Raw genomic sequence first — 56,442 nt, 5'->3', positions numbered from 1 at the left:
TCGAGGCTGGTACCGTGAATACCGTATTGTGAGAAGAAGGTTAGCGCCGCTTCCAGTATCGCGGCCCGTTTCGCGGCAACGGCTCGTGAACGTCGGCCCGGCTTTTTTTCATCGTTTTTCACACTGTTACCTCTTCAATCCTGCCTATCAGCATCATAACAAAGCCCCTCTTTCCTGCCTAATCGCTCTCCCTGCACCTTTTTTGACCACGACGCGCATGAAAAACGTGCAAAACGTTTTGACCAAACGGTCTGATTTAGACCAACCACTCCACTTTCACTATCGGACGTTTTTTAACACGTTGTTGTACAAGGCATTTAAAAATGTGGCACAGGCTTTGCAATTTTGTGACGGAGCGCCGCTCGCAGGATGCGTGAAGGAAGCAACGCAGCGCGTAGAGCAATGCCCGTTCAATGCAGAGAGGTTTCACATGAAAATTGGCGTCTTTATCCCGATTGGCAACAATGGCTGGCTCATCTCCACCCATGCGCCGCAGTACAAACCGACTTTTGAACTGAATAAAGAGATTGTGCTGAAGGCCGAGCACTATCACTTCGACTTTGCGCTCTCGATGATTAAGTTGCGCGGCTTCGGGGGCAAAACTGAATTTTGGGATCACAATCTCGAATCCTTCACGCTAATGGCGGGGCTCGCGGCGGTGACCTCACGGATTGAAATTTATGCCACGGCAGCGACCCTGACGCTGCCTCCAGCGATTGTGGCGCGCATGGCCGCCACTATTGATTCGATTTCCAATGGCCGTTTCGGCGTCAATCTGGTCACCGGCTGGCAGAAACCGGAATACGAACAGATGGGATTGTGGCCGGGTGATGAGTACTTCTCCAGCCGTTACCAATACCTCACTGAGTACGTCACCGTGCTGCGCGATTTGTGGGGCACCGGTCAGAGTGATTTTAAAGGTGAATTCTTCACCATGAACGACTGCCGCGTCAGCCCGCAACCGCAAAAACCAATGAAAGTGATCTGTGCCGGACAGAGCGATGCCGGTATAGCGTTCTCCGCGCAGCATGCCGATTACAACTTCTGCTTTGGTAAAGGGGTCAACACGCCTACTGCCTTCGCTCCGACCGCCAGCCGCATGAAAGTCGCAGCGGATAACGCCGGACGCGATGTCGGGTCCTATGTGCTGTTTATGATCATTGCCGCCGAAAGCGACGAAGCCGCGCGCGCCAAATGGGAGCATTACAAAGCGGGCGCCGATGAAGAAGCCCTTGCCTGGCTCACCACGCAAAGCCAGCAGGACACCAAGTCCGGCAGCGATACCAACGTGCGTCAGATGGCCGATCCGACCTCAGCCGTGAACATTAATATGGGCACCTTAGTGGGGTCTTACGCCAATGTGGCACGAATGTTGGATGAAGTGGCAGAGGTTGATGGCGCTCAAGGCGTATTACTGACCTTTGATGACTTCCTGCAAGGCATTGAAGATTTCGGGGAACGTATCCAGCCATTAATGCAGTGTCGTCAAAACGTTATCACTTCGCAGAAGGAGGTTGCCTGATGAATGCCGTGACTTGTGCCCACACGTCAAGTTTGCCGAATATCACCCTGCCCGCCCGGCCTGAAGCGATTGCACTACCGCCGGCGCAGAGTGCCTTGATCGTGGTGGATATGCAAAACGCCTATGCCACCGAGGGGGGGTATCTCGACCTTGCCGGTTTTGACGTCTCCGCCACCAAACCGGTGATCGCCAAAATTCATCAGGCGGTGACCGCAGCACGCGCGGCTGGCATGCAGATTATCTGGTTCCAGAACGGCTGGGACGATCAGTACGTTGAAGCGGGTGATGCCGGCTCGCCGAACTTCCATAAATCGAATGCGCTGAAAACCATGCGCAAGCGACCGGAGTTACAGGGCACGCTGCTGTCGAAAGGCGGCTGGGATTATGCGCTGGTGGATGAGCTGGTGCCGCAGGCAGGTGACATCGTGTTGCCCAAACCGCGCTACAGCGGCTTCTTTAATACCCCACTTGACAGCATGCTGCGCAGTCGCGGTATCCGCCATCTGGTGTTCACCGGCATTGCCACCAACGTGTGTGTCGAGTCCACACTGCGCGATGGCTTCTTCCTCGAATATTTTGGCGTAGTGCTGGAAGACGCTACTCATCAGGCCGGACCGGCGTTTGCCCAACAGGCGGCGATTTTCAACATCGAAACTTTCTTTGGCTGGGTAAGCGACACGGACACTTTTTGTGAAGCCCTGAAAGCTTAAGGCCCATCTCACCTGCAAAACCATAACGATAAGGAACTGCGACGATGCCTAAAAGTGTGATTATTCCTGCCGGAAGCGGCACCCCAATTGCGCCGTTTGTGCCGGGAACGCTGGCTGACGGCGTGGTTTACGTGTCAGGCACGCTACCGTTCGATGCCAGTAACAATGTGGTCCACGTTGGCGATGCGGCGGCTCAAACCCGTCACGTGCTGGAAACTATCAAAAAGGTGATCGAGACCGCCGGTGGCAGCATGAGCGACGTCACTTTCAACTCAATTTTCCTCACCGACTGGAGCAACTACGCCGCGATTAACCAGGTTTACGCCGAGTATTTTCCTGGCGACAAACCCGCACGCTTCTGCATCCAGTGCGGATTGGTTAAACCAGACGCGCTGATTGAAATTGCCAGCGTCGCCCACATCGGGCCGCAGGAGGCGTAATGCACCTTGAGATTCATGGTTTAACCGCTAACGACGCGCCAACGCTGGTGCTGTCGTCCGGTCTTGGTGGCGTAGCGGGCTTCTGGCAACCCCAGTTAGCGGCACTTACACCTCATTATCGCGTAGTGACTTACGACCAACGCGGCACCGGTCGCAGTGCCGATACGCTGCCAGAAGGCTACAGCATGGCGATGATGGCCGCTGAACTGGCTGAGTTACTGGCACAACATGGCATTCATCATTACGACATTGTTGGCCACGCGCTGGGTGGCCTAATCGGCCTGCAGCTGGCGCTGGACTATCCCGACCGTGTCGGCCGCGTCGTGGTGATTAATGGCTGGCTGTCTCTGGACCCGCATACGCAGCGCTGCTTCCAGGTGCGGCAGGATTTACTGCTCAACGTGGGCGTAGAGGCCTTTGTGCGCGCGCAGCCGCTGTTCCTCTATCCGGCCGAGTGGCTGGCTCGGCATCAGGCGCGCATCACCGCTGAAGATGCCCATCACGTGACCCATTTTCAGGGCATGGAAAATCTGCTGCGCCGCTTACATGCATTGATGAACAGTGATTTCCGCCCGCATGCGGCGCGGATTCAGCAACCAGTGTTAGCCATCTGCAGCCAGGACGACCTGCTGGTGCCGTGGAGCTGCTCTCCGCAGCTGGCCCAGGCGCTGCCGAATGGCAGTCTGATTGAGATGCCGTGGGGCGGCCATGCGATGAGTGTGACCGATGCCGATAACTTTAACGCACTGCTGCTGGAATGGCTGGCCGAAACGGCTGCACCTGCGCAGCGCGTGGCGAGTTGAACAGAGGAGGTAAACCATGAGTGTGCAAGAACTGCCAGTGCTGCCAAATGTTGACCGCGATGCTTTTCGCCATGCCATGGCGCGATTGGGCGCGGCGGTCAATATCATCACCACCGACGGCCCTGCCGGTCGCGCCGGATTCACCGCATCAGCCGTCTGCAGTGTGACGGATACGCCGCCCACTTTGCTGGTGTGTCTGAATCGTTCGGCCTCGGTCTGGCCGACCTTTAGGGACAATGGCTATCTGTGCGTCAACACCCTGGCAGCCGGTCATGAAGATCTTTCTACGTTGTTTGGCGGGAAGACGCCGATGGAACAGCGCTTTGCCGCTGCTGAGTGGCATACGCTGGCCAGCGGCTCACCGCTGCTTGACGGCGCCACCGTGTCGTTTGATTGCAAAATCAGCCAGGTGGTCAGTGTTGGCACCCATGACATTTTGATTTGTGAAGCGCTGGCGCTGGTGCGTAACGATGATTCGCATGGTCTGGCGTGGTTTGACCGTGGATATCATCACCTTTTACGGCAGGACGCCCGCTAACGCCGCCCTGCGCGGCCCGGTTCCACCGCTACCCTGGAGAAGACGATGGCGAGTTCCTGGTTCCCCCGCTGGCAGAAAAAGTCAGCCATGACCGAAGATGGGCTGATTGCACCGGATGAAACCCTGCCGTTCGGGCAGACGTTTGTCATGGGCCTGCAGCATGCTGTAGCAATGTTTGGCGCGACGGTGTTGATGCCGTTGCTGATGGGACTGGATCCCAACCTGGCGATTCTGGTTTCCGGCATCGGCACGCTGCTGTTCTTTGTTGTCACTGGCGGCCGTGTGCCGAGTTATCTCGGATCCAGTGCCGCTTTTGTCGGGGTCATTATCGCGGTGACCGGATTCAACGGCCAGGGATTGAACCCCAATCTGGCTCTCGCACTGGGCGGGGTCATTGCTTGCGGCGCACTCTATACGCTGATTGGCTTGATCGTAATGAAAGTCGGCACAGGCTGGATTGAACGCCTGATGCCACCCGTCGTCACCGGCGCGGTGGTGATGGCGATTGGCCTTAATCTGGCGCCGATCGCCGTTCACGGTGTTTCCGCATCGATGTTCGACAGTTGGATGGCAGTGATGACGGTGTTATGCATTGGGGTGGTCGCGGTATTCACAAGTGGCCTGATTCAGCGCTTACTGATTCTGGTTGGCCTGATTGTCGCCTGGGCGATTTACGCCCTACTTACCAACGTGTTTGGCCTGGGAAAATCGGTGGATTTCAGTGGTGTTGCCAATGCACCCTGGTTTGGTTTACCGCACACCACCGCACCGATTTTTGATATGCAGGCGATAGTGATGATTGCGCCGGTCGCCATCATTTTGGTGGCCGAAAACCTCGGGCATATTAAAGCCGTTGCGGGTATGACGGGCCGCAATCTTGATCCCTGGATGGGGCGTGCGTTTGTCGGGGATGGTCTCGCCACCATGTTGTCAGGTTCGATGGGCGGCAGCGGCGTAACAACGTACGCTGAGAACATCGGCGTCATGGCGGTGACCAAAGTCTATTCTACGCTGGCGTTTGTCGCGGCCGCAGTGATTGCCTTAATACTCGGCTTCTCACCGAAATTTGGTGCGCTGATCCATACCATCCCCGGCCCGGTGATTGGCGGCGCGTCGATTGTGGTTTTCGGCTTGATTGCCGTAGCAGGTGCGCGGATCTGGGTGCAGAACAACGTTGATTTTAGTCAGAACGGCAATTTGATTATGGTAGCCACCACGTTAGTGCTGGGGGCTGGCGATTTCGCTTTAAAGATCGGCAGCTTTACTATCGGAGGCATTGGCACCGCGACCTTCGGTGCCATCATTCTTAACGCGATCCTCAAACGTCGCGGTGCCGCACTGGCGAACCAGGCGGCACGGCAGCATCCTTAAGGCTCCAGCGGTGCCTGCTCAGGCACCGTTTTTTTACGGCGAAATCGTAATTCGCTGACGATCACCCCACAGACGATCAGCACGCCGCCCAACAGCGCGGCGGCCGGCAAACGTTCACCCGCAATCCGCCCCACCACCCCTGCCCAGACAGGCTCACCGGCGTAAATCACCGTAGCCCGCGTCGGTGATACGCTGCGCTGTGCCCAGTTCATTGTCACCTGAATCAATGCACTGGCCGCGCCCAGTCCCAACGCACTCAATAGCAATGGCGTCGACATCATTGGGACCGACTCGCCGTTAGGGATCATTAAGACGAAGGCGCAGGCCGATGCCACCATCAGCTGAATCAGCGTCACGCGGCGCACATCAACCTGACCGGCAAAGCGACTGATCAGAATGATTTCAGCTGCGATCGCCAGCGTACTGAGTAACGTCGCAATCTCGCCCGCGTTTAACGTCAGGCTGCCGTCCTGTGGCCCCGCCACCAGCACCAGACCGGTAAACGCCAGCATGATGCCTATCCATGCCATCAGTCCAGGCGGGCGTCGCAGAAATAACCATTGCAGCAATGGCACCACCGGCACATACAGCGCGGTCAGAAACGCCGACTGGCTGCTGGAGATGGTTTGCATCCCCCAGGTTTGTAAGCCGTAGCCAACCGCAATCGACAGGCCAATCAGCGCACCAGCTTTCACTTCAAGCCATGTCATGTTTCTCAGATAACGGCGGAAGAAAAAGGCCAGCAGCAGCGATGCGGTGGCAAAACGCAGTCCCACAAAGAAGAACGGCCCGGAATGCGCCATCGCGCGGTGCACCACTAAAAAGGTGCCACCCCAAACCATGGTGATAAAAATGAGAACGAGTTCCTGGCGCGTAATACGCAGGCTGAGACGGGAGTTTGTAGCGGACATAACGCACCAAAATAGTCGATTGGTGGTCATTTTTGCCTGGTCATGAGGGGAATTGCAATCTTTGTTACCGCCGGGAGAACCCGGCGGAGGGGGAAATAAACACAATCACACTACTTCTTGCTGCGACTGCGTCCCCCTTTTTCACCTGCTTCGGAAGCGCGCTGCGGGTCGTTCCTGAAATTACCGCCGCTATTTTTGCCGCCTTTGCGACCGGCTTCCGCGGCTCTCTCGCGGTCTTCCGCGAAATTACCTGATCCTCCACGATGTTGTGCCATCATTTCCTCCAGGGATTGAGCATCTGTGGTTAGGCCTTTTCATCCAATGTGGTGAAAAGTAAGGGGCGAAGTATTCGCGCGCCCTGAGGAAATATTAGTCAACACAGTCCGATATTCAGCTGATATACATACTTTGAAACATATAATTCACTTATTTTTTATTCAAAAACCAGATTAATATCCAGCTTACAAGCGGTTAGCCCGGTAAAAAGCGCAGCGCGACACGGACCCATCTACCTCCTCCTCCAGCACCTTACACAGTCTCTTCTATACTTCTGAATACTCATCACCCTCAGCAGGATAGAAAACCATGGCAAAAGTTTTGGTGCTTTATTACTCAATGTATGGACATATCGAAACCATGGCGCAAGCCGTGGCTGAAGGCGCAAAGAGTGTGAACGGTGCGGAAGTCACCATTCTTCGTGTACCGGAGAGCATGGATGCGGAGAGATTTGCACAGGTGGGCGGTAAGGTGAACCAGGCGGCGGCTGAAGCAAAACCTGAAGATTTAACCCAGTACGATGCCATCGTCGTGGGTACGCCAACCCGCTTTGGCAATATGGCCGGTCAGATGCGCAATTTCTGGGATCGCACCGGCGGATTATGGGCCTCAGGTGCGCTGTACGGCAAACTCGCCAGTGTATTCGCCTCTACCGGCACCGGTGGCGGTCAGGAACAAACCATTACTTCTGTTTGGACCACTCTCGCCCATCACGGCATGGTTATCGTGCCCATCGGTTATGGCACCAAAGAACTTTTCGATATTTCTCAGGTACGCGGTGGCACGCCTTATGGGGCCACTACTATTGCTGGGGGTGATGGCTCACGCCAGCCATCTGAAGAAGAACTGAGAATTGCCCGTTATCAGGGCCAATACGTCGCCGGACTGGCGGTAAAACTGCAAGGATAAATCCACAACAGGAGACCTTTATGGCCACAGAACAGTCGAAAGCTCACCACGTGGGCGAATGGGCCACGCTGCGCCACACCTCACCTGAAATTGCTGAAGCCATTTTTGAGGTGGCAAATTACGATGAACGACTCGCGGAAGAAATCTGGCGTCAGCAAGGTAGCGACGATGTGCTGCTCCGCGCCTTTGATAAGACCGATCAGGACGTTCTGACGTGGGACGATAAAACGGTCGAACGTAAAAACGTTTAACACGCAGGCGGGCATGTCCCGCCTTTGTCTTTTTTACTGCCAAGGAGCCCCTTATGTCAGCCTATCAAAGCATCAACCCGGCCAATAATCAGTTGCTAAAATCCTGGCCTAATCACGATGACACCGTTATGCAGCAGGCGCTCAGCGCGGCTGATGATCTCTACCACTCTGCGTGGTCCAAAGGGGATATGCAGCCACGTCTGCAGGTGCTGCATCGACTGGCCGATCTGATTGATCAGCGCGTTGACGAATTAGCTGAAATTGCCAGTCGTGAGATGGGCAAGTTAATTGGTCAAAGCCGTGGTGAAGTGAAAATTTGCGCGCAGATCGCACGGTATTATGCCGAGCATGCCGCTCACCTGTTGCAGGCACAACCCTATCCGAGCACGGTAGGCGATGCCTGGCTGGAATATCATCCGATTGGGGTGGTGGTCGCCGTCGAGCCCTGGAACTTCCCTTACTACCAACTGATGCGCGTATTAGCGCCTAATCTGGCGCTGGGAAATCCGGTGCTGGCGAAACATGCCAACATCGTGCCGCATTGTGCGGATGTGTTCGAAAAGCTGGTTGAAGAAGCGGGTGCGCCAAAAGGCGCGTGGACTAATCTGTTTATCTCCAATCAACAAGTCGCTGATCTGATTGCCGATCCGCGCGTGCAGGGTGTCGCGCTGACGGGGTCTGAACGTGCCGGTAGCGCTGTGGCGGAGCAGGCAGGAAAGCATCTGAAAAAATCCACGCTGGAGTTAGGCGGGAATGATGTATTCGTGGTGCTGGACGATGCCGATATTGACGAAGCCGTGCGCCAGGGCGCGCAGGCGCGATTAAGCAACTGTGGTCAGGTGTGTACCGCAGCGAAACGCTTTATCCTGCACGAAAAAATCGCCACTGATTTTATGGCGAAGTTTAGTGCAGCCCTGCAATCTGCTAAAGCTGGCGACCCACTGGATGAGAGCACCACGCTCGGTCCGCTTTCCTCTAAAGAAGCCCGTGATCGATTGGTGAAGCAGGTTGATGATGCGGTGAAGCATGGCGCGCGTGTTGAATTGGGCGGAAAAGTCATTGAAGGCGTAGGTTGTTATTATCAGCCGACGATACTCACCGGCCTTACGCCGCAAAACCCTGCCTATTACCAGGAGTTCTTTGGTCCGGTGGCACAGGTTTATGTGGTGGCTGACGATCGCACTGCCGTCGCGCTCGCCAATGATTCCCACTATGGCCTGGGCGGTTCAGTGTGGACGCGCGATATCCTGCGTGGACGCAACATGGCATCGCAGATCGAGACCGGGATGGTGTTTATCAATTCTCAGAGCGATACCGCCGCAGAGTTACCCTTTGGTGGCGTGAAACGCTCAGGCTATGGACGCGAGTTGTCCGACCTTGGCCTGAAGGAGTTCGCTAATCAAAAACTGGTGGTCGTCGCCGGTTAACGGAAATAAAAAACCCCGTCGCGACGGGGTTTTTTCATTGCTGCAACGTTAGTTGCTGGCAGGAGCCGCTTTTGCCGCCTCGCCTTCCGGCTTGGCTGGCGTAGCATCTGACTGCGCTTTCTGCGCTGCGGCGGCATCGGCTTTCGCTTTGTCGTCCGCCGCTTTCTGGGCGGTGGCTTTCTCAGCTTTCGCTTTATCCTCTGCTGCTTTTTGTGCAGCCGCTTTATCCGCCTTCACTTTCTCTTCAGCTGCTTTAGCATCAGCCGCTTTCTGTGTCGCTGCTTTGTCCGCTGCAGCTTTATCTGCGGCCGCTTTATCTGCAGCGGCCTGATCCGCTTTCGCTTTAGCGTCATCATTGGCGGCAGCAGGCGCAGGTTGTGCCGCTGGCTGTGCTGCAGGGGTTGGAGCAGCCGGCTGCAGCGGGGTGCCCTGCAGTGCAGTATTCAACGCGGTAGCAAACTGATCCCAACTGCAATAACCGTTGGCATCGGCATCACAGCCTGCCAGTTGCAGCGTGACACGCTTCGGCGGGTTTTTCAGGCTCAGCATATCAGCATTGCGCAGTTGTTCCGCGGTCTGATAAACGTATTCCACTTTCAGCAGATCTTTGCTGTTTTTAGCATCGTGCCAGCGCTCAAACACCACCTGGCCACCGATTGGCGTTTTCTCATCGTTGCCCGGCAGCTCGTATGGCTTAACCTGCAAGGCGCTCAGCAGTGAGGCGATATTCGAATCGTGCCCCACCATCACCGTGACTTTCGGTGCGTTCGCTTTGTCCTGGTCCACTAACTGACTGCGGATGTAATCCACCAGCGGTGCGGCCACTTCACGCGCGACATCAGGAGAAGTGAACAACGCATCCTGATAACCATTTTTAATCGCCGCGAGGGATTTCCACTGCTCAGGGGTTTTGATCTGGCCCCAGGCCACCTGATCGGCCGGGAAACCTTCGTAATATTGCAGCGTGAAGGCATCGACCAGTGAATTACCGATTTTCAGCGGTCCATTCACATTAGGCTCTTTGCCATTTTCCGCGCTGAAGGTGTTATCACCGCCGCTCAGATCACACTGTTTTTTGCCGTTACAGGCTGGCGCAGATTTGTAATCAACAATCTTCTCTAACTGCTGGAAAGCCGGTTTCAACGCCAGCTTCTCATTCGCAGCCGTCATCGCTGCCAGTGCTTTCTTATTGAATTCGTCGCTGCCGTCAGTGATCACCGGATTAAAGATAGGATCCATGGTGCCCATCGCATCCTGATGCGTCACGGAAATATCACAGCCAGGGAAGGCGCCAGTAATGAAGTACTGCGCGGTCGCCACCGTACGTTGCAGGCTGTTGGCATAAACAAAGATGTTGCTGCTGTCCGGACAGGTGCCGCTTTCCACCAGCCCCTGCTGTGCCAGCCACTGACGGGTATAGTTACCCATGTAGACTTCCAGCACGCCGCCTTTGGTGGTTAACTCGCCGCCGGGCACATCCCACTGCGGCCAATTCTTCTTGGTGGATTGTTCCAGCACGCTGCCGTTGTTGGCTAACGGTGCGCGCAAATTGTGACGGCTCAGCATCAGCACTTGCTGTAACTGCATATCTCCATCTGCTGCGTAAGCAGACATACCGATCGGGAGCGCAGCGATAACTGACAACGCGCAAAGACTCAGTTTCTTGATCATTGTGCCTATTCCATAATTCATCAGTGAAACACTCTGGCATTCAAACGATTAGCTCGCCATTGAGCGAATTACCGCACAGTGTAACCCAGCTTGCCTCGGAAAATCGCCAGATGTTTACAAAAACCGTGAATGGAATATAGCAGTAAACGCGCGTGCCGTCGGGTTACAGCAGCAGATTGAAAAGCAACGGGATGTTTTTCGGAATTCCGGAACGCAGAAAAGCAAAAAGCCCGCATTTCTGCGGGCTTCTTTAATATGGCGGAGGAACAGAGATTCGAACTCTGGGATGGTTTCCCATCGACGGTTTTCAAGACCGTTGCCTTAAGCCACTCGGCCATCCCTCCGGAAATCTTTTTGTAACTTCACTCTGCAAGAGTGATGGCGGAGGAGGAGAGATTCGAACTCTCGGATGGTTTCCCATCGACGGTTTTCAAGACCGTTGCCTTAAGCCACTCGGCCACCCCTCCGCAATGAGGCGCACTATAAACATCCCCCCGAACGATGTAAAGCGTGGATTGAATCGTTCGCCTGAAAAACAGCCAAAATCCATTTTTTCGCTGTCAAAATCACCATTCTGCTCAGTGAAACAGCAATTTATCGCGTAAAGATGGGTAAAACGACTTTGCTGTCTGGGAGCCGTTGCGTATCCTCAGGCCATATTTGGTGTTCTCTCTCTATAATGGAGCGCATGATGGATAGAATAATTAGCTCGTCACAGCAGCAATCTCTGCTCAGCACCCACAAAGTGCTGCGCAATACTTACTTCTTATTAGGCATTACGCTGGCGTTCTCCGCCCTCACCGCCACACTTAGCACCGTCTACGCGTTACCGTCTCCGGGATTAATCCTGATGCTGGTAGGTTTTTATGGCTTGATGTTCCTGACTCATCGTCTGGCCAACAGCCCGGCGGGTATTCTGGCTGCCTTTGCCTTTACCGGTTTCCTCGGTTATTGCCTTGGCCCAATCCTGAGTTCCTTCCTTGCTGCAGGCATGGGTGATGTGATTGCCATGGCGCTGGGCGGTACGGCGCTGGTGTTCTTCTGCTGTTCGGCATACGTCCTCACCACGCGTCGTGACATGTCGTTCCTCGGCGGCATGATGATGGCTGGCTTCGTGGTGTTGCTGGTTGCAGTGGTAGCGAATATCTTCCTGCAACTGCCAGCGCTGCATCTGGCGATCAGTGCGCTGTTTATCCTGTTCTCTGCGGGTGCGATTCTGTGGGAAACCAGCAACATCATTCATGGCGGCGAAACCAATTACATCCGCGCTACCGTGAGCCTGTATGTTTCGCTGTATAACATCTTTGTCAGCCTGCTGAGCCTGTTAGGCTTCGCCAGCAAAGATTAAGCTGCAGACGTAAACGTTCAAAACCCCGCTTCGGCGGGGTTTTTGCTTTTTAACAGCCGGCGAACTTACAATATGCCGATTAATGCTGTGAGGAATGACTGTGATTTTTGCCGGTAAAGAGATCGCCACCGATGCGGAAGGCTACTTAAAAAATAGTGCGGACTGGAGCGAAGCACTCGCTGCGGTGATCGCGGAGAATGAAGCCATTGCCATGACTGAGGCTCACTGGGAAGTGGTGCACTTTGTGCGCACCTTTTATCAGGAGTTCAATACTTCCCCTGCAGTGCGCATGCTGGTGAAAGCCATGGCGCAGAAATATGGCGAGGAAAAGGGGAATAGCCGTTACCTGTTCCGGCTGTTCCCGGAAGGTCCGGCAAAACAAGCCACTAAAATCGCTGGTTTGCCAAAACCCGCCAAGTGTCTGTAATCAGCCAGTCGTAAATCGCGTGGGAATTGGCGTGGGTTGATAAGGCTCCACCAGCACCTTATCAACCCGTGCACTGGTAGGCCCGCCGGCTTTCAGCCAGGCGATTAACTCGTCCACCTTTTGTTCATCGCCAGCGGCCAGCACTTCAACACTCCCGTCGCGCAGGTTATGTGCATAGCCGGTAACGCCTAATTGATTGGCCTGTGATTGGGTGTAATAACGAAAGCCTACTCCTTGCACCATACCGTGCACCCAAATTTTGTAGCAAGTGTTCGCCATGGCAATCTCCCCATTGTGCGTTGCAATTTGCCGCCATCCACCGGAAAATGGCGCCTCATTTTTTCAGGTAAGCATAGCAAACATGACCGTTCGATTGATTCTCGCAAAGGGACGTGAAAAATCCCTGCTCCGCCGCCATCCGTGGGTGTTCTCAGGTGCCGTTGCACGTATGGAAGGTAAAGCCCAGTCTGGTGAAACCATTGATGTCTGCGACAGCAATGGTAAATGGCTGGCCCGTGCCGCTTATTCTCCGCAGTCACAAATTCGCGCGCGCGTCTGGAGTTGGCAGCAGGATGAGTCAATCGACATCGCCTTCTTTGTACGCGCTTTTGAAAAAGCGCAGCAGTGGCGCGAATGGCTGGCGCAACGCGATGGCCTTGATAGTTATCGCCTGATTGCCGGTGAGTCGGATGGCATGCCTGGCGTGACCATTGACCGTTTCGGCAACTTTATGGTGCTGCAACTGCTGTCTGCTGGTGCTGAATATCAGCGTCCAGCGATTCTTTCTGCCTTACAGCAGTGCTTCCCGACTTGCGCTATTTACGATCGTTCTGATGTTGCCGTGCGTAAAAAAGAAGGGCTGGAACTGACTCAAGGCCCAGTCACTGGTGAGCTTCCGCCGCCGTTACTGCCAATTACCGAACACGGTATGAAATTGCTGGTCGATATTCAGGGCGGCCACAAAACCGGTTACTACCTTGATCAACGTGACAGCCGTTTTGCCACGCGCCGCTATGCTGAAAACGCTCGCGTGCTGAACTGCTTCTCTTACACCGGTGGATTTGCCGTGTCGGCTTTGATGGGCGGCTGTAGCGAAGTGATCAGCGTGGATACTTCACAGGACGCGCTGGATGTGGCGAAACAGAACGTTGAGCTCAATGGCCTCGACCTGTCGCGTGCACAGTTTGTGCGTGATGACGTATTCAAATTGCTGCGTCGCTATCGTGACAGCGGTGAAAAGTTTGACGTGATTGTGATGGACCCGCCGAAATTTGTTGAGAACAAGAATCAGCTGATGGGCGCCTGCCGCGGATATAAAGATATTAATATGTTGGCGATGCAGTTGCTCAACCCTAACGGCATTCTGCTGACATTCTCATGCTCAGGGTTAATGGCCACCGATCTGTTCCAGAAAATTATCGCCGATGCCGCATTGGATGCAGGTCGTGATGTACAATTTGTAGAGCAGTTCCGTCAGGCAGCCGATCATCCCGTGATCGCCAGCTATCCTGAAGGGCTTTATCTGAAAGGATTTGCCTGCCGCGTGCTGTGACTTGAAAATCTGTACCCTGCCTCCATATTAGAGACAGGGCACAGTTTTGGGAGGCACAATGATTACCAGCAAATTTGGAATTGGACAGCAGGTCCGTCACCGTCTCTCCGGGGTGCTCGGCGTTATCGTGGATGTCGACCCGGAGTTTTCTCTCGATGAACCCGAGCAGGATGATGTGGCCGCCAGCGAAACGCTGCGCGCTGCTCCGTGGTATCACGTGGTGATGGAAGATGAAGAAGGCGAACAGGTGCACACCTATGTTGCTGAAATTCAGCTAGCCGGTGAGACCTCGTATGAGCATCCTGAGCAACCGTCGATGGATGAACTTGCCGCTTCCATCCGGCAGCAGCTGCAGGCACCCAGCCTGCGCCATTAATGCTAACAGCGACCTCGGTCGCCGTTTCTGTTTTACTGTGCCAGGGGCGCAATACTCAGGCGTGGAATTTCAATTTTCGGGCAACGATCCATCACCACAGTCATGCCGGCATCGCGCGCTAACACTGCCGCCTGCTCATTGATCACGCCCAATTGCAGCCAAAGCGTATCGGCACCAATGGCTATCGCTTCCTGCGCCACACCCCACGCTGCCTCAGCATTACGAAACACATCCACCATATCCACTTTGCCAGGAATTTCAGCCAGCGTGGCGTAAGCGGTCTGCCCCAGCAACTGCTGTCCCGCCAGTTTCGGGCTCACCGGAATCACCTCGTAACCCTGATCGAGCAAAAACTTCATCACACCGTAGCTTGGGCGATCGGCGCGATCGCTGGCACCGACCAGCGCAATGCGTTTGGTTCGGCTCAACACATCTCGAATCGTTTGATCATTCATGCATTTTCTCCTTATTCACTCGCCTGAGTGTAGATGGCTTTCACATGAGTAACGCAAGTTCTTCTGGCGAAAACCTTGCGCCTCAGCACGAATAAATATGTAAAAATGTAAATTTACTGCCATAATGTAATAATTTGCTACACATCACCCATAATCCCCATCCTCCGGGAGTTGAAATGAAGCTGTCTTTGGCTGTTACGAGTTTACTCGTGTTACTCGTATCGGCATCCTGCCATGCCATCACCCTCAAGCTCGATCCTGAAATCGATCTGCTGGTACTTGATGGGCGCAAAATCTCAGGCTCGCTGCTGAAAGGCGCGGACAGCCTTGAGCTGGAGCGTGGACAGCATCAATTCCTGTTTCGCGTCGAGAAGCCCGGTGCGGATGCCACGCATTTTCAGTCGGTGCCGATGATCGTTACGTTCAATGCCAGCGCGACATCAGTCGCGATTCGTTTGCCCGCGCTGGCTAATCGCCGTGAACGTAGCACGTTCGATAAAGCGCTTAATTTCCAGCTGATTGACGAGCACGGTAACGAAATTGCCAGCCTGCGTGACCGCTTACCGCAGGGTAGCGATAGCGATCTGGAAAAAGCCATGCTGAATTATAACCGTACTGCCCAGGCGGCATCGGTTCCTCGCTTTGCGCTGCAATCAGTTAGTGCATCGGATGCACAGATGAGTCTCGATTTTGCCTGGCAGGATGCGGGCGATCTGCCTTACCTGCAACACTGGTTCCAGCGTTTTGATGCCGCCACGCGCCTGCGTTTTATCAGTTGGATGAAAACCTTACGCGCAAGTTGATAGAGTTGAAATGTCAGGGGTAAACTCATGCCTTAAAATTAATCCATGAGAAGAAACAGGAAGCCCTATGGAGCAGACCGTTCGTACCCTTGAAGTTCAGAAACATATTGCCCTCGTCGCCCACGATCACTGCAAAGCGACACTGCTTGAGTGGGTCAAAGCCAACCAGAGCGCGCTGCAACCTCATGTTCTTTATGCCACCGGCACCACCGGTAATCTGATCAATCGCCACACCGGTTTAGACGTAAATGCCATGCTGAGCGGCCCGATGGGTGGCGATCAGCAAGTGGGCGCTTTGATTTCCGAAGGGAAAATAGATGTACTGTTCTTCTTTTGGGATCCGTTAAATGCGGTGCCACACGATCCCGATGTCAAAGCTCTGCTGCGTCTGGCTACCGTGTGGAATATCCCGGTGGCGACCAATCGCGCCACCGCAGATTTCATTATTCAGGCACCGATGTTTGCCCAGCAGTTTGAGATACAAATCCCCGATTATCAACGCTATCTTGCCGATCGCCTGAAAGCCTAATGTTCAGGCCTTCCGGCTCTGCGGCACGCCCAATTCGCGGAAGTGTTCGACAAATACGGAAGGCCGATCTTTATCAAACAGCATCCACACCTGCTGACGCGCGCGGGTAATGGCGACATAGGCCAACCGCCGCTCTTCAGCATCAGGAAAATCTTCCGGCTGAGGTAATAACCCCTCTTCCATAATCGATTCTCGCGCCTCGGCGGGGAAGCCGTCACGTCCCTGGTGCAGCCCAAGCATAATGACAAAATCAGCCTGCTGCCCTTTACTGGCATGGATGGTCATAAAATCGAGCTTTAATTTCGGCCAGCGCGTTTTGGCTTTATCAAGGATGGCAGGACGCAGATGGTGATAGCGTGCCAGCAACAGCACGCGCTCCTCCGGTTTCGCATAACCGCTTAGTTTGTCCAGTAATGGCTCCAGCTGCTCCTGCGGCAGTAGCGTGACCGACTTCTTATTGCCTTTGCTCAGACTGTTGAGTGGCTTGTGCAATTGATGGGGATTTTGCTGCACAAAGCGGTTGGCAATTTCACCGATACGATCGTTGAAGCGATAGGTGGTATCCAGCACGCAGCGATCGCCATCACCAAAATAGTGATGGAAAGCGGTGGTCAGACTCATCTCGGCACCGCTGAAGCGATAGATGGCCTGCCAGTCATCGCCCACGGCAAACAAGCTGGTGCGCTTGTTCTGCTGGCGCAATGCGGTCAGCAAGGCGGCACGCTGAGGCGAGATATCCTGGAATTCATCCACCAGGATATGCTTCCACGGGCTGATAAAGCGTCCTTTTTCGAGAATGGCAATCGCCTGATGGATCAGTCCGGAGAAATCGACCGCGCCCTCCTCTTTCAACGCGCTCTTCCAGGCTTTCAAAAGCGGCGCCATCAGTTTGACGCGTTTGCTGAAGTTATCGCGATAATCCTCAGGTACATCGGCAATCATCGCCGCCTGCGCACCGCCGTGCATACGCATCAGCCCCAGCCAGCGCTCCATTCGCGAGGCCAGCCGTTGCGCCAGCTTGTCATCCTGCCAGAATGGGCCTTCAGCGACATCCCACTCCAGCTCCTCCTGCAGCCACTGACGCCAGCCGCTCGCCTGCGCTTTTTTGCTGTTGCACTGCTCGCGCCAGGTGTCGATCAGCAGTTGCCGCCGCGCCTTGCTGTCACTCTCCAGCTTGCTGATTACCGGTTGCTTGTTGCTGCCTTCGCGGATGATATGCAACGCCAGGGCATGGAACGTGCGCGCCTGAATCGCACTCTCACCTAAGCGTTGTTGAATACGATCGTTCATCTCTTCGGCCGCCTGGCGACCAAATGCCAGTAGCAGGATTTGCTCCGGCTGCGCCAGTTTGCGCTTTATCAGCCAACCGGCGCGTGCCACCAGCACCGAGGTTTTACCACTCCCCGCACCGGCCAGTACCAGCAACGCATCTTCACCGTTGACCACCGCTTCACACTGGGAAGCGTTGAGCGGCGTGGTTTCGACGGTGGAGAAGAATTCGTGGTAATCCTTGATGACTTTCGTCGTCCACTCACGGTTGCGCTGGCGAATAGCGGTTTCACCCTGCTCCAGCCACTGCTGACAAAACTGCCAGCGTGCACGGCAATTTTCGAACTCATTCATGCGTAAGAGGGGCAACGGTAAGGCGGAAAACTGGCGAGTTATGCTCTCCTTCACCGTGGCAAGTTCACTGCGCTTTAACCAGCGATCCTGTTGCGTGAAGGCGATGATCTCCTGCTCCAGCGCGACCAGGACTTGTGCGCTGACTTCGCTCATCTCCTGGCTCCACTGCTGCCAGGCATGCTGTAGATAGTGGAAAAAACGCTGCGTCTCCTGCCATTCTGTGCCGTGCAGGCGCACAACTTTATCATCCGGCAAGTGAAATTCCAGTTCTCCCCAGACCATGCCACGCTTGCAGGCAATGCTGATTAACTGGTTGAAAGGGATAAGATATTCATGACGATCGCCACTGACTTCCACGCCAGCGGCCAGCAGACGCACCCGATTATAGGGATGCTGAGCCAGACGTTTGCCCATTGATGTTGCTTTCAGTTCCATGTCTGCACCGTCTTGTGGAATTCGATTATCGCGCAGTTTACCTGTCAGACTCTTGACGCTCCAGCCTTAAAACACGCTAAACTGGGCGACACATATTGCGGATTGCAAAAGGAAAATCGTGTTATGCGCACCGTACTCAATATTCTTAACTTCATTTTGGGTGGCGTGTTCACCACCCTGAGCTGGCTATTTGCCACGCTTGTCAGCATTGTGCTGATCTTTACCCTACCTTTGACGCGATCCTGCTGGGAAATCACCAAACTTTCACTGCTTCCATTTGGAAATGAAGCTGTACACGTCGATGTACTGCGCCCCGATAGCAAAAGTCATGTCCTCAATGCGGGCGGAACCTTTCTCAACATTTTCTGGCTGGTATTTTTCGGTTGGTGGCTGTGTCTGATGCATATTTCTGCGGGGATTATCCAGTGCCTGACCATCATCGGCATTCCCGTCGGAATCGCGAACTTTAAAATTGCCGCAATTGCACTCTGGCCAGTGGGTCGTCGTGTGGTTTCGGTGGAAGAGGCTCAGGCCGCGCGTGAAGCGAATGCGCGCCGTCGTTACTAAGGCGGACGTTTGATGCTTCTGAACGCGATGCCGGGATGGCGACGTTATCTGTTCAATAGCAGCCTGCGTTATTTACTGCGCATCTTCTTCGCGCTGGCAGGTTGCGCCGCCGTTCCCTGGTGGCTGCAGCAGATAGAATGGACCATACCTTTAACGCTTGGCGTGGTCGCGGCCGCGCTGGCCGATCTGGATGATCGATGGACTGGACGCCTGCGCAATCTGATGATTACGCTGGTGTGTTTCTGCATCGCTTCGGTATCGGTTGAGTTGCTGTTCCCTTATCCATGGGCCTTTGCTATCGGTTTGGCGCTCTCTAGCTGGGGCTTTATTCTGCTTGGCGCTCTGGGACAGCGCTATGCCACCATCGCGTTTGGCGCTCTGCTGATTGCGGTGTACACCATGTTGGGTATTGGCCTGTTTCCTCAGTGGTGGATGCAGCCTGCTCTGCTGTTGATTGGTGCGCTGTGGTACAACCTGCTGACCTTTATCGGGCATTTGATCTTCCCGGTGCGACCGGTGCAGGAGCAACTGGCGGCCAGTTTTTCTCAGCTGGCGAGTTATCTGGAGGCCAAAGCGAATCTGTTTGATCCAGATGCAGGTGAACAGGATGATGCCAGTACCATTGCCACAGCGATGGTGAACAGCCAGTTAGTGGCGCAACTCAATCAGACGAAAACTACCATTCAAAGTCGCTTACGCGGCGACCGTGGTTCACGCAGCACACGCCGCAGCCTGCACTACTATTTTGTCGCGCAGGATATACACGAGCGCGCCAGTTCATCTCATCTGCAATATCACCTGCTGCGCGATGACTGGCGCTATAACGAGGTATTATTCCGCTTCCAGCGCCTGTTGAATATGCAAGCGCAAGCCTGTCGAAAGCTAGCTGAGAGCATCTTGTTACGGCAGCCGTGGCATCATGACAGCAGTTTCGAACGCACCTTTACGCGGCTGGAAACGGCGCTGGAACGATTACAGCAGAATGATCTGCAGGATCCACACATCCGCGCGCTGTTTTGGCTGCTACGTAATTTACGTGCGATTGATGCGCAACTGGCCTCGATTGAGTCTGAACAAGCGCTGGCTGAGCCGCCTTCCTCCGCTGATAACCATCTTTCTCGTGAAGGGCTTAGTGGATGGGCTGATATTCGGTTACGGCTGAGCCGTCATCTGAGCCCCGGATCGGCATTGTTCCGCCATGCTGTGCGCATGTCCCTGGTGCTTTGTGTCGGATACGCTTTCATTCAGATTACCGGTCTTCATCGCGGCTACTGGATTTTGCTCACCAGCCTGTTTGTCTGCCAGCCTAACTACAACGCCACACGCCGCCGACTCGCCTTACGTATCGGTGGGACACTGGCCGGCATCGCCATCGGCTTACCGGTACTGTGGTTGGTGCCCTCTATCGAAGGGCAGCTGATTTTAATCGTGTTAAGCGGCGTACTGTTTTTTGCCTTTCGCCAGATTCAGTATGCGCAAGCCACACTGTTTATCACCTTACTGGTACTGCTGTGCTTTAACCTGCTGGGCGAAGGCTTTGAGGTGGCGCTGCCGCGTATCGTTGACACGCTGTTAGGGTGCGGACTGGCCTGGCTGGCCGTGGCCTTTGTCTGGCCCGATTGGCGTTTTCGTAAGATTAGCGCCGTGGCGGATCGCACGCTGAATGCCAACTGTCGTTATCTCGATGCCATCCTGGAGCAATATCATCAGGGCAAAGATAACCGTCTGACGTATCGCGTGGCGCGCCGTGACGCTCATAATGCCGATGCTGAATTAGCATCTGTGGTCTCGAACATGAGTAGTGAACTCAAGCTTCAGCAACCGTTGCGTGAAAACGCGTTCCGGTTACTGTGCCTGAATCACTCCTTCCTGAGCTACATCTCGGCGCTGGGCGCACATCGCGAACGACTCTCTGACCCTGCATTGCTCAACGTATTAGATGATGCAGTCTGTTTTGTTGAGGATGTGCTGCAGATTGAGCGCGTTGACGACCAGCAGGCATTAGCTATGCAGCAGCAGGTGATGCAACAGTTAAGTGGTATCAAAAACAGTTCGGACGTGCAGGCGCCGCTGGTGATGCAACAGTTGGGATTACTGATTGCCCTGCTGCCGGAAATTGCCCGCCTGCGCCGCACACTCTCCAGTCATTAAGTTAACTCGGCTCCACCGTGTTTTTTTGGTGGAGCGTTTTGACATACCACGCACGCAGTTCATCTCTGATCGCCGCAGGCAATGCAGCCTGATGATGTCCGGAAATCGCCCCTTCCAGCGCCATTAAGGTTTTCAGCCCAATATGCTTATTGACCGCACGCAATTTGAGCCAACTCTGACGCGATCCCATTTCATGCAGCACTTTCACTGAATTGATGCCCACTTTATGCAACATCATCTCCATGCGCAGGCTGAGATTTGGCAAATCCTTCAATCGTAAGGTCACGATACGGCTCGCTAATTCATGCTGAGCAGCATGCAGCGCACTCGCTGAAAGTCGCAATAACTGGTCAGGATCCTGCCAGAGCTTCGCATCCACCTTGAAGTAGTTTAGCTGTACCGGCATGCCACGTTTGCGATACACCAGCGGCTCAAGCGCGCGTTGAGTGTTATAAGTCTGCAGCTCTTCACTGGCTCGCAGGTAGAGCGCATCTTCATTGATATAGGCAAAAATCACCTTTTCTACCGTGAGTGCATAGCCCCCAAATTGCGTTCGGGATTCGATCTTTCCCAGCGGCGCCAACTGTGCTTTAGATTGTTTAACGAGTGGATTGTTGGTTTTCATTACAGCTCCTTTCCGTGAATTCTCATTCGAGAATATTCCTTAAAACCCTGGATTTTCATTTGGTTAGAAGATAGAAAAAACCCATTAGCTGTTCAATGAATAAAAGCATTTGCTGCCTGCGTTGTGCACAATTTGCGAGGTGTTTTCAGAAATTGAGGTTGATCTTTATCCAGGAAGACTTTACTGTACATCCATACAGTTCATTACTGAGTGATTAAAAAAATGCGTACTCATTTCTCTGGCCTTGCTGATCGTTCTCAACGTTTTGCTTCTTCAAGCTTGACGCAGCCTTCTCTGGGTGGAATTACTGAACTGCGTTATAGCGAACAGCCTGGCATGATGCAGTTACTGCTGTTGCCTGTGTTAAAGCAACTCAGCGAGCAGTCACGCTGGCAGCTGTGGTTAACGCCGGCGCACAAGCTGAATCGCAGTTGGATGCAGCAGTCAGGTTTGCCGCTGGAGAAAAGTATGCATATCACCGAATCTGAACGACTTAGTACAGTAGAAAGTATGGTGAAGGCTCTGCGCACCGGGAATTACAGTGTGGTTTTGGCCTGGATTCCGTACGAATTGAATGATGAAGAGCGGTTTGAACTCGAAATGGCAGCGGCTGAAGGTGAAGCGCTGGGTCTGATTATGCGTCCGCAAGGTCACGATCGCGTCTTGTCCAGACAACCAAATACGCCAAAAATTCCCTTAGATTTGTTTCATTAAGTAAAACCAGGAATTTTCTCACGCTTTTTTTTCTTAAGGATGCTGCTAAGCCACTGATTCTTTTCCCGCCAGCTTTGACAATGGTTTAGCCGCTTTTTCTCAATCCGCTAGCGAAGATTTTGCCATGTGATTTGTTAAAATGTGTGTATAAATCCCTGTTTTTTTGCTGACTGGCCTCACATCATACTTGTAACTTTCCAATCTCGTTGTAGACTTTATCTCGCCAGGGTGCTCAATAACCTCCGTTTTTTCGGTAGAGTCAAAAGCGAGCGTTTAGACCCGGCGAAGGATTAACACAAAGAGCAACCTTTTTGCTCATTGCCTATTTGGATGATAACGAGGCGCAAAAATGAAAAAGACAGCTATCGCAATTGCAGTGGCACTGGCTGGCTTCGCTACCGTAGCGCAGGCCGCTCCTAAAGATAACACCTGGTACACCGGTGCTAAACTGGGCTGGTCTCAGTATCACGATACTGGTTACTACGGTAACGGTTACGCGAACAACGACGGTCCAACTCACGAATCTCAGCTTGGTGCTGGTGCATTCCTGGGCTACCAGGCTAACCCATACCTGGGCTTCGAGCTGGGCTACGACTGGTTAGGCCGCATGCCTAACAAAGGCGACCAAGTTAACGGCGCATTCAAAGCACAAGGCGTTCAGCTGGCAGCTAAACTGAGCTACCCAATCACTGAAGACTTTGATGTGTACACCCGTCTGGGTGGCATGGTATGGCGCGCAGACTCTAAGCAGGCCAACCTGAACACTGGCGACCGTATCAGCAACCATGACACCGGCGTTTCTCCGCTGGCTGCTGTTGGTGTTGAATACGCACTGACCAAAAACTGGGCAACTCGCCTGGACTACCAGTGGGTTAACAACATCGGTGACGCAGGTACCGTTGGTGCGCGTCCAGACAACAGCATGCTGAGCGTCGGCGTTTCTTACCGTTTCGGTCAGGATGAAGCAGCTGCACCAGTTGTTGCTCCAGCACCAGCTCCAGCGCCAGTTGTTGAAACCAAGCGTTTCACCCTGAAGTCTGACGTACTGTTCACCTTCAACAAAGCTACTCTGAAACCAGAAGGCCAGCAGGCTCTGGATCAGCTGTACAGCCAGCTGAGCTCAATGGATCCTAAAGACGGTTCTGTTGTCGTACTGGGCTTCACTGACCGTATCGGTTCAGAGCAGTACAACCAGAAACTGTCTGAGAAACGCGCTCAGTCTGTAGTTGATTACCTGGTATCTAAAGGTATCCCTTCTAACAAGATCTCTGCACGCGGTATGGGCAAATCTAACCCAGTTACTGGCAACACCTGTGACAGCGTGAAAGGCCGTAATGCCCTGATCGACTGCCTGGCGCCAGACCGTCGCGTTGAAATCGACGTGAAAGGTATCAAAGACGTTGTAACTCAGCCACAGGCTTAAGTTATCACGCAATAAAAAACCCCGCTCCGGCGGGGTTTTTTTTATCTCTTTTTAACTGAGTTAAAACAGCATCACAGTGTAGCCAGCAACGCTATTCGTTTTCTGAACCGCCCTTACCCAAAATCGCCTGCAGGTCCTGCTTAAGCGTCGACATCTGGCTGGCATACTTCTCTTTGCGCTCGGCATCTTCTATCAACTGCACAATGGTTTCTGACAGCGTATTGCTGCGACGCTGCGCTAATCCTGCCAGACGCTGCCACACCAGATATTCCAAATCGATCGACTTTTTGCGCGTGTGCTGATGTTCCGCATTGAAGTGGCGCTTACGACGTGCACGAATTGTCTGCTTGAGACGGTTCTCGAGATCGGGATGAATGTGCTGTGCAATCCATTCCGCTACCTCCACTGGGCTGTTTTCCATCGCCAGCAGGGAATCCACCGCGACCTGCGCGGCGCTGAGCTCAAGATGACGGGTGATCAATTCACCCTCCCGATGCTTTTTCACCAGGTATTTCCACTTCCATCCACTTTCAAGATTTTCGAGTTGCTGGTATTTCATCGGAATCTCATCGTGATCACGTAACAAACTAAGAATAACAGCTTTTTTCCCGGATGCAGCAAGGAAAAACATGTTGCGGTCATCACATTTCGGGCTGGAACTCCGCAGTGCTTAACCAAATCGATTCCTGTATAATCGCGCTTTTCCTAAATAAGACTAATGCGAATATTTTGACCAGCACTCAAATTACGTGGCAAGCCCTGCAGCCGGATAGCACCCGCTACCAATCCATTTTCTCGAGCGTCTCACTGGAAGATAGCGATAGTCTTGCCGCGGTTCAGCCGCGTCTGCTGAATGCGCTGGCGCATTTGCATCATCAAACCTTAGGTTTTCCCCTGCTGCTACTGCGCAGTCAGGAAAACAGCGATTACCTCGCCTGCATCGCTGAAGCCGCACAGCGCTTCCAGCCTGAAGAGATCGCCCTGTATGGTGGTGATTACCATGTGATGGGTGACACGGTGAGCCTGATGCCGCCCAGCGACGCTAATCGGCCATTCACCAGTCAGGGCGGTGTTCACTTTGCTGACTGGATTGAATCCGAACAGCTGTTTGGTTGCGTACGTCAGTATAAGGATCGTATCCAGCCTGAACCTGGCCTGATTCATCAAGCCAATGGCGGCACCCTGATCCTCGCCGTTAACACCTTACTGGCTCAACCGCTGCTGTGGCTGCGTCTGCGTAAATGCATCGAACAAGGTCGCTTTGACTGGTATTCGCAGGACGAACGTCAGCCGTTGCCCGTGGCCATCCCTTCCCTGCCGCTGCAACTGCGCCTGGTGCTCTGTGGCGATCGTGATGCATTAGCCAGCTTCCAGGAACTGGATGCCGAAGTGCATGAAATGGCACTGTACAGCGAGTTCGAAGAGAACCTGCAGATCACCGATGAAGAGGATATGACCTTCTGGTGCCAGTGGACGCTCACGCAAGCAGAGCAAGCCGGTCTGGACCAGCCTGAAGCCGATTTTTGGCCATTGTTGATGACTGAAGCCGTTCGTTTCACGGGTGATCAGGACACCTTGCCACTCTGTCCACGCTGGTTACGCCGCCAACTTCAGGAAACCGCACTGCACGGTGACGCCATCAATGCCGAAGCGTTAAAAGAAGCGCTGGAAGCACGCGAGTGGCGTGAGAGCTACCTCGCCGACCGCATGCGTGATGAAATTCTGCTCAATCAGATCATGATTGAAACTGAGGGTGAAGTGGTGGGACAGATTAATGGTCTGTCTGTCGTGGAGTTTCCTGGACATCCGCGCCCATGGGGCGAGCCGTCACGTATCACCTGTGTCGTCCATCCAGGTGATGGCGAATTTACTGACGTAGAGCGTAAAGCGGAACTGGGCGGCAATATTCATGCGAAAGGCATGATGATTATGCAGGCTTATCTGATTGCTGAACTCGAACTCGAACAACAACTGCCCTTCTCAGCCTCGTTGGTGTTTGAACAATCCTATTCCGAAGTCGATGGCGATAGCGCATCACTGGCCGAGTTGTGTGCACTAATCAGCGCACTGGCTAATCAGCCGCTCAATCAGCAGATTGCCGTAACCGGTTCAGTGGACCAGTTTGGTAATGTTCAACCTGTGGGCGGCTTGAATGAAAAAATCGAGGGCTTCTTCCATATTTGCCAGTCACGCGAACTGACAGGTAAACAAGGTGTGATTCTGCCGGCCAGCAACATTCGGCATCTGAGCCTGAGCCAGGCCGTGGTAGATGCCGTGCAGCAAGAGCAGTTCCATATCTGGGCGGTTGAGAGTGTTGATGAAGCACTCCCGTTATTGACCAATATCGCGTGGCAAAGTGAGAACGGCGAGTCGCTGCTTAATACCATCCAGGAGCGCATTGCACAGTTTAATCAACAGGAAATTCGTCATCGTCCGTGGCCATTCCGTTGGCTCAACTGGTTCAACCACAGCTGATTGATTTGCCCAGCGTACAACTGTTCGCTAATATTCGGGCTTCACTAAAAGAAGGCATATTGAGAACATGGTAGATAAACGCGAATCCTATAGCAAAGAAGACCTGGTTGCCTCAGGTCGCGGCGAACTGTTTGGCGAAAATGGACCGCCGCTTCCTTCAGATAACATGTTAATGATGGACCGCGTGGTCATGATGACCGAAGACGGTGGCAAATTTGACAAAGGTTATGTGGAAGCCGAACTGGATATCAGCCCTGACCTGTGGTTCTTCGCTTGCCACTTCAAAGGCGATCCGGTAATGCCTGGTTGCCTGGGCCTTGATGCAATGTGGCAGCTGGTAGGTTTCTACCTCGGCTGGCTGGGTGCAGAAGGTAAAGGCCGCGCACTGGGTGTGGGTGAAGTGAAATTTACCGGCCAGGTACTACCAACCGCGAAGAAAGTGACTTACAAAATTCACTTCAAGCGCGTAATCAACCGTAAACTGGTGATGGGCGTGGCGGATGGTGAAGTATTTGTCGACGGAAACCTGATTTACTCCGCGACCGATTTGAAAGTAGGCCTGTTTAAAGACACCTCAGCTTTCTAATCCTCCCAAACGAAAACCTCCGCACGCAGCGGAGGTTTCTTCCCTATTGATAGACATCCGACAGTGTTAGGCCACCGCCGACCTGTCCTCCATGGCTTGACGCCAACCTCCCAACCAGTAAGACCGCGCATCGATCATTTGATAAGGGCATATCTCTTTTGAGCGGCCCGTAATACCGGCTTGATAGCCTCGTGAATGTGCTCGTTCCAGGCGGTCTCTCTTCTGTCTCTTCATGCCTCGATTCCCTCATTTCAGGTCTGGTGGATTCTGGGTGGAAAGAAAGAGTGGCGATATAATGTTCAACCACAGTAATGTTCTAACCCCAAGCAGAAGAAAGGTCAATGCGCAAAATTCACGCCAATGTCATCAATTTGACGTTAAATCGACATCTAATTTTGTCAATTCCGTGTATATCTGACTGATTCAAAAATAAAAAAAGCCCCTGATTTGATGTCCGTCACACAACGGCAAATCAGGGACTTAGCATAAGCATCGAACAAATCTTAATTTAGCGAAATGACACTATTTGCGATTTGTTGCGCCGTTTGCTGCCAGCCAATAGATAGAGTACGCACTAATGCATCGTAGCCATCTTCATTTTGCGGCAGCGTCAGATTAAAGCCATGTTTGATTAGGCGCCCTTGATGTTGCAGCAGCCATTCCCCGCTAACCACAACCTGGCCATCATAACGTCCCTGAAAGCCGGTCACATTCACCGTCAAGGTGTCATGGCTCTCGCCCAGCGGAGAGCCCGCGACAACCCTTCCCGGCAGCGCTTTACTGAGATTGGTGATCAACGTCTGTTGTAATTGTTGATCCAGCGGACTCGCCCACAGGTTATTGGCCGCAATCACATATTTCACATCGCTGGTTTGGTAGACCAAACCGTTGCCCGCCATGTAATCAGGCACCGTAACCTGCTCGACCCAAATCATGGGCTGGTTGCCGCTCGATGCGCTGTCCACGCGGGCGACATTGCTGCCCGCCGGCAGCTGATAATACGTGTTTTCAATAGTACTGCTGCACCCCGCCAGCAGCAGCATCGCACCGATAATCAGCCCTTTTTTCACTGTTTAGCCCTCTTTGGCTGTGGATCCTGGCCCGGCTTCGCTTCGAACACCAATGCATTGCTTTTGGTGTTGAGCGTTTTCAGCACCGGCTGCATTTCACGCAGCACCTGATCAAGTCGCTGCATATCACCCACCAGCTTACTGTATGCAGGCGATCCTGGTTGCAGCCCCTTCATGCTGCGGTTCAGTTCACGCAGGGTTTGCTGCATGTCTGCCGGTAGCGTTTTCATCGCTGGGCTCGCGGTAATGTGATTGAGGTTATCCAGTGTTTTCTGCAACTGTTGCATCGTACGCTGGCTCTCTTTCAAAGTCCCTGTCGCTTCGGTCATCATTGGATTCAAAGGCAGTCCGTTGATCTTATCCAGCGCCGCCGTCAGTTTCTGCTGAATCTGGCTCAAGCCTCCGCTGACAGTTGGAATCACTTCCAGACCCGCGACTTGATTTGGACCTTTATACGCTGGGGCGTTGTCGTAGAAATCAAGATCAACATACAGCGCTCCTGAGAGCAGGTTGCCGGTTTTCAGCGTCGCGCGCAGGCCACGTTTTTTGCCATCCTGCAGATGCTGTTCCAGGTTGAAATCGCCACCCAGTCGATTGATAAAGCGATCAGGCTCGATGCGAATCAATACGGGTACCCGATAATCCGTATTCAATGCCTGATTCATGCCTGGGATGGTATAAGGCACCTGCGAGACGGTCCCAAGACGAATGCCGCGGAACTCTACCGGGGCGCCAACCTGCAGGCCGCGAATCGAATCGGTGAAGAACATCAGGAAATCCGTGTGCGCGGTATACAGCGAATCCTGAATGCTGCGCTGATCATCGAACAGATGATATTCCGCTTTATTTTCGGCGATCTGACCCAGTTCAGCGCCGTTTGGCACGTCGAAACTCACGCCGCCGCTGAATAGCGTGGTCAGCGAGCCCATCTCAACGCGCATACCTGATGCAGACATATCCACGGCAATACCGCTGTCCTTCCAGAAGCGTACATTGGTGGTAATCAGACGATCGTAAGGCGCGGCGATAAACAACTGATAGGTCATCATGCGCTTGTCGGTATCAAAGATGCTGGTTTCGACGGTACCCACGCGGTAGCCACGGAACAGCACCGGATCGCCTGCATTCAGCTGTCCGGCTTTTTTACTGTCGAGAGTAATGCGAATACCTTTGGCATCCGGTGGTGCCAGCGGAGGCGCATCCAGCAGCGAATAATGCTCAGGTTGATCGCCTTTAGTGCCCGGCTGCAGCTCAATATATGCCCCTGACAGCAAGGTGCCGAGACCGGTGATCCCTTCACGACCAATCTGCGGCTTCACCACCCAAAACACGCTGTCGCCATGCAGCAATTTTTCCATACCGGAGTTTAGGCGCGCCTTGATCTCCACATGATGCAGATCGTCAGTCAGCACCGCACTCTCCACCACACCGACATTGACGCTACGGCTTTTAATGGTGGTTTTTCCGGCTTCAATGCCTTCAGCGCTCTCAGTGATCAACGTCACTTCCGGGCCCTGATGGCTAAAATGATAAAACAGAATCCAGCCACCAATGAATAGCGTGACGATGGGTACAATCCAGACCGGCGACCAGCGTTTAATCTGGTCGACTTCAGCAGTCCCGTGATGGTTGTCCGTCAAGACGCGGCTCCTTACGTTCAGTTTCCCGTAGTCGATCCCAAATCAGGCGCGGATCAAAGGTCATGGCTGCAAACATGGTGAGAATTACCACCATCGCAAACAGCAGCGCGCCTGGCGCAGGATAAACACTCATCAACCGTCCCATCCGCACCAGTGCGGAAAGAACGGCGATCACAAACACATCAATCATTGACCAGCGGCCAACGAATTCCACCACTTCATAAACCAGGTGCATTTTCTCATCATCGCGCTGCCCACGGCCGCTGGCGTGCCAGCAAAGCCAGGCAATCGCCAACATTTTTAGCGTCGGCACCATAATGCTGGCGATAAAAATCACCAGTGCCACCGGCCAGGATCCATCGCTCCACAGTAAAATCACTCCGGCCATAATGTTCGAGGGATACTGCGACCCGAGGGTTTCCGTCACCATGATCGGCATAATATTCGAGGGAATATAGAGCATCACCGAGGTGATCAGCAGCGCCAGCGTCCATTGCAAACTGTGTTTACGACGTGGCTGAGCTTTTACACCACAGCGTGGGCATTCAATCTGCCCAGCCGATAATATTGCCGTGCAACAAGGACAGCTTCGCAGCCCCTGTTTCAAACCGCTTATCCCTGCCATCGGCACCTTTGGCATGGCAGGCAGTGGCTGGATGCATTGCCACACCCAGCGACGATCCACACACTGGAAAGCGCGCAGCTGCAATACGCAAAACAAGCACCACGGCCAAAAGCTGCTGCCAAAGCCAATCTCCCCATAAGCCATGAGCTTGACGAAACTGACCAGTACCCCGGCCATAAAGATTTCGGCCATGCCCCAGCTACGTAGATGGAACAGAATACGCGCCAGCCCAAAGACGCAGGCTGTGCGGCATGCGCACCCGGTTCACCAGCAGAATAATGGTGACCATACAGAACGCGGGAATGCCTTGTACAAACAGCAGGAACAGCGTTGCCAGGCTGCGATAATCTTCACGATCCATCACTTCAGGGATTTCGAGCAGTGAAATCTGACTGCTCAGCCCAGCAACATGCATGTTGATAAAAGGAAAAAGATTCGCCAGCACCAACATAAACAACGCCGCGAAAGCGTATCCGGTGGGACGTTTTCGCGGCTCATGCCAGTTGGCAGTCAGCGTGGTATGACAACGTGGACAGCGCGCGCGACTCCCCACCGGCACGGCAGGCAGTTTCACGGTTAAATCACACTGTGGACAGAGAATCCACTGATGCGCCTGATCCGTTGCACACATACTGACTTCCTCTGTATTACGCGCCGTTTTTTAACGCTTCTAACTCTTCCCAGCGTTCAAACGCCACTTCCAGCTCTTTTTCAGTTTGCGCTAACGCATCTAAAACGGGCTGAGTTTTGTCGTGCGGCTGGCTGAAAAAGTCCGGATGGCTCATTTTTGCCTGTAGCTCACCGATACGTGTCTCCAGTTGCTCCAGTTTTTGCGGCAGCTGTTCCAGTTCACGTGTCAGGTTATAGCTTAGTTTGTTCGCGCTACGTTTTGGCTCATTACCTTTATCTGCCGCTTTTGGCGCAGCGGATGAGGTTTTCACCGTGGCGGATTTGGTTTGCTTATAGGCGCTACGCTGCAACTGCGCATCGTGATAGCCGCCAACAAAGGCGCCAATCTCGCCGTTGCCTTCAAAGATCCAGCATTCGGTCACGGTGTTATCGACGAATTGACGATCGTGGCTCACCAGCATGACGGTGCCCTGGTAACCATCCACCAACTCTTCCAACAGCTCCAGCGTTTCCACGTCGAGGTCGTTGGTCGGTTCATCGAGAATTAACAGGTTGCTAGGTTTCAGGAACAGACGAGCCAACAGCAGGCGGTTACGTTCACCACCGGACAGCGCACGTACTGGCGTCATCGCACGCTTTGGATGGAACAGGAAGTCCTGCAGATAGCCCAGCACATGGCGCGGCTTACCGTTCACCATCACTTCCTGCTTACCTTCCGCGAGGTTGTCCATCACGGTACGATCCGGATCCAACTCAGCACGGTGCTGGTCAAAATACGCGATTTCGAGCTTCGTTCCGCAGTGCACACGGCCGCTGTCCGCTTTTAGCTCATCCAGCATCAGGCGCAGTAAGGTGGTTTTACCACAGCCGTTCGGACCAATCAGAGCGATCTTATCGCCGCGCTGCACCTGAGTGGAGAAATCACGCACCAGCGTTTTGCCATCAACGCTGTAGTTGACGTTTTCCATCTCAAACACAATCTTGCCTGAGCGAGCGGCTTCACCGACCTGCATGTTGGCTTTGCCCATCACTTCACGGCGTTCAGAACGCTCGTTACGTAAGGCTTTCAGCGCACGCACACGGCCTTCATTACGCGTACGGCGCGCTTTGATGCCCTGGCGGATCCACACTTCTTCCTGCGCTAATTTGCGGTCAAACTCAGCGTTCTGCATCTCTTCCACGCGCAACGCTTCTTCTTTACCAGTGAGATAAAGGTCGTAGTTGCCCGGCCAGGAGACCAGCTTACCGCGGTCAAGATCGACAATACGCGTCGCCATGTTGCGAATGAACGAACGGTCGTGCGAGATAAACACGATGCTACCAGTGAAGGTTTTGAGGAAGGTTTCCAGCCAGTCGATGGTTTCGATATCGAGGTGGTTGGTTGGTTCATCGAGCATCAATACGCGCGGGTTGCTGACCAGCGCACGGCCTAGCGCCGCTTTACGCAACCAGCCGCCCGACAGTGAGGAGAGTTCAGTGTCTGCGTCCAGACCAATCTGCAGCAGCACGTCATTAATACGGCTGTCGAGCTGCCACAGATTTTGGTGATCGAGAATGGTTTGCAGGCGGCCCATTTCATTCAGGTTTTTATCGCTAGGATCTTCCATCACCAGATGGGAAATCGCGTGATATGCCTTCAGATGTTCAGCCTGTTCTGCCACGCCTTCGGCAACAAAGTCATACACAGAACCGGTAATGTTACGCGGTGGGTCCTGTTGCAGACGCGCCACAACCAAATCTTGTTCGTAAATAATGCGGCCATCATCCAGCGGTTGCTCGCCGTTGATGATTTTCATCAATGTGGATTTACCGGCACCGTTACGGCCCACCAGACAGACGCGTTCGCCCTCTTCGATGTGCAGTTCGGTGTTATCCAACAGCGGCGCATCGCTGAATGAGAGGTAAGCGCCATGGATACTGATCAGTGACATAAAACTTATTCCTTACCGGCGTGGCTAACCAGCCAGCAGTTGTGAATTTGACGGTTGCGTGCGAAATCTTGCGACAACGTTTTTTGGGTAATTTCCTGCGCCTGCAGACCCAGACCGGCTAAGCCGTCGAGGTCCATTTTGAAGCCGCGCTTGTTATTCGAGAACATAATGGTGCCACCACGACGCAGCAGACGTTTCAGGTTCTGCATCAGCATCATATGGTCACGCTGCACGTCGAAATCGTCTTCCATACGTTTGGAGTTCGAGAACGTCGGCGGATCGATGAAGATCAAATCAAATTGTTCGTCACTGTCACGCAGCCAGCTCAGGCAATCAGCGTGCATCAGTCGATGCTGACGTCCGGTCAGACCGTTAAGACGCAGGTTACGCTCGGCCCATTCCAGATAGGTGCGAGACATATCCACGGTGGTCGTGGTTTTTGCGCCGCCTAATCCCGCGTGCACACTGGCGGTGCCGGTGTAAGCAAACAGGTTGAGGAAGTCTTTGCCAGCGCTCATTTTGCCCAGCATCTGACGCGCCAGACGGTGATCAAGGAACAAACCGGTGTCGAGATAATCGGTCAGATTCACCAGCAGACGTGCGTCAAACTCCTGTATTTCGAAGAAGTCGCCCTTCTCGCCCAGCTTCTGATACTGATTTTTGCCTTTCTGGCGCTCGCGGGTTTTCATCACCAGGCGATTGGCCGGGATCTCCAGCACGCTCAGGGTGGCGCTGATCACATCGAACAGACGCTGACGCGCTTTATTAGCATCCACGGTTTTCGGTGGTGCATACTCCTGAATCACCACCCAATCGCCGTAGCGGTCTACCGCGACGTTGTATTCTGGCAGGTCGGCATCATACAGGCGATAGCATTCAATGTTGGATTGCTTCGCCCACTTTTCCAGCTTTTTGATGTTTTTGCGCAGACGGTTGGCAAAGTCTTCGGCAATCTGCGCGCTACCTTCACCACTGGTCGCCGCCAGCTGATAGTTTTTCTGCACACATTCCAATGGGCCGTTTTTGGCTTTGAACTGGCGATCGGCGCGCAATTGCAGGCAGCTCAGCAGTTCCGGTGAAGCACTGAACAGCGAAAGATTCCAGCCGCCGAACTGCTGCTTCATGATGCGTCCCAGCAGGCTGTGCAACGCAATCAACGCCGGTTCGCTTTCAAGACGTTCGCCGTAAGGCGGGTTGCTCAGCACGGTGCCGGTGATCTCCTGCCCCGCCAGCGGGTTCTTCAGCTTAATCACATCCTGCTGAGCAAAGGTGAACAGTTCGAACACGCCAGCACGACGCGCATTGGCACGCGCGGATTCCAGCACGCGGTTGTCGTTGTCGTATCCATAGAAACGAGCCGTTGCGGCAGCGGTGCCCACTCGCGCACGCTCTTTCGCTTCGCCATGTACTTCTTGCCACACCGCTTGATTATGGTTTTTCCAGCGGTTAAAGCCCCAGTGCGTACGCAACAGGCCCGGCGCGCGATCGCAGGCGATCAGTGCCGCTTCCAGCAACAGCGTACCCGAACCGCACATCGGATCGACCAATGGTGTGCTGCTCTGCCAGCCTGAACGCATCACAATCGCTGCAGCCAGCGTTTCCTTCAGCGGTGCCTGACCCGTTTGCTGACGGTAGCCGCGCTGATGCAGTGCATCGCCACTCAGATCCAGCGCAATACTCACACGATCTTTATTCAGCCACGCATTAACGCGAATGCCCGGCTGTTCGCGATCAACGCTTGGACGCTCGAGATTCTGACGCGTGAAGCTGTCAACGATCGCATCTTTAATACGCAACGCGCCGAACTGGCTGTTACGGATCACCTCATTGGTGCCGCTAAAGTGGATAGCAAAGCTGGTATTGCTGTCGAACATCTCAGTCCAGGGAATGCTTTGCGCACCCACATACAGATCGAGATCGCTCCAGACGCCAAATTCTCCCAGCGGCAGCAAAATACGCGAAGCCAGTCGGCTCCACAGCAGGCTTTGGTACATGACACGGTCGTCGGCTCGGAAGTGGACGCCGCCCTGCACCACCTGCAAATCCTGCGCACCCAGCGCGTCCAGCTCAGTTTTTAACAGCTCTTCGAGCCCACGCGCCGTACTGGCAAACAGAGAATTCATATCGTCACTTTTTACTCTTGCTAAAATTGTTGCGCATTATAGCGAATCAGCGTCCTATGTCATAAAGTTAGCTTCTTTTTGTCCTGATGGAGTTTCGATGATTACGCTTTCTCGCCTCTATATACATCCGGTCAAATCCATGCGGGGTTTGCAACTGTCTCATGCACAGGTGCTGGAGAGTGGTCTGGCGTTTGATCGTATCTTTATGGTGACTGAACTGGACGGCACTTTTATTACTGCGCGGCAGTACCCGGAAATGGTTCGTTTCACCCCCGCGCTGTTGCCTGATGGCTTATTTTTGAATGCCCCTGATGGCAGCCAGGCATTAATTCGCTTCAGCGATTTCACAGCACTACAGTCTCCCACTGAAGTTTGGGGTAATCATTTCACCTCACACATTGCTCCGGCAGAAATTAATGATTGGCTGAGCGAATTCTTTCCACGACCTGTGCAATTACGCTGGACCGGGCTTGCCCCTACGCGCCGGGTGAAACGATTTGATAAAGTATCACTGAGTTTCGCCGACGGATTTCCCTTCCTGCTGGTGAATATGTCATCACTGCAGGATCTGCAGCAGCGTTGCCCAGCCAGCGTACGCGTTGAGCAATTCCGCCCCAACCTGGTGGTCAGCGGCGCGCCGGCGTGGGATGAAGATAGTTGGAAGCAGATCAAAATCGGCGAGATTGTTTTTGATATGCCCAAGCCCTGCAGCCGCTGCGTATTCACCACCGTTGGCACCGAAAGCGGTCGCAAACATCCCGAAGGTGAACCACTGGCGACGTTACAACGTTTCCGCAGCGGTCAGGACGGTAGCGGAGATATCGATTTTGGTCTGAATCTGATCGCGCGCAACAGCGGCGTGATCCGTGTAGGCGATGAACTCACGGTTATGGAACGTCAGACGCCGCGAGCTTACGGACCGGGCGTGGTGGTGGAAACCCTCAAACCGGCGACCAGCCAACAGGCCGAAGTGACCATCGGCTATCAGGGCAGTGAATTTACCGGCGACAACCAGAATGTGCTACTGGAACAACTGGAGATGCAGGGCTTTCGCATTCCCTACTCATGTCGTGCAGGGATCTGCGGCAGCTGTAAGATGACGCTGGTATCGGGCGAAGTGAAGCCATTAAAACAAAGTGCAGTGCGTGCGGACGGCACCATTCTCAGTTGTAGCTGTATTCCAGCAGGCGATATTGTTCTGGCTTAAACGCTTAAACCGCCCGCGCAAAGTGGGCGTTTTGTTCCTGCTGCTGCGGTCGTAAACGATCGTTCATGATCTTAATAGCGTCGCCTAACTGCATGCCTTTACCGGCTACCGATAATGCATTTTGTGCCAGCAGACACAGTGCCGCATTTTCACCGCTCTCGACCACCAGCAATTGCGCCTGCTCGCCGCTATCGGCCAGCGTCACGGCCACCATATCGCCTGAGGTAGGTTGCCAGCTTTGGGCATGGCTGGTGAAATGCCAGCTTTTCGGCATCAGCGGTTTTAAAAAACGACTCGCCACTAATGCGTTTAATACTAATTCGGCGCGCTGGTCGCCTTTTAATCCACTCTGTCGGCAACGCTCTTCAAAGGTAAAATAAAGTGCGGCGTCATCGACGCAAAACCCGCTGACATTAAAGGCATCCGGTGTCAGCATTTTACGCGAGAAGCGCGAACGAAATAGCATGCCATCGGCCAAATCCAGCATCATACGATCGTGCTCTGCGTCAAAATACCAACGCCAGTTATCATCAGGTTTGATTTTCATGATGTGCCCTGTGGTTAAACGCTGCGCTAAATGGCGCTCAATGAAAAAATAAAACTCTAAGGAAAAGCTGAAAAATGCATCAGCAGGACAAAATATAAACGAGCCGAAGGGATAAATAAACCCCCCGGCACGGGAAAGTGGGAAATGTCTTAGAGATGGGTCACGATATCTTTAATTAAACCTGGGCCTTTATAAATAAAGCCGGAGTATATCTGCACTAATGTTGCCCCTGCGGCCATTTTTTCACGGGCGGAAACCAGTGAATCAATGCCACCGACGCCAATAATCGGTAAGCGACCCTGCAGCTCTTGCGACAAGCGGCGAATCACTTCGGTGCTGCGTGACTGCACCGGACGACCACTTAATCCTCCCATCTCGTCGGCATATTTAAGTCCGGCGACTAAATCACGATCAAGTGTGGTATTGGTGGCAATGACACCATCAATTTCATGGCGCACTAAACTGTCGGCAACCTGGATCAATTCCTCTTCAGAAAGATCCGGCGCGATCTTCACAGCGACCGGCACATATTTAAGGTGCCGTTCCTGCAGCTCTTTTTGTTTTAATTTGATCGCGGAAAGCAGATCGTCCAGTGCTTCGCCATATTGCAGCGTGCGTAATCCTGGGGTGTTTGGCGATGAAATATTGATGGCGATATATCCGGCATGGGCATACACCTTATCCATGCAAATCAGATAATCGTCTTTGCCCTGCTCCACTGGGGTATCTTTATTTTTGCCAATATTGATACCAAGGATACCTTTGAAACGCGCTTTTTTAACGTTCTCGACTAAGTGATCGACGCCGTGATTATTAAAGCCCATGCGATTAATAATCCCTTCCGCTTCCACCAGACGGAACATGCGCGGCTTATCATTGCCAGGCTGTGCTCGTGGTGTCACCGTACCCACTTCCACGAAACCGAAGCCCATCGCACTAAAGGCATCAATGCACTCTGCGTTTTTATCGAGGCCTGCAGCCAGCCCCAGCGCGTTAGGGAAAGTCAATCCCATGCAGGTCACCGGGCGTGACGGCAGCGACTGGCGAATCAGTCCTTCCAGCGGCGTTCCGCTGATAAAACGTAATTGTTGAAAGGTGAGTTCGTGCGCACGCTCTGGATCGAGCTTAAACAGCGCCGGCCGGACGATAGGATATAACATGCACTCTCCTGAATGGCGGAAGCGAAGACATCGGGTGCACGGAAATTTGTGCGCCAGAATGGTAAAGGCCTCTGGCGCAAAAGTAAATTTAATCAGCAGCGGGAGAATTGATCACGGTCAGCGACGAGCAGAATAGCGTCCAACCTGTTCACGAAAATTCTGCAATCCGAGGTATATCGACGGGCAGTACCACAACAGTTTCAGACGCGAATCCTGCTGCAGCATCTTACGTACGACTTGATTTACCGGAACCTGCCATTCGTTGGGCACCGTCATGTGATTTTTGCGGATTTGCGCCAGGCAGCCCTTCATCACCGTCTGGTAGTAATCATCCAGCAGCAACTCATCAACGGGTTGCTGCTGGTCGCGTAAAAACTGTTCACTACTTTGCCGCGCGATAAAATAGTTTTTGACCCACGAAAAGTCACGCGTGCTCTGTGACAGTGAACTGAGCATAAAGCGCTTGTAATAGTAGCTTTGACTGGTGCAATAAATTTGGCGGGCGGCCATGTAAAGCGCAAACATCCAGGGCGCATCTTCGTGGTTCTGAATAGGAAGAAACTGCAACGCTAGCTGATCGATCAAACGTCGCGACATTATTGAGCTCCATACCACTCGATGTGCCGACTGGTGTTGCAGCAAAATGTGCAGACTTGCCCTGCCTCCGGGCAATAAACCACTGACGTGACGTTGGTGGATACGCTGATATTGGCGTTGCGCGACCGGCAGATCGAGGAACATCTTCGCGCCAAAACAAAACAGGTCAATCTCCTGATGCCGTGCATGTACGCGCCGGAAATCAGCAAACAGTTCGGTCGAAACGAAATCATCCGCATCCATAAAATAGACAAAATCACCGGTGGCAGCAGCCAGACCTTTCATACGCGCCGCGCTGACGCCTCCACGTTCACCGCTCAGCAGTGTGACCTGCGGATGCGCTGCAGCGAAGGCGGTCAGCCAGGCCACACTGTCATCACTGGAGCCGTCATCAATGATGATGATCTCTTCGGGTGGCGATGATTGACGTAACAGTGAACCCATGGCCTCAGGTAGCCATGGAGCACAGTTCCAGTTTGGCACAATCACTGAAACGGTTGGCACGCGGCGAGATGTCAGCATTCTCATCCTCTTTCCTCAACATTGAATAACGGCAAGCGCAGGCGTTTTATCACCAGGCTATGCAGCAAACAGCACACGCCAAGATTGATAGCGCCAATCAGGCCCAACCACAGCAGGTTGACCCAACGATTTTGATTCCAGTCGATGGGCAGGAAGGTGCTTAACCAGGCAATAAGCGCAGATGTCGCCCAAATCAACATCACATCACGCGTGAGCCAGGTAAAATGAAGACCGGGCGCGAAACGGCGATGCACCAGCCATGCCCAGCCCACTAAATAGAAGATGTTTTGCCCCAGCCACAGCCATCCCGTGCCCAGTGCGCCATAGTGCAACGCGCACCAGATGTTGAGCGGCACCAGAATCAACGCGAACGCGCTGAAGCCTTGCATGTGCAATTTGAGATTGCCGTTGATGTATTGCAGGTGATACAGCAGACCACATATGGCCTGAATGCCACTGCCCAGCGCATAGAGACTGAGCACGAATGACATTTCATCAACAATCTGGGTTTTCTCGGTCCATGCCCAAAGCAGCGGTCCGGCATAACAGGCAATGGTGATACTGAGCGGCGCCATAAATATTGCGACCGCCTGAGTGGTATAGCGATAAAGTTTCAGCGCTTCCCCATTGCCTTCATTACGGGTTTTCATGCCGGTCATGCGCGGCACAATCGCCTGCATAATCGGGCTACTCAATAGCAGAATGCCGGTTGCCGCTGTCGCCACCACGGTGAAAGAACCGTATTGGCTTAGCGGCAGGGTTTTAGACAGCACCAGTCGGTCAATCTGCGAGATAAAGGTCCAGACAGCACTGGAATAGGCTGCACTGAGCGCAAAACGAATAAAGGGCCGCAGCACACCCTTGAGGTCGTCACGCTTCTCCTTGCGCGCAGAACGCGGAACCAACTGGCAGGATTTGTAGATACAGCATGCCGCTTCGGCAATCGATACCAATAATTGCCAGATAAAAAAGGTCAGTACGGGATTAGGGAAAAACTGAATCACCACCACGGCGCCAAAAGTACGCAAGGTGGTGATGATCAGGTTGACGCCATTCAGCCAGACCTGATGTTCGAAGCCGACAATCACGCTGCGATAGGGGCTGGTACGCCAGCGGATGGCCGCCGTGATAACCATGATGCCGACCGCGATCACTACATCGTTGGCCGGCAGATGTTGCGCATTCAGCCAATGCGCAGCAATCCACGGCGTGGCAATCCAACCCAATACCACCAGGATCAGTGTTGAGATCAAAAAGAATCGTGTCAGCGTGGCAAACAGCGCCGGAAACCAGACAAATTCCGCTTGATTGGCACGATAGCGCGCAGCTTCACGCATCAATGTAGTGGACACGCCAGCATCCAGCAGTTGTAACCACGTCAATAAAATAGAAAAGAAGCCGACCAACCCGTAAGCTTCCATTCCTAAATGTTGAATATAAAGTGGTACCACCAAAATACCTGACAGCGTCAGATAGATTTGGCCAACATAGTTGGCAATCGCGTTACGTTTAATCGACATAAGTGTTTTGGTGTCAGTTTTTTCTCAAGGAGAATTAGCGTGGCATAAAAAAATCCCGGCGCACACGGGACTAATTCTTAAAACTCACGTTGGTCTCATGCAACAGAGGTTTTTCTGACTTTCATCAGATTGAAATAGATGTCCGGTTGTTTCAACATAAGTTTTTCCATGACACCCTGCGCGGGAAACTGCTCAGAAAAATAGTGAATGGCGTGCCGAACATTATCAGAGAGTTTATCAGCTTGTTTCAAATCCTGCTGAATCAGGTTCAATAACCCGCCCCTTAAATAGCTTTTCCGATAATGATTTCTTTCCGGCAGATAGTGGGTCATTCGGGTTAGCTTTTCATACTCTTGCATAAACTGTTGATAGGTTAACGCGGTACTCTCCGTACTCTCACTGCCGCTGTTTAATGCATCCAGCACCCAGACTGATTCCGTATTAATCAACCCAGCAAGCATCACATCCTGAACACGCTGTAAAGGCACTGCAGCAGAGATAAGTGCCACGCGAATGATGATGACATAATGTTGACACCACTGCTGCCCGGCCTGTAACTGCTGAAATAGCTGTAACGAGGACTGCAGCCCCGTCGTGATGACGTGCTGAGATGATAAAGGCTGGATAAAACAGTTCAATTCAGGCCGTTGATCACTGCATTTAGCGACCTCCAGCAACAGTGCCGCTGCAGGCGTAAATCCGGCGGGTGCAAAAAATAAGAAGTCATCCTCATTCAATTTTTCAAACGCGCCGGGGGCGGTATTGACCAGTTCAAAGCGGTGAGAGGCGTTGACAGACTGGAGCCAATAGCAGCGAAAGGGTAATTCCGATGGCAGTCGTTTTTGATGTTCCGCGCGCATGACTGAGCCAGAAACATACTGATTCTGAGAAAAGCGTTCCATATTTTAATCCCCAATTAAAGATGAAAACCTGAACCTTTCACAGTGAAATGCTCAGGAAAAATAGCAGACAGGCTAATGAAGGTTTTAGCGTAATTAAACTCAACAGATTATAAACAGGCTGAAGGCAGGGAATTCATTTTTTGTGGCCTTCACGACATCATCCTTATCTGAATTGTTTAAACTTTCTGGATTAATGCGAAGATAATAAAATTAAAGATAACTTTTCTTTGCAGATACAGATACAAGGCATGTCTTATTTTAAATGTTTACACGCTTCTGGAAACAATTGATCATTCATTAATCCATTTTTTAGCAGAGTTTTAAGCCAGGCATAAACAGACAAAAGTCTAACGAGTTCATTGTAGCTTGTCCTCCCCCCCTCTACTCTTTCATTTATAGATGAAAAAGCACTGCCGAATGGGTAAAAATCATTCATTCACTTTAAGATTGTTTGTCCCTAAAACTTTATTAATATGAAACTTCATGCAAATTAATCATTCCCCTACATGATACTCACACCCGTGCTTAAGTGATAATCATTAAACTCGATGGGTTTTCAGATTATCCTTAGCCTGAAAAATCGTATTCCTTTCTCCTTTGTATATCGCTCCAACCAATCCCATTTTTCGGCTTAAGTTTGCCAGATAAATCATTTATGCCCGCTCGCGTGCTCTGCCAGTATTGAACACATCAGTTCTCAATATCAGATAATCAATAACTTTCAGTTATAAGGAGTGACCATGCGAGTTATTACGCTGGCGGGCAGCCCTCGCTACCCATCACGCTCTACTGCGCTGCTGAGCCTGTGCCAGCACGCGCTGGAAGCACGAGGTGTTGAGGTAATTCCGTGGAATATTCATAACTTCCAACCTGAAGATCTGCTTTATGCCCGTTTCGATTCGCCAGCACTGGCCGCTTTAAAAGCCGACTTAGCGCTGGCGGATGGCCTGATTGTCGCCACACCCATCTATAAAGCGTCATTTTCCGGTGCGTTGAAAACGCTGCTTGATTTACTGCCTGAGCGCGCCCTGGAACACAAAGTTGTGCTCCCCCTGGCCAGCGGCGGCAGTGCATCCCATTTACTGGCAGTGGATTACGCGCTCAAGCCGGTACTGAATGCGCTCAAAGCGCAGGAAGTGCTGCATGGCGTGTTTGCTACCGACACGCAAATACTGAATTACGACCGCCAGCCAGAGCTGGATCAACAACTGGCCGAACGCATTGATGACGCGCTGGAGACATTCTGGCACGCACTGCATCGTCGCCATCAACCTTACGCACAAGCGGTATAAAGGAAGAATCATGAAAAGGATGTTTACGGGTTTACTGCTGCCAGCCTTTGCTGCGCTATTTGCCCTGAGTGCCAACGCCGTTGCCGCTGATGCCCCGGCTCAGTTGCGTGTGGGTTATCAAAAAGGATCGGTGAGCATGGTGTTAGCGAAATCTCACCAGATGCTGGAACAGCGTTTCCCGCATACACAGATCAGATGGATTGAATTCCCCGCGGGCCCGCAAATGCTGGAAGCGCTGAATGTCGATAGCATTGATTTGGGCAGCACCGGTGATATCCCGCCGCTGTTTGCGCAGGCCGCAGGCGCGGATCTGTTGTATGTCGGTTCCGAGCCACCGAAACCTCAGGCTGAGGTGATTCTGGTGCCTAAAGACAGCCCGATTCACAGCGTGGCTGATTTGAAAGGCCATAAAGTGGCCTTTCAGAAAGGCTCCAGTTCACACAACTTGCTGCTGCGCGCGCTGGAGCAGGCGGGTCTGAGCTTTAAAGACATTCAACCCACTTATCTGACTCCTGCCGATGCGCGAGCCGCTTTCCAGCAGGGCGATGTCGATGCCTGGGCGATTTGGGACCCCTATTACTCTGCCGCACTGTTGCAAGGCAACGTGCGCGTACTGGTCGATGGCAGCAAACTCAATCAAACCGGCTCATTCTATTTAGCCACGCGCAAATATGCCGAAGCCCATGGCCCGTTTGTCCAGCAAGTGTTGCAGACCTTTAGTGATGCCGATGCGCTCACTCATAGCCAACGCGACCAAAGTATTGATCTGTTAGCGCAGGCGATGGGCTTACCTAAGCCGGTGATTGCCAGCTATCTCGACCATCGTCCACCCACCACCATTACGCCGGTCAGCGCACACACCGCGCAGGCCCAACAGCAAACAGCCGATCTGTTTTATGCCAATCATTTGATGCCGGTAAAAGTGAATATCACTGACCGCATCTGGCATCCACAGTCCGCCCAGCCTTAAGGAATTCAATCATGAGCGTATCCGTATTCTGGTTTCTCCCAACCCACGGTGATGGGCACTATCTTGGCACCGCCGAAGGTTCACGTCCCGTCGATCATGGTTATCTGCAGCAAATTGCACAGGCAGCCGATCGCCTTGGCTTCGGCGGCGTACTGATCCCCACTGGCCGCTCCTGCGAAGATGCGTGGCTGGTGGCGGCGTCGCTGATTCCGGTGACACAGCGTTTACGCTTCCTCGTGGCGCTACGTCCGGGTGTGATCTCACCTACGCAGGCAGCGCGTCAGGCCGCGACGCTGGATCGTCTGTCCAACGGGCGCGCCCTGTTTAACCTTGTGACCGGTGGCGATCCTGAAGAGCTGGCGGGCGATGGCGTGTTCCTCGATCATCGCGAGCGTTATGAAGAATCAGCGGAATTCACCCGGGTGTGGCGTCGCGTCACTGAAGGTGAAACCGTGGACTACGACGGTAAGCACGTCAAAGTGCGTGGTGCGCGTCTGATGTTCAAACCGGTGCAACAGCCACGCCCACCGCTGTGGTTTGGTGGTTCATCGGATGCCGCGCAGGATCTCGCTGCTGAACAGGTCGATGTTTATCTCACCTGGGGCGAACCGCCAGCGTTAGTCAAAGAGAAGATTGAAAAAGTGCGCGCTAAAGCGGCGGCACAGGGCCGTAAAGTGCGTTTCGGCATTCGTCTGCACGTGATTGTGCGTGAAACCAATGCCGAAGCATGGCAGGCCGCCGATCGACTGATTGCCCATCTTGATGATGCCACCATTGCCAAAGCGCAGGCAGCCTTTGCCCGTACCGATTCCGTTGGACAACAACGCATGGCCGCGCTGCACGGTGGCCGCCGTGACAAGCTTGAGATCAGCCCGAACTTGTGGGCAGGCGTGGGTCTGGTACGTGGTGGTGCCGGTACGGCACTGGTGGGCGATGGTCCAACCGTAGCGGCGCGTATGCAGGAGTACAGCGACCTCGGAATCGAGACCTTTATTCTTTCAGGCTACCCGCATCTTGAAGAAGCCTATCGTGTGGGCGAACTGCTGTTCCCGCATCTCGATTTGGCGATTCCGGAAGTACCCAAGCCTCGCGTGGTGCAAGCGCACGGAGAAGCGGTAGCGAACGATTTCACGCCGCAAAAAGTGTCACAGAGTTAAGGAGTTCAGGATGGCAAAGTTTCAAAAACAGCTGAGTAATGCCCTGCTGCCCTGGGCTTTACCGGTGCTACTGGTTGCCGTGTGGCAACTGGCTTCACAGATGGGTTGGCTTTCAACGCGCATTCTGCCGTCACCCGAAAACATCATCATTACCTTTTGGAAACTGACAGTGAGTGGCGAACTGTGGCAAAACCTCGCCATCAGTGGCTGGCGCGCGGCGATTGGTTTTGCCATTGGCGGATCGATTGGTCTGGTGCTCGGCTTAATCACCGGCACCTCACGTGTGGGAGAACGCCTGCTGGATACTTCGGTGCAGATGCTGCGCAACGTGCCGCACCTGGCACTGATTCCGCTGGTGATTCTGTGGTTCGGCATCGATGAATCAGCCAAGATTTTCCTGGTGGCACTCGGCACTTTATTCCCGATTTACCTCAACACCTATCACGGCATCCGCAATATTGACCGTGGATTGGTTGAGATGGCGCGCAGCTATGGCCTTTCTGGCTGGAGTCTGTTTATTCAGGTGATTCTGCCAGGTGCGCTGCCTTCGATCATGGTGGGCGTGCGCTTTGCCCTCGGTCTGATGTGGCTGACGCTGATTGTGGCTGAAACCATCTCGGCCAACTCCGGCATTGGTTATCTGGCGATGAACGCTCGTGAATTTCTGCAAACCGATGTGGTGGTGGTCGCCATCATTCTCTATGCGCTGCTCGGCAAACTGGCCGATGTCGCCGCTCAACTGCTGGAGCGCGTATGGCTGCGCTGGCATCCGGCTTATCAATTGAAGGAGAACGCATGAGCAACGCAACTTTGAGCCCGTCGCGTCTTAACAGCGGCACCCCGGTCGGTGTTAACGGCGTCAGCAAACAGTATGGCGACCGTACCATCCTCAATAATATCAATCTGCATATCCCGGCCGGCCAGTTTGTTGCCGTGGTAGGTCGCAGCGGATGCGGTAAAAGTACCCTGCTGCGCCTGCTGGCGGGACTGGAATCTACTTCGCGTGGAGAGTTGCTGGCAGGCACTGCGCCGTTAGAGCAAGCACGCGAGGACACGCGTTTAATGTTCCAGGATGCGCGTCTGCTGCCGTGGAAAAAAGTTATCGATAACGTTGGCCTGGGTTTGAAAGGTCGTGAATGGCGTGCTGCCGCGCTGGAAGCTCTGGAGGCGGTCGGTTTAGCCGATCGCGCCAATGAGTGGCCAGCTGCTTTGTCGGGTGGGCAAAAGCAGCGTGTGGCGCTCGCCCGCGCGTTGATTCATCGTCCCGGTTTGTTGCTGCTGGATGAACCTCTGGGTGCGCTGGATGCACTGACGAGAATTGAGATGCAGGGGCTGATTGAATCGTTATGGCAGCAGCATAACTTCACGGTGCTGCTGGTCACTCACGATGTCAGTGAAGCGGTGGCGATGGCCGATCGCGTGTTGCTGATTGAAGAGGGACAAATTGGGCTGGATTTAACTGTGGATCTCGCGCGACCACGTCGGCGCGGATCGGCGCGTCTGGCGGAGTTGGAGGCGGAGGTGTTGGATCGCGTGATGAAGCGCAGTGCGACAGAGCAGCCGCTGAAATTCGCCCAGCAGCGTTAATCGAAGTCGAAGTCGAAGTCGAAGTCAAAGTCGAAGTCGAAGTCGAAGTCGAAGTCGAAGTCGAAGTCGATATTGCCACTGTCACTCCGGGCGACCAGAGGAAGTGGCAGTGAGTTCAATAAAAAAGCCGCACCATTGTGATGCGGCTTTTACCTTATCAGGCGTTCAACGCTTTGGTGATCTTCTCGTACAGATCGCCCGACAGCTTATCCAGCCCTTTAAGGGTTTCCAGCGCCTTGCGCATCAACGCCTGGCGATCGGCATCGTAACGTTTCAGACGAATCAGTGGCTCGATCATGCGCGCCGCCACTTGTGGATTACGCGTGTTGAGATCGGTCAGCATTTCTACCAGGAACTGATAGCCGCTGCCATCTTTGGCGTGGAACGCCGCAGGGTTACCCGCGGCAAAAGCACCAATCAGCGAGCGGATACGGTTCGGGTTGCCCATGGTAAAGGAACGGTGGTTGAGCAGTTCACGAACTTTGCTCAGCGCATTGTCCGCCGGGCTGGTGGCTTGCAACACAAACCATTTGTCCATCACCAGACCATCCTGATGCCAGCGCTCATCATAGGCGGCCAGCAAGGCTTCACGGCACGGCAACTGCGCTGCCACGGCTGCCGAGAGCGCGGCCAGCGCATCCGTCATGTTGTTAGAGTGATGATACTGCGCCTGCACCAGCTTATCCGCTTGATCCACATCGGCGAACGCCAGATAGCTCAGGCAGACATTTTTCAATGCACGCTTGCCGATTTCCGCATGCTCAACCTTGTATTCGTGACTCTGATTCGCCAGATACACCGCATACAGTTCATCACTCAGTTCGGTTGCCAGCGCATGCACCAGTGCCGCGCGTACGGCGGAAATCGCCTGTGGATCGATGACCTCGAACAGCTCCGCGATTTCATTCTCGCCAGGCAGCGACAAAATCAGCGCGGTTAACGCCGGATCGCCCTGCTCTTCCAGCAACACCGCGCGGAAGGCATCCGCTACGTGCAACGGCAGCGACAGCGGTTGCCCTTGCTGATGGCGCGCGACGTTCAGACGGATGTAGGTCGCCAGCAGACTTTGCGCGGCATCCCAACGGGAGAAATCGTTGCGGGCGTGGCGCATCAGGAAGGTGAGCTGTGCATCGCTCCATTTATAGTCGAGCTTCACCGGCGCCGAGAATTCACGCAGCAGCGAAGGCACCGGCTGGAAATGGACATTGTCGAAAATAAAGGTCTGGACCTCTTCTGTGATATTCAGCACGTGATGCACAGGATGGCCGTTGTGCTGCAGCGGAATCACCTTGCCTTCATTGTCATACAGCTCGATATCCAGTGGGATATGCAGCGGCAACTTCTCTTTCTGTTCAGAAGTTGGCGGGGTGTGCTGAGTGACGTGCAGCGTATACTGCTCCAGCTCCGGGTTGTAGTCATCGCGCACGGTGATGACGGGCGTACCCGCCTGGCTGTACCAGCGACGGAACTGTGACAAATCAACGTTGGAGGCATCTTCCATTGCCTGCACAAAATCGTCACAGGTGGCCGCGCTGCCATCATGACGCTCGAAGTAGAGCTGCATGCCTTTCTGGAAATTGGCTTCACCGAGCAGGGTATGCAACATGCGAATCACTTCAGAACCCTTTTCATAAACGGTCAGGGTGTAGAAGTTGTTCATCTCGATCACCTGATCCGGGCGGATCGGGTGCGCCATTGGGCTGGCATCTTCGGCAAACTGCGCGCCGCGCATCACGCGTACGTTGTCGATGCGGTTAACCGCACGCGAGCCGAGGTCAGAGCTGAACTCCTGGTCGCGGAACACGGTTAAGCCCTCTTTCAGGCTAAGCTGGAACCAGTCGCGGCAGGTGACGCGGTTACCGGTCCAGTTATGGAAGTACTCGTGACCAATCACCGCCTCAATGCCGAGATAATCTTTATCGGTGGCGGTTTCGGCTTTGGCCAGCACATATTTGGAGTTAAAGACGTTAAGCCCTTTGTTCTCCATCGCGCCCATATTGAAGAAATCCACCGCGACGATCATAAAGATGTCGAGATCGTATTCGAGGTTAAAACGCTCTTCATCCCACTTCATACTGGCTTTCAGCGAGGTCATCGCCCAGTCGGCACGATCGAGATTGCCACGATCGACGAAGATCTCCAGCGCCACATCACGACCGGAACGGGTGGTAAAGCTGTCGCGCAGCACGTCGAAATCACCTGCTACCAGCGCAAACAGGTAGCAGGGTTTCGGGAACGGATCCTGCCACTTCACCCAGTGACGGCCATCTTCATGAGTACCGCTCTCTAGTTTGTTACCGTTGGAGAGCAGGAACGGATATTTCGCTGCGTCAGCAATAATGGTGGTGGTGAAGCGCGCCAGCACGTCCGGACGATCCAGATACCAGGTGATATGGCGGAAGCCTTCAGCTTCACACTGCGTACAGAGCGCATCACCCGACTTGTACAACCCTTCCAGCGCGGTGTTGGTATCCGGATGGATGTCATTAATTATGGTCAGGGTAAAGTTGTCGGGCAGTTGGCTAATGACCAGCGCACCCTCTTCTTCACGATAATGTGACCACGGATGGCCATCCACCGCCAGCGAGACCAGCGTGAGGTCTTCGCCATCCAGACGCAGTTCGGCATCCGCAGCACCGAGACGCTTCACCTGGCTTACCGCCGTCACGCGCGTGCTGGCGGCGTCAAGGTCAAAAGTCAGGTCGATATCGGTGATGGTGTAATCCGGCGCACGGTAGTCGTGGCGATATTTGATTTGCGGCTGTTGCGTCATAAGTCCTTCTCGCATCGTTAATATGTTGACCCGTCAAAGTCTAAGCGGGTTGTGCCTTCGTTGCCACGCACAATGCGTGCCTTCGTGCAAAAGGCTACAATTCATTAACAATGGCACAAATGACCCTCGATCTGCCACCCGCAATTATGGTGTGATCGTGGACATTACTGTTTTATACTCCTGCGTCTTTATGACTTTGTTGACACCGGGCTCTGCTCCGCGGAAGAGGATGCTGAAACGCACCATGACTGGACATGCTTCCCCGATTTTGACCACGCTGCTTGATACCGATGCGTATAAGCTTCACATGCAGCAGGCCGTTTATCATCGTTATTACGATGTCCCGGTTACGGCAGAATTTCGCTGTCGCGGCGATGAATTGCTCGGCCAGTATGCCGATGAGATTCGTGCGCAACTCGATACGCTGCCTTCCCTTGCCCTGAGCGACAACGAATATCACTATCTCAGCGGCTTACCTTTCTTTGAATCCGATTACCTCAACTGGCTGCGCCAATTCCGCTTTGATCCCTCTCAGGTCAAGGTGCGCAATGATAATGGCCGTCTGACCCTGCAGATCAGCGGACCCTGGCGCGAAGTGATTTTGTGGGAAGTGCCGCTGCTGGCGCTGATCAGTGAAGTGGTGCATCGCCATCGCACTCCGGATGTCGGCGTCGGGCAAGCCGTGACCCATCTGCAGCAAAAGCTGGTGGCATTCCGTGAGCAGGTTGGCGATCTCGATATGTCACGCTTCCAGCTGATGGATTTCGGCACGCGTCGTCGTTACTCCAAAACTGTGCAGGAGACGATTGTTGCCACCCTTAAAGCGGAGTTTCCTTGGCTGGTGGGCACCAGTAACTACGATTTGGCGCGGCGCTTACAGCTGAACCCGGTGGGCACTCAGGCACACGAATGGTTCCAGGCGCATCAACAAATCAGCCCGGTGCTGGCGAATAGCCAACGCGCGGCGCTGCAATCCTGGCTGGATGAGTATGATGATCAACTCGGTATCGCGTTGACAGACTGCATCACCATGGATGCCTTCCTGCGCGATTTTGGTCCGGGCTTCGCTCACCGCTATCAGGGGTTGCGCCATGATTCGGGGGATCCGGTGGAATGGGGTGAAAAGGCGATTGCGCACTATCAGCGCCTGGATATTGATCCTAAAAGCAAAACGCTGGTGTTCTCAGACAACCTCAATCTGGATAAGGCGCTGGCACTGTATCGCCACTTCGGCCAACGCGCTAACGTGGTATTCGGCATTGGCACGCGCCTGACCTGCGACATTCCTGGCGTAACGCCACTTAACATCGTGATAAAACTGGTGAGCTGCAATGGCAAACCGGTGGCGAAACTGTCGGACAGTCCGGGTAAAACCATCTGTCAGGACAAAGCCTTCGTGCGCGCCCTGCGCAAGGCATTCGACCTGCCTCTGGTAAAAAGAGCCAGTTAATCCTTGATGCAGGGTGTTCGCACCCTGCACTTTCCCAACAAATCTCCCCTTTTCCCCTGCAAAATTGCTTGTTTCCTGTTGGCTCGCAAGTAACATAGCAAAACCCCGAAATGGGGCTTTTATCCACTTCTATATATAGAGAGATATTTATGAGCGTAGTGCCTGTAGCGGATGTACTGCACGGCCGTGTCGCGGTTGACAGTGAAGTCACCGTACGTGGTTGGGTGCGTACCCGAAGAGATTCCAAAGCCGGTCTTTCCTTTATCGCCGTTTATGACGGTTCCTGCTTTAATCCCGTTCAGGCCGTCGTCAATAATTCTCTGAATAATTATCAGGATGAAGTACTGCGTCTGACCACCGGCTGTTCAGTGATTGTCACCGGTAAAGTGGTGGAATCACCGGGCGAAGGCCAGGCATTCGAATTGCAAGCGACCAACGTGGAAGTCACGGGCTGGGTGGACGATCCGGATACCTATCCGATGGCGGCAAAACGCCACAGTATCGAATACCTGCGTGAAGTGGCGCACCTGCGTCCGCGCACCAACCTGGTCGGTGCCGTGGCGCGTACACGTCATACTCTGGCGCAGGCGCTGCATCGCTTCTTCCACGAGAATGGTTACTTCTGGGTTTCCACCCCGCTGATCACCGCTTCCGATACGGAAGGCGCGGGCGAGATGTTCCGCGTCTCTACGCTGGACATGGAAAACCTGCCGCGCGATCCACAGGGCAAAGTCGATTACGACAAAGACTTCTTTGGTAAAGAAGCTTTCCTGACCGTTTCGGGTCAGTTGAACGCCGAAACTTATGCCTGTGCGTTGTCAAAAGTTTATACCTTTGGCCCGACCTTCCGTGCAGAAAACTCCAACACCAGCCGCCACTTAGCGGAATTCTGGATGCTGGAGCCGGAAGTTGCCTTCGCCAACCTTGATGACGCTGCTGCACTGGCTGAGGCCATGCTGAAGTATGTGTTTAAAGCGGTGCTTGAAGAGCGTGCTGACGATATGGCGTTCTTTGCTGAACGCGTAGACAAAGATGCGATTGCGCGCTTAGAACGTTTTGTCACTACCGATTTCGCCCAGGTGGACTACACCGATGCGGTCGATATTCTGTTGAAGAGCGGTCAAACCTTCGAAAACCCGGTTGCCTGGGGCGTTGATCTCTCATCGGAGCACGAACGTTATCTGGCTGAGAAACACTTTAAAGCGCCGGTGGTGGTGAAGAACTATCCGAAAGACATCAAAGCGTTCTATATGCGCATGAACGAAGATGGCAAAACCGTAGCGGCGATGGACGTACTGGCGCCGGGTATTGGTGAAATCATCGGTGGTTCACAGCGTGAAGAACGTCTGGATGTGTTGGATGCACGTCTGGCAGAAATGGGCCTGAATAAAGAAGATTACTGGTGGTATCGTGACCTGCGTCGTTACGGCACCGTGCCACATGCTGGCTTCGGATTAGGTTTCGAACGATTAATCGCCTATGTCACCGGCGTACAAAATGTAAGGGATGTTATCCCCTTCCCACGTACTCCACGTAACGCTAATTTCTAAAATTCGCGATTAAATATAAGTAATTCATATATATAACGAGGTCGGCACTGCCGGCCTTTTTTTATTTTTGTAAATTTAGAGTTCTCTCACAAAGTTCCCGATATTTTACAAATTGTAATACATAATTGCTTTTTGATACGTAATTGCGAGATTTGAATCATTTTCGGGCTAGAAATAGCAACCCTGTGATGGAAAGATGCGTGCAGACACAGGAGACATCAAACTTCTTTCAAGGTTCCCGTAAAGGTTTCTTGACGGCAGTGGCAGATGTCCAAATAACTCCAATGAGGGTAATAAAAAATGATGAAGCGCAACATTCTTGCAGTGGTTATCCCTGCTCTGTTAGCTGCAGGCGCAGCAAACGCAGCAGAAATCTATAACAAAGACGGCAACAAACTGGATCTGTACGGTAAAGCTGTTGGTCTGCATTACTTCTCTGATAACTCTGGTGATGACGGTGACCAGACTTATGTTCGCTTCGGCTTCAAGGGTGAAACCCAGATTAACGACCAGCTGACCGGTTACGGCCAGTGGGAATACAACGTTCAGGCGAACAACTCTGAAGGTTCTGACGCGCAAGACGGTAACAAAACCCGTCTGGGCTTCGCGGGTCTGAAATTCGGCGATGCCGGTTCAATCGACTACGGCCGTAACTACGGCGTTGTATACGACGCAATTGGCTGGACTGACGTTCTGCCAGAATTCGGTGGTGACTCTGGTTACTCAGATAACTTCATGAACGGTCGTAGCACCGGTCTGCTGACCTACCGTAACACCAACTTCTTCGGTTTAGTTGATGGTTGGAACTTCGCAGCACAGTACCAGGGTAAAAATGACCGTGACGATACCCGCCGTGCAAACGGTGACGGCTATGGTCTGTCAACTTCTTACACTTCGCCAATCGGTTTAGGTTTTGCTGGAGCTTATAGCAGCAGCGATCGTACTAACGCTCAGGCTGCAGGTACTGTTTACAGCGAAGGCGAAGCAATTGGAACTGGTGTAGGCGCTGGTAAACGTGCTGAAAACTGGGCAACTGCTATCAAGTATGATGCAAACAACATCTACCTTGCTGCTATGTACGGTGAAACCCGTAACTCAACGCCTATCTCTGGCACAGTAAACATCGCAGGTACCAACACATCTGTTGCTGGTTTTGCTAACAAAGCTCAGAACTTTGAAGTTGTTGCTCAGTACCAGTTCGACTTCGGTCTGCGTCCATCCATCGCTTATGTCCAGTCTAAAGGCAAAGACATCGAAGGTATCGGCGATGCTGACCTGGTTAAATACATCGATGTGGGCGCAACCTACTACTTCAACAAAAACATGGCTACCTACGTTGATTACAAAATCAACCAGTTGGATGACAACAACCCACTGGGTCTGGCTACCGACGACGTAGTTGCTGTTGGTCTGGTATACCAGTTCTAATCTCTCGATTAGATATGTGTATCGCCTAAAAACGGAGCCTTCGGGCTCCGTTTTGCGTTTCAGTGATCGGCCTCTCAATTAGCGCCACTACTTTATACACGCGGCTTATTTCTTTTTTATGTCAGCGGTTGGCAAGCGTATCATCTGACGTTACCCTGATAGCTCATTTTGCTAAAGTTCACCCAAACGGAACTGACTCATGTTTGAATCGATCTCTGCCGCACCCGCCGATCCTATTCTGGGACTGGCTGACCTGTTTCGCGCCGACGACCGCCCGAATAAAATCAACCTTGGCATTGGTGTCTATAAAGACGAAACCGGTAAAACGCCGGTGCTTACCAGTGTTAAAAAAGCTGAGCAGTATCTGCTGGAAAATGAAACCACCAAAAATTACCTGAGCATTGATGGCCTGGCCGATTTTGCTCGCTGCACTCAGGAATTGCTGTTCGGCAAAGAGAGCGCGCTAATTTCAGCGGGCCGCGCGTGCACAGCACAAACCCCAGGTGGCACCGGTGCACTGCGCGTCGCCGCGGATTTCCTCGCAACGCAGACCAATGTGAAGCGCGTGTGGGTGAGCAATCCAAGCTGGCCGAACCACAAAAATGTATTCAACGCTGCGGGTCTGGAAGTCTGTGACTACCAGTATTACGATGCGGCCAATCACAGCCTGGATTTTGACGGTATGGTTGCGTCGTTGCAGGAAGCCAAAGCTGGTGACGTGGTTCTGTTCCACGGCTGCTGCCATAACCCTACTGGCGTCGATCCTTCAGCAGACCAGTGGCAACAGTTGGCGAAGCTGTCCCAGGAAAAAGGGTGGCTGCCACTGTTCGACTTCGCCTATCAGGGCTTCGCACGCGGTCTGGATGAAGATGCTGAAGGTCTGCGTATTTTCGCGGCCTCGCATCAGGAATTGATTGTTGCCAGCTCGTACTCGAAAAACTTTGGCCTGTACAACGAGCGCGTAGGTGCACTGACGCTGGTTGCCGCCAATAGCGATGTGGCAAAAACCGCCTTTAGTCAGGTGAAGTACAGCATCCGTGCTAACTACTCTAACCCACCGTCGCACGGCGCCTCTGTGGTGGCCACCATCCTCGGTAACGACGCCCTGCGTACCATCTGGGTGCAGGAGCTAACGGACATGCGTCAGCGCATCCAGCGCATGCGTCAGCTGTTTGTGAACACCCTGGCGGATAAAGGCGCGAAACAGGACTTCAGTTTTATCATCAAGCAGAATGGCATGTTCTCGTTTAGCGGCCTGACCAAAGATCAGGTGGTGCGTATGCGTGACGAGTTCGGCGTGTATGCAGTTAATTCTGGTCGTGTGAACGTGGCTGGGATGACGCCAGACAACATGTCTGCGCTGTGTGAAGCGATTGTCGCTGTGCTCTAAGCCAGCCAGCAGAATGAGAAATGGGCCTTAATGGCCCATTTTTTATTGCAGGAAAGGATTGCTGATACGTTCGCGACCCAAGGTGGAAATCGGACCGTGGCCCGGTACAAAAGTCACGTCATCACCCAACGGCAATAGCTTAGTGTGGATCGCAGCGATTAAATCACTGTGGCTCCCCTGCGGAAAATCGGTACGTCCGACACCGCCATTGAAAATCACATCGCCTGATATCAATAAACGTCCCGCACGATCGAAGAACACAATGTGTCCCGGCGTGTGGCCAGGGCAAAGCAGCACTTCCAGCGTGACATTCCCAACCTGAACCGTTTCACCCTCTTCCAGCCAACGGTCCGGCGCCAGTGGCGCGCATTCCGGCAGGCCAAACATGCGGCTTTGCGTCGGCAGATTATCCAGCCAGAACGCATCCAGCTTATGTGGGCCAACAATGGGAATCTGATAGTGTGCGGCGAGTTCCGCAGCAGCCCCCACATGATCCAGATGGCCATGTGTCAGCAGAATTTGCGCAGGGGTTAATCCCCGCTCGGCCAATACGGCAATAAGGGTCTCGGCATCACCGCCGGGATCAACCAGCGCCGCCTGCTGGGTTTCGTCATCCCAGATGACCGAGCAGTTTTGAGAAAAGGCCGTAACCGGAATAATGTGATAATTCATAGCGCTCCATGACCGACACACGCAGCGCTGCCGGTATCAGGACCAGTGCCTTGCAGGCCCGGTATCTATGTGTACGAAGTTGCTGCGCGGGTAATATCCTACACCACCGGCGCGCATAGATAACGCCGCTTTGCGAACATTGCTCAATGAAATTCCCTCGATATGGAAATCCATCGCCTGTCCTTTGGTGTGATAACTGTGTTTTGCCACGCCAGGGCCCGACTCACGCAACATATTGTTGGTTGCTAGCGTGCGGTAGCCTGAGATCAGCTGCACCGGTTTGCGGGTGTTCAGCACCATCTGTAAACGATAGAGCTGATCAAACAGGTGTGGGTCGATATGTTTCACCTGATTGGCGCGGTAATCGCGGAAAAAGTGATTTAAGCGGGCTAACTCATCCTTGTCATAACTCTTGCCGTTAAAAAACTCCGTTTTAAGGGTTTCACCGGTGTGAAGGTTATTAAGCGTCAATACTCGGGGGCGCGAGGTGGAAAGCGAAGCCAGCGCTGAACCAGGAAGCAGAGACAAACCTGCCGCTGCGCCTCCAATTAGGAGCAATCGACGACGTTGAGAATCAAAATTAGCCATGTAGCGGGGTTACCTAATCTAAAGCGATAAAAAAATGTGTAAAAAGTACACAAGGCCGAACAGTAACCGCAGCCTTAAGGTCAGTCAACCCGCAACATGTCACAGAATGGTCAAAACCCGCGCAAAATCGAAATTTTGCGACGGGTCCTGGTATTTTCAAGGAGAGGCTAAAACTGGCAAATCAATGACTAGA

55 protein-coding genes, 2 tRNA genes and 1 pseudogene (2 of these 58 only partly in view) are annotated in these 56,442 nt (G+C 53.2%); 31 read left to right on the top strand and 27 right to left on the bottom strand.

From position 1 onward, the window contains the following. Positions 1-122, bottom strand: partial view of an HTH-type transcriptional regulator RutR gene (gene rutR / locus ACXI0A_RS08830; protein WP_224929394.1) — the start only. The gene continues 514 nt to the left of window position 1, outside the view; 122 of the gene's 636 nt are visible here — the first part of the coding sequence; it begins with the start codon at positions 120-122; its stop codon lies off the left edge, out of view. A 308-nt stretch (positions 123-430) separates the two neighbouring features. On the opposite strand from rutR, the gene rutA reads away from it, so the two are divergent. From rutA to rutG, 6 genes are read left to right on the top strand one after another with little or no spacing between them, the layout of a single operon-like run. Further along, positions 431-1,522, top strand: a complete 1,092-nt coding sequence (gene rutA, locus ACXI0A_RS08825; RefSeq protein WP_476149311.1) for a pyrimidine utilization protein A — start codon at positions 431-433, stop codon at positions 1,520-1,522. Beyond that, positions 1,522-2,232, top strand: coding sequence for a pyrimidine utilization protein B (gene rutB / locus ACXI0A_RS08820; RefSeq protein WP_224929397.1), 711 nt, complete (start codon positions 1,522-1,524; stop codon positions 2,230-2,232). The genes rutA and rutB overlap by 1 nt, the downstream gene beginning before the upstream one ends. 44 nt (positions 2,233-2,276) lie before the next feature. After that, entirely contained in the window at positions 2,277-2,672 is a 396-nt protein-coding gene (rutC, locus tag ACXI0A_RS08815) for a pyrimidine utilization protein C (protein WP_200570957.1), read from the top strand. After that, a complete protein-coding gene (gene rutD, locus ACXI0A_RS08810; protein WP_476149313.1) occupies positions 2,672-3,475 on the top strand; it encodes a pyrimidine utilization protein D in 804 nt (267 codons plus the stop codon). Before rutC ends, rutD begins: the two co-directional genes overlap by 1 nt. Positions 3,476-3,491: 16 nt before the next feature. Beyond that, complete coding sequence (rutF, locus tag ACXI0A_RS08805) at positions 3,492-4,013, top strand: NADH-dependent FMN reductase RutF (RefSeq protein WP_476149315.1); 522 nt, start codon at positions 3,492-3,494, stop codon at positions 4,011-4,013. Positions 4,014-4,058: 45 nt separating this feature from the next. Beyond that, positions 4,059-5,384, top strand: a complete 1,326-nt coding sequence (rutG, locus tag ACXI0A_RS08800) for a pyrimidine utilization transport protein G (RefSeq protein WP_476149317.1) — start codon at positions 4,059-4,061, stop codon at positions 5,382-5,384. Here rutG and ACXI0A_RS08795 read toward each other — a convergent pair. Together ACXI0A_RS08795 and ACXI0A_RS08790 are read right to left on the bottom strand one after the other, a co-directional pair. Further along, entirely contained in the window at positions 5,381-6,295 is a 915-nt protein-coding gene (locus ACXI0A_RS08795; protein WP_476149319.1) for an EamA family transporter, read from the bottom strand. The two genes, rutG and ACXI0A_RS08795, sit on opposite strands and share 4 nt — an antisense overlap. Before the next feature lie 110 nt (positions 6,296-6,405). Beyond that, complete coding sequence (locus ACXI0A_RS08790; RefSeq protein WP_071845623.1) at positions 6,406-6,570, bottom strand: con-10 family general stress protein; 165 nt, start codon at positions 6,568-6,570, stop codon at positions 6,406-6,408. A gap of 310 nt (positions 6,571-6,880) precedes the next feature. Here ACXI0A_RS08790 and wrbA point away from each other — a divergent pair, with 310 nt between their 5' ends. Genes wrbA through ACXI0A_RS08775 form a run of 3 tightly spaced genes read left to right on the top strand, consistent with a single transcriptional unit; the run spans position 6,881 to position 9,158 of the window. Beyond that, on the top strand, positions 6,881-7,480 hold the full coding sequence (wrbA, locus tag ACXI0A_RS08785; RefSeq protein WP_476149321.1) for an NAD(P)H:quinone oxidoreductase: 600 nt from the start codon (positions 6,881-6,883) through the stop codon (positions 7,478-7,480). Between the two features lie 20 nt (positions 7,481-7,500). Then, positions 7,501-7,731, top strand: a complete 231-nt coding sequence (locus ACXI0A_RS08780; protein ID WP_038647733.1) for a YccJ family protein — start codon at positions 7,501-7,503, stop codon at positions 7,729-7,731. Between the two features lie 53 nt (positions 7,732-7,784). Beyond that, positions 7,785-9,158, top strand: a complete 1,374-nt coding sequence (locus ACXI0A_RS08775) for an aldehyde dehydrogenase family protein (protein WP_476149324.1) — start codon at positions 7,785-7,787, stop codon at positions 9,156-9,158. A gap of 48 nt (positions 9,159-9,206) precedes the next feature. Here the strand turns inward: ACXI0A_RS08775 and agp are convergent, their stop codons facing one another. The 3 genes from agp to ACXI0A_RS08760 all read right to left on the bottom strand — a co-directional run bounded on the left by agp (position 9,207) and on the right by ACXI0A_RS08760 (position 11,296). Then, positions 9,207-10,829, bottom strand: a complete 1,623-nt coding sequence (agp, locus tag ACXI0A_RS08770) for a bifunctional glucose-1-phosphatase/inositol phosphatase (protein WP_476149326.1) — start codon at positions 10,827-10,829, stop codon at positions 9,207-9,209. 256 nt (positions 10,830-11,085) lie between these two features. Then, positions 11,086-11,173: transfer RNA gene (locus ACXI0A_RS08765), tRNA-Ser, on the bottom strand. Between the two features lie 35 nt (positions 11,174-11,208). Continuing rightward, positions 11,209-11,296 (bottom strand) — tRNA-Ser (locus tag ACXI0A_RS08760). A gap of 224 nt (positions 11,297-11,520) precedes the next feature. Here ACXI0A_RS08760 and yccA point away from each other — a divergent pair. Both yccA and tusE read left to right on the top strand, forming a co-directional pair. Further along, the gene (gene yccA / locus ACXI0A_RS08755; RefSeq protein WP_476151106.1) at positions 11,521-12,177 is read left to right on the top strand and encodes an FtsH protease modulator YccA; all 657 of its coding nucleotides are present in this window, start codon (positions 11,521-11,523) and stop codon (positions 12,175-12,177) included. 100 nt (positions 12,178-12,277) lie between these two features. Continuing rightward, positions 12,278-12,604 carry a sulfurtransferase TusE gene (tusE, locus tag ACXI0A_RS08750; protein WP_084934770.1) on the top strand — a complete coding sequence of 109 codons (327 nt, stop codon included), beginning with the start codon at positions 12,278-12,280 and terminating at the stop codon, positions 12,602-12,604. Here the strand turns inward: tusE and yccX are convergent, their stop codons facing one another. Further along, positions 12,605-12,883, bottom strand: coding sequence for an acylphosphatase (yccX, locus tag ACXI0A_RS08745; protein WP_476149327.1), 279 nt, complete (start codon positions 12,881-12,883; stop codon positions 12,605-12,607). Between the two features lie 82 nt (positions 12,884-12,965). Here yccX and rlmI point away from each other — a divergent pair, with 82 nt between their 5' ends. Together rlmI and hspQ are read left to right on the top strand one after the other, a co-directional pair. After that, entirely contained in the window at positions 12,966-14,156 is a 1,191-nt protein-coding gene (gene rlmI, locus ACXI0A_RS08740; protein WP_224929426.1) for a 23S rRNA (cytosine(1962)-C(5))-methyltransferase RlmI, read from the top strand. Positions 14,157-14,214: 58 nt separating this feature from the next. Beyond that, positions 14,215-14,532 (top strand): heat shock protein HspQ, encoded by a 318-nt coding sequence (hspQ, locus tag ACXI0A_RS08735; RefSeq protein ID WP_034820407.1) that lies wholly within the window; start codon positions 14,215-14,217, stop codon positions 14,530-14,532. A 32-nt stretch (positions 14,533-14,564) separates the two neighbouring features. Here hspQ and ACXI0A_RS08730 read toward each other — a convergent pair whose 3' ends face one another. Continuing rightward, positions 14,565-14,987 carry a CoA-binding protein gene (locus tag ACXI0A_RS08730; RefSeq protein ID WP_224929429.1) on the bottom strand — a complete coding sequence of 141 codons (423 nt, stop codon included), beginning with the start codon at positions 14,985-14,987 and terminating at the stop codon, positions 14,565-14,567. Between the two features lie 176 nt (positions 14,988-15,163). On the opposite strand from ACXI0A_RS08730, the gene ACXI0A_RS08725 reads away from it, so the two are divergent. Together ACXI0A_RS08725 and ACXI0A_RS08720 are read left to right on the top strand one after the other, a co-directional pair. Next, positions 15,164-15,790, top strand: coding sequence for a DUF2057 family protein (locus tag ACXI0A_RS08725; RefSeq protein ID WP_476149329.1), 627 nt, complete (start codon positions 15,164-15,166; stop codon positions 15,788-15,790). Between the two features lie 67 nt (positions 15,791-15,857). Then, entirely contained in the window at positions 15,858-16,319 is a 462-nt protein-coding gene (locus tag ACXI0A_RS08720; protein ID WP_200570932.1) for a methylglyoxal synthase, read from the top strand. Positions 16,320-16,322: 3 nt separating this feature from the next. On the opposite strand, the gene helD is transcribed toward ACXI0A_RS08720, so the two are convergent. Next, entirely contained in the window at positions 16,323-18,377 is a 2,055-nt protein-coding gene (helD, locus tag ACXI0A_RS08715) for a DNA helicase IV (protein ID WP_476149331.1), read from the bottom strand. Positions 18,378-18,500: 123 nt separating this feature from the next. Between helD and ACXI0A_RS08710 the strand changes: the two genes are divergently transcribed. Together ACXI0A_RS08710 and yccS are read left to right on the top strand one after the other, a co-directional pair. Further along, entirely contained in the window at positions 18,501-18,944 is a 444-nt protein-coding gene (locus ACXI0A_RS08710; protein ID WP_476149333.1) for a YccF domain-containing protein, read from the top strand. Positions 18,945-18,956: 12 nt separating this feature from the next. Beyond that, entirely contained in the window at positions 18,957-21,095 is a 2,139-nt protein-coding gene (gene yccS / locus ACXI0A_RS08705) for a YccS family putative transporter (RefSeq protein ID WP_476151109.1), read from the top strand. Position 21,096: 1 nt separating this feature from the next. Here yccS and ACXI0A_RS08700 read toward each other — a convergent pair whose 3' ends face one another. Then, positions 21,097-21,720 carry a TfoX/Sxy family protein gene (locus ACXI0A_RS08700; protein WP_476149335.1) on the bottom strand — a complete coding sequence of 208 codons (624 nt, stop codon included), beginning with the start codon at positions 21,718-21,720 and terminating at the stop codon, positions 21,097-21,099. 222 nt (positions 21,721-21,942) lie between these two features. Here ACXI0A_RS08700 and sulA point away from each other — a divergent pair, with 222 nt between their 5' ends. Together sulA and ompA are read left to right on the top strand one after the other, a co-directional pair. Then, positions 21,943-22,434: an SOS-induced cell division inhibitor SulA gene (gene sulA / locus ACXI0A_RS08695; RefSeq protein ID WP_224929448.1), complete on the top strand. Its 492-nt coding sequence runs from the start codon at positions 21,943-21,945 to the stop codon at positions 22,432-22,434. Between the two features lie 349 nt (positions 22,435-22,783). Next, the gene (gene ompA / locus ACXI0A_RS08690) at positions 22,784-23,857 is read left to right on the top strand and encodes a porin OmpA (RefSeq protein WP_476149338.1); all 1,074 of its coding nucleotides are present in this window, start codon (positions 22,784-22,786) and stop codon (positions 23,855-23,857) included. 91 nt (positions 23,858-23,948) lie between these two features. Here ompA and matP read toward each other — a convergent pair whose 3' ends face one another. Then, positions 23,949-24,416, bottom strand: a complete 468-nt coding sequence (matP, locus tag ACXI0A_RS08685) for a macrodomain Ter protein MatP (protein WP_143808500.1) — start codon at positions 24,414-24,416, stop codon at positions 23,949-23,951. Positions 24,417-24,469: 53 nt separating this feature from the next. On the opposite strand from matP, the gene ACXI0A_RS08680 reads away from it, so the two are divergent. Beyond that, positions 24,470-26,332, top strand: a complete 1,863-nt coding sequence (locus ACXI0A_RS08680) for an AAA family ATPase (protein ID WP_476149340.1) — start codon at positions 24,470-24,472, stop codon at positions 26,330-26,332. 67 nt (positions 26,333-26,399) lie between these two features. After that, positions 26,400-26,918 carry a bifunctional 3-hydroxydecanoyl-ACP dehydratase/trans-2-decenoyl-ACP isomerase gene (fabA, locus tag ACXI0A_RS08675; RefSeq protein WP_200570894.1) on the top strand — a complete coding sequence of 173 codons (519 nt, stop codon included), beginning with the start codon at positions 26,400-26,402 and terminating at the stop codon, positions 26,916-26,918. A gap of 66 nt (positions 26,919-26,984) precedes the next feature. On the opposite strand, the gene rmf is transcribed toward fabA, so the two are convergent. The 6 genes and pseudogenes from rmf to rlmKL form a co-directional block, all read right to left on the bottom strand. Further along, positions 26,985-27,152: a ribosome modulation factor gene (gene rmf, locus ACXI0A_RS08670; RefSeq protein WP_007887362.1), complete on the bottom strand. Its 168-nt coding sequence runs from the start codon at positions 27,150-27,152 to the stop codon at positions 26,985-26,987. Between the two features lie 269 nt (positions 27,153-27,421). Further along, a complete protein-coding gene (gene pqiC / locus ACXI0A_RS08665) occupies positions 27,422-27,988 on the bottom strand; it encodes a membrane integrity-associated transporter subunit PqiC (RefSeq protein ID WP_476149343.1) in 567 nt (188 codons plus the stop codon). Continuing rightward, a complete protein-coding gene (pqiB, locus tag ACXI0A_RS08660) occupies positions 27,985-29,628 on the bottom strand; it encodes an intermembrane transport protein PqiB (RefSeq protein WP_479485206.1) in 1,644 nt (547 codons plus the stop codon). The genes pqiC and pqiB overlap by 4 nt, the downstream gene beginning before the upstream one ends. After that, positions 29,600-30,884, bottom strand: a pseudogene (gene pqiA, locus ACXI0A_RS08655) (membrane integrity-associated transporter subunit PqiA). Before pqiA ends, pqiB begins: the two are co-directional and overlap by 29 nt. A 16-nt stretch (positions 30,885-30,900) precedes the next feature. After that, a complete protein-coding gene (locus ACXI0A_RS08650) occupies positions 30,901-32,814 on the bottom strand; it encodes an ABC transporter ATP-binding protein (protein WP_224929468.1) in 1,914 nt (637 codons plus the stop codon). A gap of 5 nt (positions 32,815-32,819) precedes the next feature. Continuing rightward, positions 32,820-34,937 carry a bifunctional 23S rRNA (guanine(2069)-N(7))-methyltransferase RlmK/23S rRNA (guanine(2445)-N(2))-methyltransferase RlmL gene (rlmKL, locus tag ACXI0A_RS08645; RefSeq protein ID WP_476149350.1) on the bottom strand — a complete coding sequence of 706 codons (2,118 nt, stop codon included), beginning with the start codon at positions 34,935-34,937 and terminating at the stop codon, positions 32,820-32,822. 97 nt (positions 34,938-35,034) lie between these two features. Between rlmKL and ACXI0A_RS08640 the strand changes: the two genes are divergently transcribed. Beyond that, on the top strand, positions 35,035-36,144 hold the full coding sequence (locus ACXI0A_RS08640) for an MOSC N-terminal beta barrel domain-containing protein (protein WP_476149351.1): 1,110 nt from the start codon (positions 35,035-35,037) through the stop codon (positions 36,142-36,144). A 4-nt stretch (positions 36,145-36,148) separates the two neighbouring features. Here the strand turns inward: ACXI0A_RS08640 and ACXI0A_RS08635 are convergent, their stop codons facing one another. The 5 genes from ACXI0A_RS08635 to ACXI0A_RS08615 form a co-directional block, all read right to left on the bottom strand. Next, positions 36,149-36,691, bottom strand: coding sequence for a cell division protein ZapC (locus tag ACXI0A_RS08635; protein WP_224929477.1), 543 nt, complete (start codon positions 36,689-36,691; stop codon positions 36,149-36,151). Between the two features lie 149 nt (positions 36,692-36,840). Beyond that, on the bottom strand, positions 36,841-37,851 hold the full coding sequence (gene pyrD, locus ACXI0A_RS08630; protein ID WP_476149354.1) for a quinone-dependent dihydroorotate dehydrogenase: 1,011 nt from the start codon (positions 37,849-37,851) through the stop codon (positions 36,841-36,843). Between the two features lie 117 nt (positions 37,852-37,968). Next, complete coding sequence (locus ACXI0A_RS08625) at positions 37,969-38,970, bottom strand: glycosyltransferase (protein WP_476149356.1); 1,002 nt, start codon at positions 38,968-38,970, stop codon at positions 37,969-37,971. Between the two features lie 2 nt (positions 38,971-38,972). Further along, positions 38,973-40,490 carry an oligosaccharide flippase family protein gene (locus ACXI0A_RS08620; RefSeq protein ID WP_476149358.1) on the bottom strand — a complete coding sequence of 506 codons (1,518 nt, stop codon included), beginning with the start codon at positions 40,488-40,490 and terminating at the stop codon, positions 38,973-38,975. Positions 40,491-40,585: 95 nt separating this feature from the next. Continuing rightward, on the bottom strand, positions 40,586-41,392 hold the full coding sequence (locus ACXI0A_RS08615; protein WP_476149359.1) for a hypothetical protein: 807 nt from the start codon (positions 41,390-41,392) through the stop codon (positions 40,586-40,588). 740 nt (positions 41,393-42,132) lie between these two features. On the opposite strand from ACXI0A_RS08615, the gene ssuE reads away from it, so the two are divergent. From ssuE to ssuB, 5 genes are read left to right on the top strand one after another with little or no spacing between them, the layout of a single operon-like run. Beyond that, positions 42,133-42,684: an NADPH-dependent FMN reductase gene (gene ssuE / locus ACXI0A_RS08610; RefSeq protein ID WP_476149361.1), complete on the top strand. Its 552-nt coding sequence runs from the start codon at positions 42,133-42,135 to the stop codon at positions 42,682-42,684. Between the two features lie 10 nt (positions 42,685-42,694). Continuing rightward, positions 42,695-43,654 carry an aliphatic sulfonate ABC transporter substrate-binding protein gene (locus ACXI0A_RS08605; RefSeq protein WP_476149363.1) on the top strand — a complete coding sequence of 320 codons (960 nt, stop codon included), beginning with the start codon at positions 42,695-42,697 and terminating at the stop codon, positions 43,652-43,654. A gap of 11 nt (positions 43,655-43,665) precedes the next feature. Continuing rightward, complete coding sequence (gene ssuD, locus ACXI0A_RS08600; RefSeq protein ID WP_224929499.1) at positions 43,666-44,811, top strand: FMNH2-dependent alkanesulfonate monooxygenase; 1,146 nt, start codon at positions 43,666-43,668, stop codon at positions 44,809-44,811. Between the two features lie 10 nt (positions 44,812-44,821). After that, positions 44,822-45,610 carry an aliphatic sulfonate ABC transporter permease SsuC gene (gene ssuC, locus ACXI0A_RS08595; protein WP_224929502.1) on the top strand — a complete coding sequence of 263 codons (789 nt, stop codon included), beginning with the start codon at positions 44,822-44,824 and terminating at the stop codon, positions 45,608-45,610. After that, complete coding sequence (ssuB, locus tag ACXI0A_RS08590) at positions 45,607-46,398, top strand: aliphatic sulfonates ABC transporter ATP-binding protein (protein WP_476149366.1); 792 nt, start codon at positions 45,607-45,609, stop codon at positions 46,396-46,398. The genes ssuC and ssuB overlap by 4 nt, the downstream gene beginning before the upstream one ends. Here the strand turns inward: ssuB and ACXI0A_RS08585 are convergent. Next, the gene (locus tag ACXI0A_RS08585; RefSeq protein WP_476149367.1) at positions 46,395-46,517 is read right to left on the bottom strand and encodes a hypothetical protein; all 123 of its coding nucleotides are present in this window, start codon (positions 46,515-46,517) and stop codon (positions 46,395-46,397) included. The two genes, ssuB and ACXI0A_RS08585, sit on opposite strands and share 4 nt — an antisense overlap. Positions 46,518-46,555: 38 nt before the next feature. Continuing rightward, the gene (gene pepN / locus ACXI0A_RS08580) at positions 46,556-49,171 is read right to left on the bottom strand and encodes an aminopeptidase N (RefSeq protein ID WP_476149369.1); all 2,616 of its coding nucleotides are present in this window, start codon (positions 49,169-49,171) and stop codon (positions 46,556-46,558) included. A 244-nt stretch (positions 49,172-49,415) separates the two neighbouring features. On the opposite strand from pepN, the gene pncB reads away from it, so the two are divergent. The 4 genes from pncB (at position 49,416) to ACXI0A_RS08560 (ending at position 54,989) form a co-directional block, all read left to right on the top strand. Further along, positions 49,416-50,621 (top strand): nicotinate phosphoribosyltransferase, encoded by a 1,206-nt coding sequence (gene pncB / locus ACXI0A_RS08575; RefSeq protein ID WP_476151111.1) that lies wholly within the window; start codon positions 49,416-49,418, stop codon positions 50,619-50,621. Between the two features lie 149 nt (positions 50,622-50,770). After that, the gene (asnS, locus tag ACXI0A_RS08570; RefSeq protein ID WP_476149371.1) at positions 50,771-52,171 is read left to right on the top strand and encodes an asparagine--tRNA ligase; all 1,401 of its coding nucleotides are present in this window, start codon (positions 50,771-50,773) and stop codon (positions 52,169-52,171) included. 300 nt (positions 52,172-52,471) lie between these two features. Continuing rightward, positions 52,472-53,599: a porin OmpF gene (gene ompF, locus ACXI0A_RS08565; protein WP_476149373.1), complete on the top strand. Its 1,128-nt coding sequence runs from the start codon at positions 52,472-52,474 to the stop codon at positions 53,597-53,599. Between the two features lie 199 nt (positions 53,600-53,798). Beyond that, positions 53,799-54,989: an aromatic amino acid transaminase gene (locus tag ACXI0A_RS08560; protein WP_476149374.1), complete on the top strand. Its 1,191-nt coding sequence runs from the start codon at positions 53,799-53,801 to the stop codon at positions 54,987-54,989. A gap of 42 nt (positions 54,990-55,031) precedes the next feature. Here ACXI0A_RS08560 and ACXI0A_RS08555 read toward each other — a convergent pair whose 3' ends face one another. From ACXI0A_RS08555 to ldtD, 3 genes are all read right to left on the bottom strand, one after another. Next, the gene (locus ACXI0A_RS08555) at positions 55,032-55,661 is read right to left on the bottom strand and encodes an MBL fold metallo-hydrolase (protein ID WP_224929517.1); all 630 of its coding nucleotides are present in this window, start codon (positions 55,659-55,661) and stop codon (positions 55,032-55,034) included. Positions 55,662-55,697: 36 nt separating this feature from the next. Continuing rightward, entirely contained in the window at positions 55,698-56,249 is a 552-nt protein-coding gene (mepK, locus tag ACXI0A_RS08550; RefSeq protein WP_034820522.1) for a peptidoglycan L,D-endopeptidase MepK, read from the bottom strand. Between the two features lie 188 nt (positions 56,250-56,437). Beyond that, positions 56,438-56,442: the 3' portion of a L,D-transpeptidase gene (ldtD, locus tag ACXI0A_RS08545; protein WP_476149376.1), read on the bottom strand. The gene runs 1,810 nt beyond the window's last position; only the last 5 of its 1,815 coding nucleotides appear in the window; the start codon falls outside the window, past its right edge; it ends in the stop codon at positions 56,438-56,440.

Source organism: Pantoea sp. C1E2, assembly GCF_056491465.1.
This window is presented reverse-complemented; position numbering and strand designations above follow the sequence as displayed.

What these genes read in the sequence shown, in the direction of transcription:
- ompF (WP_476149373.1), top strand. Translation starts at nt 52,472, where the DNA reads ATGATGAAGCGCAACATTCTTGCAGTGGTTATCCCTGCTCTGTTAGCT.
- yccS (WP_476151109.1), top strand. Translation starts at nt 18,957, where the DNA reads ATGCTTCTGAACGCGATGCCGGGATGGCGACGTTATCTGTTCAATAGC.
- ssuD (WP_224929499.1), top strand. Translation starts at nt 43,666, where the DNA reads ATGAGCGTATCCGTATTCTGGTTTCTCCCAACCCACGGTGATGGGCAC.
- hspQ (WP_034820407.1), top strand. Translation starts at nt 14,215, where the DNA reads ATGATTACCAGCAAATTTGGAATTGGACAGCAGGTCCGTCACCGTCTC.
- ACXI0A_RS08605 (WP_476149363.1), top strand. Translation starts at nt 42,695, where the DNA reads ATGAAAAGGATGTTTACGGGTTTACTGCTGCCAGCCTTTGCTGCGCTA.
- wrbA (WP_476149321.1), top strand. Translation starts at nt 6,881, where the DNA reads ATGGCAAAAGTTTTGGTGCTTTATTACTCAATGTATGGACATATCGAA.
- yccX (WP_476149327.1), bottom strand. Translation starts at nt 12,883, where the DNA reads ATGGCGAACACTTGCTACAAAATTTGGGTGCACGGTATGGTGCAAGGA.
- yccA (WP_476151106.1), top strand. Translation starts at nt 11,521, where the DNA reads ATGGATAGAATAATTAGCTCGTCACAGCAGCAATCTCTGCTCAGCACC.
- ACXI0A_RS08635 (WP_224929477.1), bottom strand. Translation starts at nt 36,691, where the DNA reads ATGAAAATCAAACCTGATGATAACTGGCGTTGGTATTTTGACGCAGAG.
- pncB (WP_476151111.1), top strand. Translation starts at nt 49,416, where the DNA reads ATGACTGGACATGCTTCCCCGATTTTGACCACGCTGCTTGATACCGAT.
- rutG (WP_476149317.1), top strand. Translation starts at nt 4,059, where the DNA reads ATGGCGAGTTCCTGGTTCCCCCGCTGGCAGAAAAAGTCAGCCATGACC.
- pyrD (WP_476149354.1), bottom strand. Translation starts at nt 37,851, where the DNA reads ATGTTATATCCTATCGTCCGGCCGGCGCTGTTTAAGCTCGATCCAGAG.
- rlmI (WP_224929426.1), top strand. Translation starts at nt 12,966, where the DNA reads ATGACCGTTCGATTGATTCTCGCAAAGGGACGTGAAAAATCCCTGCTC.
- ACXI0A_RS08625 (WP_476149356.1), bottom strand. Translation starts at nt 38,970, where the DNA reads ATGCTGACATCTCGCCGCGTGCCAACCGTTTCAGTGATTGTGCCAAAC.
- mepK (WP_034820522.1), bottom strand. Translation starts at nt 56,249, where the DNA reads ATGGCTAATTTTGATTCTCAACGTCGTCGATTGCTCCTAATTGGAGGC.
- rmf (WP_007887362.1), bottom strand. Translation starts at nt 27,152, where the DNA reads ATGAAGAGACAGAAGAGAGACCGCCTGGAACGAGCACATTCACGAGGC.
- ACXI0A_RS08790 (WP_071845623.1), bottom strand. Translation starts at nt 6,570, where the DNA reads ATGGCACAACATCGTGGAGGATCAGGTAATTTCGCGGAAGACCGCGAG.
- sulA (WP_224929448.1), top strand. Translation starts at nt 21,943, where the DNA reads ATGCGTACTCATTTCTCTGGCCTTGCTGATCGTTCTCAACGTTTTGCT.
- ACXI0A_RS08775 (WP_476149324.1), top strand. Translation starts at nt 7,785, where the DNA reads ATGTCAGCCTATCAAAGCATCAACCCGGCCAATAATCAGTTGCTAAAA.
- ACXI0A_RS08650 (WP_224929468.1), bottom strand. Translation starts at nt 32,814, where the DNA reads ATGTCACTGATCAGTATCCATGGCGCTTACCTCTCATTCAGCGATGCG.
- pepN (WP_476149369.1), bottom strand. Translation starts at nt 49,171, where the DNA reads ATGACGCAACAGCCGCAAATCAAATATCGCCACGACTACCGTGCGCCG.
- rutD (WP_476149313.1), top strand. Translation starts at nt 2,672, where the DNA reads ATGCACCTTGAGATTCATGGTTTAACCGCTAACGACGCGCCAACGCTG.
- asnS (WP_476149371.1), top strand. Translation starts at nt 50,771, where the DNA reads ATGAGCGTAGTGCCTGTAGCGGATGTACTGCACGGCCGTGTCGCGGTT.
- ACXI0A_RS08560 (WP_476149374.1), top strand. Translation starts at nt 53,799, where the DNA reads ATGTTTGAATCGATCTCTGCCGCACCCGCCGATCCTATTCTGGGACTG.
- ompA (WP_476149338.1), top strand. Translation starts at nt 22,784, where the DNA reads ATGAAAAAGACAGCTATCGCAATTGCAGTGGCACTGGCTGGCTTCGCT.
- ACXI0A_RS08700 (WP_476149335.1), bottom strand. Translation starts at nt 21,720, where the DNA reads ATGAAAACCAACAATCCACTCGTTAAACAATCTAAAGCACAGTTGGCG.
- rutB (WP_224929397.1), top strand. Translation starts at nt 1,522, where the DNA reads ATGAATGCCGTGACTTGTGCCCACACGTCAAGTTTGCCGAATATCACC.
- ACXI0A_RS08555 (WP_224929517.1), bottom strand. Translation starts at nt 55,661, where the DNA reads ATGAATTATCACATTATTCCGGTTACGGCCTTTTCTCAAAACTGCTCG.
- ssuB (WP_476149366.1), top strand. Translation starts at nt 45,607, where the DNA reads ATGAGCAACGCAACTTTGAGCCCGTCGCGTCTTAACAGCGGCACCCCG.
- helD (WP_476149331.1), bottom strand. Translation starts at nt 18,377, where the DNA reads ATGGAACTGAAAGCAACATCAATGGGCAAACGTCTGGCTCAGCATCCC.
- fabA (WP_200570894.1), top strand. Translation starts at nt 26,400, where the DNA reads ATGGTAGATAAACGCGAATCCTATAGCAAAGAAGACCTGGTTGCCTCA.
- ACXI0A_RS08795 (WP_476149319.1), bottom strand. Translation starts at nt 6,295, where the DNA reads ATGTCCGCTACAAACTCCCGTCTCAGCCTGCGTATTACGCGCCAGGAA.
- ACXI0A_RS08640 (WP_476149351.1), top strand. Translation starts at nt 35,035, where the DNA reads ATGATTACGCTTTCTCGCCTCTATATACATCCGGTCAAATCCATGCGG.
- ACXI0A_RS08720 (WP_200570932.1), top strand. Translation starts at nt 15,858, where the DNA reads ATGGAGCAGACCGTTCGTACCCTTGAAGTTCAGAAACATATTGCCCTC.
- rutC (WP_200570957.1), top strand. Translation starts at nt 2,277, where the DNA reads ATGCCTAAAAGTGTGATTATTCCTGCCGGAAGCGGCACCCCAATTGCG.
- ACXI0A_RS08680 (WP_476149340.1), top strand. Translation starts at nt 24,470, where the DNA reads ATGCAGCAAGGAAAAACATGTTGCGGTCATCACATTTCGGGCTGGAAC.
- ACXI0A_RS08615 (WP_476149359.1), bottom strand. Translation starts at nt 41,392, where the DNA reads ATGGAACGCTTTTCTCAGAATCAGTATGTTTCTGGCTCAGTCATGCGC.
- matP (WP_143808500.1), bottom strand. Translation starts at nt 24,416, where the DNA reads ATGAAATACCAGCAACTCGAAAATCTTGAAAGTGGATGGAAGTGGAAA.
- ACXI0A_RS08780 (WP_038647733.1), top strand. Translation starts at nt 7,501, where the DNA reads ATGGCCACAGAACAGTCGAAAGCTCACCACGTGGGCGAATGGGCCACG.
- ACXI0A_RS08725 (WP_476149329.1), top strand. Translation starts at nt 15,164, where the DNA reads ATGAAGCTGTCTTTGGCTGTTACGAGTTTACTCGTGTTACTCGTATCG.
- ACXI0A_RS08620 (WP_476149358.1), bottom strand. Translation starts at nt 40,490, where the DNA reads ATGTCGATTAAACGTAACGCGATTGCCAACTATGTTGGCCAAATCTAT.
- ACXI0A_RS08710 (WP_476149333.1), top strand. Translation starts at nt 18,501, where the DNA reads ATGCGCACCGTACTCAATATTCTTAACTTCATTTTGGGTGGCGTGTTC.
- ssuC (WP_224929502.1), top strand. Translation starts at nt 44,822, where the DNA reads ATGGCAAAGTTTCAAAAACAGCTGAGTAATGCCCTGCTGCCCTGGGCT.
- ssuE (WP_476149361.1), top strand. Translation starts at nt 42,133, where the DNA reads ATGCGAGTTATTACGCTGGCGGGCAGCCCTCGCTACCCATCACGCTCT.
- rutA (WP_476149311.1), top strand. Translation starts at nt 431, where the DNA reads ATGAAAATTGGCGTCTTTATCCCGATTGGCAACAATGGCTGGCTCATC.
- ACXI0A_RS08730 (WP_224929429.1), bottom strand. Translation starts at nt 14,987, where the DNA reads ATGAATGATCAAACGATTCGAGATGTGTTGAGCCGAACCAAACGCATT.
- rlmKL (WP_476149350.1), bottom strand. Translation starts at nt 34,937, where the DNA reads ATGAATTCTCTGTTTGCCAGTACGGCGCGTGGGCTCGAAGAGCTGTTA.
- rutF (WP_476149315.1), top strand. Translation starts at nt 3,492, where the DNA reads ATGAGTGTGCAAGAACTGCCAGTGCTGCCAAATGTTGACCGCGATGCT.
- agp (WP_476149326.1), bottom strand. Translation starts at nt 10,829, where the DNA reads ATGATCAAGAAACTGAGTCTTTGCGCGTTGTCAGTTATCGCTGCGCTC.